This is a genomic window from Streptomyces viridochromogenes (assembly GCF_001270495.1).
In the GTDB taxonomy this organism is placed as follows: Bacteria; Actinomycetota; Actinomycetes; order Streptomycetales; family Streptomycetaceae; genus Streptomyces; species Streptomyces viridochromogenes_A.
Window position 1 is genome coordinate 1 of sequence record NZ_LGUR01000117.1, and the last position, 55,652, is coordinate 55,652.

The 55,652-nt window shown below is 68.6% G+C and carries 56 protein-coding genes and 1 pseudogene (1 of these 57 running past the window's edge); 32 read left to right on the forward strand and 25 right to left on the reverse strand.

Features of this window, described 5'->3' with window-relative positions; all coding sequences use genetic code 11:
• Positions 1–9 precede the first annotated feature (9 nt).
• The 3 genes from ADK36_RS11860 to ADK36_RS51410 all read left to right on the forward strand — a co-directional run bounded on the left by ADK36_RS11860 (position 10) and on the right by ADK36_RS51410 (position 2,462).
• Complete coding sequence (locus ADK36_RS11860) at positions 10–1,515, forward strand: CoA-acylating methylmalonate-semialdehyde dehydrogenase (RefSeq protein WP_053197734.1); 1,506 nt, start codon at positions 10–12, stop codon at positions 1,513–1,515.
• Between the two features lie 157 nt (positions 1,516–1,672).
• Positions 1,673–2,026 carry a hypothetical protein gene (locus tag ADK36_RS48745; RefSeq protein ID WP_159391121.1) on the forward strand — a complete coding sequence of 118 codons (354 nt, stop codon included), beginning with the start codon at positions 1,673–1,675 and terminating at the stop codon, positions 2,024–2,026.
• Positions 1,947–2,462, forward strand: coding sequence for an enolase C-terminal domain-like protein (locus ADK36_RS51410; protein ID WP_425315446.1), 516 nt, complete (start codon positions 1,947–1,949; stop codon positions 2,460–2,462). The genes ADK36_RS48745 and ADK36_RS51410 overlap by 80 nt, the downstream gene beginning before the upstream one ends.
• On the opposite strand, the gene ADK36_RS11865 is transcribed toward ADK36_RS51410, so the two are convergent.
• The 7 genes from ADK36_RS11865 to ADK36_RS11895 form a co-directional block, all read right to left on the reverse strand.
• Positions 2,390–3,601, reverse strand: a complete 1,212-nt coding sequence (locus ADK36_RS11865; RefSeq protein ID WP_078942518.1) for an ROK family transcriptional regulator — start codon at positions 3,599–3,601, stop codon at positions 2,390–2,392. The genes ADK36_RS51410 and ADK36_RS11865 overlap by 73 nt on opposite strands.
• A 140-nt stretch (positions 3,602–3,741) precedes the next feature.
• Positions 3,742–4,551, reverse strand: coding sequence for an NAD-dependent epimerase/dehydratase family protein (locus tag ADK36_RS11870; RefSeq protein WP_053197263.1), 810 nt, complete (start codon positions 4,549–4,551; stop codon positions 3,742–3,744).
• Between the two features lie 50 nt (positions 4,552–4,601).
• The gene (locus ADK36_RS11875; RefSeq protein WP_234329741.1) at positions 4,602–5,936 is read right to left on the reverse strand and encodes an aspartate aminotransferase family protein; all 1,335 of its coding nucleotides are present in this window, start codon (positions 5,934–5,936) and stop codon (positions 4,602–4,604) included.
• 8 nt (positions 5,937–5,944) lie between these two features.
• Entirely contained in the window at positions 5,945–7,009 is a 1,065-nt protein-coding gene (locus ADK36_RS11880; RefSeq protein ID WP_053197265.1) for a phosphotransferase, read from the reverse strand.
• Between the two features lies 1 nt (position 7,010).
• Positions 7,011–7,763: an amino acid ABC transporter ATP-binding protein gene (locus ADK36_RS11885; RefSeq protein WP_053197267.1), complete on the reverse strand. Its 753-nt coding sequence runs from the start codon at positions 7,761–7,763 to the stop codon at positions 7,011–7,013.
• A 74-nt stretch (positions 7,764–7,837) separates the two neighbouring features.
• On the reverse strand, positions 7,838–8,812 hold the full coding sequence (locus tag ADK36_RS11890) for an amino acid ABC transporter permease (RefSeq protein WP_078942519.1): 975 nt from the start codon (positions 8,810–8,812) through the stop codon (positions 7,838–7,840).
• A gap of 28 nt (positions 8,813–8,840) precedes the next feature.
• On the reverse strand, positions 8,841–9,767 hold the full coding sequence (locus tag ADK36_RS11895) for an ABC transporter substrate-binding protein (RefSeq protein WP_053197269.1): 927 nt from the start codon (positions 9,765–9,767) through the stop codon (positions 8,841–8,843).
• Between the two features lie 483 nt (positions 9,768–10,250).
• On the opposite strand from ADK36_RS11895, the gene ADK36_RS11900 reads away from it, so the two are divergent.
• The gene (locus tag ADK36_RS11900) at positions 10,251–11,147 is read left to right on the forward strand and encodes a 2-hydroxy-3-oxopropionate reductase (RefSeq protein ID WP_053197271.1); all 897 of its coding nucleotides are present in this window, start codon (positions 10,251–10,253) and stop codon (positions 11,145–11,147) included.
• Positions 11,148–11,766: 619 nt separating this feature from the next.
• Here the strand turns inward: ADK36_RS11900 and ADK36_RS11905 are convergent.
• Together ADK36_RS11905 and ADK36_RS11910 are read right to left on the reverse strand one after the other, a co-directional pair.
• Positions 11,767–12,075 (reverse strand): IS3 family transposase, encoded by a 309-nt coding sequence (locus ADK36_RS11905; RefSeq protein ID WP_053197740.1) that lies wholly within the window; start codon positions 12,073–12,075, stop codon positions 11,767–11,769.
• Positions 12,075–12,377, reverse strand: a complete 303-nt coding sequence (locus ADK36_RS11910) for a transposase (RefSeq protein ID WP_053197742.1) — start codon at positions 12,375–12,377, stop codon at positions 12,075–12,077. Before ADK36_RS11910 ends, ADK36_RS11905 begins: the two co-directional genes overlap by 1 nt.
• A gap of 80 nt (positions 12,378–12,457) precedes the next feature.
• Between ADK36_RS11910 and ADK36_RS46110 the strand changes: the two genes are divergently transcribed.
• Positions 12,458–12,610 (forward strand): transposase, encoded by a 153-nt coding sequence (locus ADK36_RS46110; RefSeq protein ID WP_159391122.1) that lies wholly within the window; start codon positions 12,458–12,460, stop codon positions 12,608–12,610.
• 335 nt (positions 12,611–12,945) lie between these two features.
• Here the strand turns inward: ADK36_RS46110 and ADK36_RS51415 are convergent, their stop codons facing one another.
• The 7 genes from ADK36_RS51415 to ADK36_RS11945 all read right to left on the reverse strand — a co-directional run bounded on the left by ADK36_RS51415 (position 12,946) and on the right by ADK36_RS11945 (position 19,269).
• Positions 12,946–13,359: a hypothetical protein gene (locus tag ADK36_RS51415; protein ID WP_053197272.1), complete on the reverse strand. Its 414-nt coding sequence runs from the start codon at positions 13,357–13,359 to the stop codon at positions 12,946–12,948.
• A gap of 96 nt (positions 13,360–13,455) precedes the next feature.
• The gene (locus ADK36_RS11920) at positions 13,456–14,442 is read right to left on the reverse strand and encodes an electron transfer flavoprotein subunit alpha/FixB family protein (protein ID WP_053197274.1); all 987 of its coding nucleotides are present in this window, start codon (positions 14,440–14,442) and stop codon (positions 13,456–13,458) included.
• A 48-nt stretch (positions 14,443–14,490) separates the two neighbouring features.
• Positions 14,491–15,306: an electron transfer flavoprotein subunit beta/FixA family protein gene (locus tag ADK36_RS11925; protein ID WP_107086852.1), complete on the reverse strand. Its 816-nt coding sequence runs from the start codon at positions 15,304–15,306 to the stop codon at positions 14,491–14,493.
• A gap of 178 nt (positions 15,307–15,484) precedes the next feature.
• On the reverse strand, positions 15,485–16,318 hold the full coding sequence (locus tag ADK36_RS11930) for an IS5/IS1182 family transposase (RefSeq protein ID WP_053197276.1): 834 nt from the start codon (positions 16,316–16,318) through the stop codon (positions 15,485–15,487).
• 114 nt (positions 16,319–16,432) lie between these two features.
• The gene (locus tag ADK36_RS50090; protein ID WP_048587561.1) at positions 16,433–16,633 is read right to left on the reverse strand and encodes a hypothetical protein; all 201 of its coding nucleotides are present in this window, start codon (positions 16,631–16,633) and stop codon (positions 16,433–16,435) included.
• Between the two features lie 502 nt (positions 16,634–17,135).
• Entirely contained in the window at positions 17,136–18,440 is a 1,305-nt protein-coding gene (locus ADK36_RS11940) for an MFS transporter (protein ID WP_234329742.1), read from the reverse strand.
• A 250-nt stretch (positions 18,441–18,690) separates the two neighbouring features.
• Complete coding sequence (locus ADK36_RS11945) at positions 18,691–19,269, reverse strand: GNAT family N-acetyltransferase (RefSeq protein WP_053197278.1); 579 nt, start codon at positions 19,267–19,269, stop codon at positions 18,691–18,693.
• A 326-nt stretch (positions 19,270–19,595) separates the two neighbouring features.
• On the opposite strand from ADK36_RS11945, the gene ADK36_RS48755 reads away from it, so the two are divergent.
• Together ADK36_RS48755 and ADK36_RS48760 are read left to right on the forward strand one after the other, a co-directional pair.
• Positions 19,596–19,841 (forward strand): hypothetical protein, encoded by a 246-nt coding sequence (locus tag ADK36_RS48755; protein ID WP_159391123.1) that lies wholly within the window; start codon positions 19,596–19,598, stop codon positions 19,839–19,841.
• A gap of 327 nt (positions 19,842–20,168) precedes the next feature.
• Positions 20,169–20,423, forward strand: coding sequence for a hypothetical protein (locus tag ADK36_RS48760; protein ID WP_159391124.1), 255 nt, complete (start codon positions 20,169–20,171; stop codon positions 20,421–20,423).
• Positions 20,424–21,145: 722 nt separating this feature from the next.
• Here the strand turns inward: ADK36_RS48760 and ADK36_RS11955 are convergent.
• The 3 genes from ADK36_RS11955 to ADK36_RS11965 all read right to left on the reverse strand — a co-directional run bounded on the left by ADK36_RS11955 (position 21,146) and on the right by ADK36_RS11965 (position 26,591).
• A complete protein-coding gene (locus ADK36_RS11955) occupies positions 21,146–23,119 on the reverse strand; it encodes an FAD-dependent oxidoreductase (protein WP_053197281.1) in 1,974 nt (657 codons plus the stop codon).
• Between the two features lie 236 nt (positions 23,120–23,355).
• Complete coding sequence (locus ADK36_RS11960) at positions 23,356–25,008, reverse strand: APC family permease (RefSeq protein WP_053197283.1); 1,653 nt, start codon at positions 25,006–25,008, stop codon at positions 23,356–23,358.
• A 659-nt stretch (positions 25,009–25,667) separates the two neighbouring features.
• A complete protein-coding gene (locus ADK36_RS11965; protein WP_199830155.1) occupies positions 25,668–26,591 on the reverse strand; it encodes a LysR family transcriptional regulator in 924 nt (307 codons plus the stop codon).
• 475 nt (positions 26,592–27,066) lie between these two features.
• Between ADK36_RS11965 and ADK36_RS50095 the strand changes: the two genes are divergently transcribed.
• The 10 genes from ADK36_RS50095 (at position 27,067) to ADK36_RS12015 (ending at position 35,692) form a co-directional block, all read left to right on the forward strand.
• The gene (locus tag ADK36_RS50095; protein ID WP_107086853.1) at positions 27,067–27,291 is read left to right on the forward strand and encodes a hypothetical protein; all 225 of its coding nucleotides are present in this window, start codon (positions 27,067–27,069) and stop codon (positions 27,289–27,291) included.
• Positions 27,282–27,461: a tautomerase family protein gene (locus ADK36_RS11975; protein WP_234329744.1), complete on the forward strand. Its 180-nt coding sequence runs from the start codon at positions 27,282–27,284 to the stop codon at positions 27,459–27,461. The genes ADK36_RS50095 and ADK36_RS11975 overlap by 10 nt, the downstream gene beginning before the upstream one ends.
• Positions 27,458–28,030 carry an amino acid synthesis family protein gene (locus tag ADK36_RS11980; protein WP_053197289.1) on the forward strand — a complete coding sequence of 191 codons (573 nt, stop codon included), beginning with the start codon at positions 27,458–27,460 and terminating at the stop codon, positions 28,028–28,030. Before ADK36_RS11975 ends, ADK36_RS11980 begins: the two co-directional genes overlap by 4 nt.
• Positions 28,027–29,178, forward strand: coding sequence for an amidohydrolase family protein (locus tag ADK36_RS11985; protein WP_063776823.1), 1,152 nt, complete (start codon positions 28,027–28,029; stop codon positions 29,176–29,178). Before ADK36_RS11980 ends, ADK36_RS11985 begins: the two co-directional genes overlap by 4 nt.
• A gap of 10 nt (positions 29,179–29,188) precedes the next feature.
• The gene (locus ADK36_RS11990; RefSeq protein ID WP_078916167.1) at positions 29,189–29,710 is read left to right on the forward strand and encodes a type II 3-dehydroquinate dehydratase; all 522 of its coding nucleotides are present in this window, start codon (positions 29,189–29,191) and stop codon (positions 29,708–29,710) included.
• 14 nt (positions 29,711–29,724) lie between these two features.
• The gene (locus ADK36_RS11995; protein WP_048581016.1) at positions 29,725–30,231 is read left to right on the forward strand and encodes a type II 3-dehydroquinate dehydratase; all 507 of its coding nucleotides are present in this window, start codon (positions 29,725–29,727) and stop codon (positions 30,229–30,231) included.
• A gap of 99 nt (positions 30,232–30,330) precedes the next feature.
• Positions 30,331–31,203 carry an FAD binding domain-containing protein gene (locus tag ADK36_RS12000; RefSeq protein ID WP_048581017.1) on the forward strand — a complete coding sequence of 291 codons (873 nt, stop codon included), beginning with the start codon at positions 30,331–30,333 and terminating at the stop codon, positions 31,201–31,203.
• On the forward strand, positions 31,200–31,673 hold the full coding sequence (locus ADK36_RS12005) for a (2Fe-2S)-binding protein (RefSeq protein ID WP_053197291.1): 474 nt from the start codon (positions 31,200–31,202) through the stop codon (positions 31,671–31,673). The genes ADK36_RS12000 and ADK36_RS12005 overlap by 4 nt, the downstream gene beginning before the upstream one ends.
• Complete coding sequence (locus ADK36_RS12010; RefSeq protein WP_053197294.1) at positions 31,670–34,015, forward strand: xanthine dehydrogenase family protein molybdopterin-binding subunit; 2,346 nt, start codon at positions 31,670–31,672, stop codon at positions 34,013–34,015. Before ADK36_RS12005 ends, ADK36_RS12010 begins: the two co-directional genes overlap by 4 nt.
• 537 nt (positions 34,016–34,552) lie before the next feature.
• Positions 34,553–35,692 (forward strand): XdhC family protein, encoded by a 1,140-nt coding sequence (locus tag ADK36_RS12015; RefSeq protein WP_053197296.1) that lies wholly within the window; start codon positions 34,553–34,555, stop codon positions 35,690–35,692.
• A 585-nt stretch (positions 35,693–36,277) separates the two neighbouring features.
• Here the strand turns inward: ADK36_RS12015 and ADK36_RS12020 are convergent.
• Positions 36,278–36,970, reverse strand: coding sequence for an IS5/IS1182 family transposase (locus ADK36_RS12020; protein ID WP_053197297.1), 693 nt, complete (start codon positions 36,968–36,970; stop codon positions 36,278–36,280).
• A 22-nt stretch (positions 36,971–36,992) separates the two neighbouring features.
• Positions 36,993–37,801 (reverse strand): IS5 family transposase gene (locus ADK36_RS12025; RefSeq protein WP_107083989.1). Its coding sequence is split into 2 segments (ribosomal slippage): positions 36,993–37,451 and positions 37,454–37,801, totalling 807 coding nucleotides; the frame shifts between segments, so codons are not numbered across the junction.
• 57 nt (positions 37,802–37,858) lie between these two features.
• Between ADK36_RS12025 and ADK36_RS12035 the strand changes: the two genes are divergently transcribed.
• The 5 genes from ADK36_RS12035 (at position 37,859) to ADK36_RS50100 (ending at position 43,523) form a co-directional block, all read left to right on the forward strand.
• Positions 37,859–38,482: an SAVMC3_10250 family protein gene (locus tag ADK36_RS12035; protein WP_267887400.1), complete on the forward strand. Its 624-nt coding sequence runs from the start codon at positions 37,859–37,861 to the stop codon at positions 38,480–38,482.
• Between the two features lie 165 nt (positions 38,483–38,647).
• Positions 38,648–41,926, forward strand: a complete 3,279-nt coding sequence (locus ADK36_RS12040; protein WP_053197299.1) for an AAA domain-containing protein — start codon at positions 38,648–38,650, stop codon at positions 41,924–41,926.
• A 310-nt stretch (positions 41,927–42,236) separates the two neighbouring features.
• Positions 42,237–42,488 carry a hypothetical protein gene (locus ADK36_RS12045; RefSeq protein ID WP_048579265.1) on the forward strand — a complete coding sequence of 84 codons (252 nt, stop codon included), beginning with the start codon at positions 42,237–42,239 and terminating at the stop codon, positions 42,486–42,488.
• Positions 42,485–42,874, forward strand: coding sequence for a hypothetical protein (locus ADK36_RS12050; RefSeq protein ID WP_048579266.1), 390 nt, complete (start codon positions 42,485–42,487; stop codon positions 42,872–42,874). The genes ADK36_RS12045 and ADK36_RS12050 overlap by 4 nt, the downstream gene beginning before the upstream one ends.
• 253 nt (positions 42,875–43,127) lie before the next feature.
• Complete coding sequence (locus ADK36_RS50100) at positions 43,128–43,523, forward strand: hypothetical protein (protein ID WP_234329745.1); 396 nt, start codon at positions 43,128–43,130, stop codon at positions 43,521–43,523.
• A 111-nt stretch (positions 43,524–43,634) separates the two neighbouring features.
• On the opposite strand, the gene ADK36_RS12060 is transcribed toward ADK36_RS50100, so the two are convergent.
• Together ADK36_RS12060 and ADK36_RS12065 are read right to left on the reverse strand one after the other, a co-directional pair.
• Positions 43,635–44,267 (reverse strand): IS701 family transposase, encoded by a 633-nt coding sequence (locus tag ADK36_RS12060; RefSeq protein WP_053197302.1) that lies wholly within the window; start codon positions 44,265–44,267, stop codon positions 43,635–43,637.
• 149 nt (positions 44,268–44,416) lie between these two features.
• Positions 44,417–45,478: pseudogene (locus ADK36_RS12065) on the reverse strand (alkaline phosphatase family protein); the annotation flags it as partial.
• A gap of 162 nt (positions 45,479–45,640) precedes the next feature.
• Between ADK36_RS12065 and ADK36_RS12070 the strand changes: the two are divergent.
• From ADK36_RS12070 to ADK36_RS12085, 4 genes are all read left to right on the forward strand, one after another.
• Positions 45,641–46,939 carry an MFS transporter gene (locus ADK36_RS12070; RefSeq protein WP_053197303.1) on the forward strand — a complete coding sequence of 433 codons (1,299 nt, stop codon included), beginning with the start codon at positions 45,641–45,643 and terminating at the stop codon, positions 46,937–46,939.
• Between the two features lie 158 nt (positions 46,940–47,097).
• Entirely contained in the window at positions 47,098–48,168 is a 1,071-nt protein-coding gene (locus ADK36_RS12075) for an aromatic ring-hydroxylating dioxygenase subunit alpha (RefSeq protein ID WP_048579269.1), read from the forward strand.
• Positions 48,165–48,368, forward strand: a complete 204-nt coding sequence (locus ADK36_RS12080; RefSeq protein ID WP_048579270.1) for a hypothetical protein — start codon at positions 48,165–48,167, stop codon at positions 48,366–48,368. Before ADK36_RS12075 ends, ADK36_RS12080 begins: the two co-directional genes overlap by 4 nt.
• A complete protein-coding gene (locus tag ADK36_RS12085) occupies positions 48,365–49,303 on the forward strand; it encodes a PDR/VanB family oxidoreductase (protein ID WP_048579271.1) in 939 nt (312 codons plus the stop codon). The genes ADK36_RS12080 and ADK36_RS12085 overlap by 4 nt, the downstream gene beginning before the upstream one ends.
• Here ADK36_RS12085 and ADK36_RS12090 read toward each other — a convergent pair.
• On the reverse strand, positions 49,218–50,069 hold the full coding sequence (locus tag ADK36_RS12090) for an IclR family transcriptional regulator domain-containing protein (RefSeq protein WP_048579599.1): 852 nt from the start codon (positions 50,067–50,069) through the stop codon (positions 49,218–49,220). The two genes, ADK36_RS12085 and ADK36_RS12090, sit on opposite strands and share 86 nt — an antisense overlap.
• Positions 50,070–50,227: 158 nt before the next feature.
• Here ADK36_RS12090 and ADK36_RS12095 point away from each other — a divergent pair, with 158 nt between their 5' ends.
• The 4 genes from ADK36_RS12095 to ADK36_RS12110 are packed head-to-tail and all read left to right on the forward strand — an operon-like array spanning position 50,228 to position 53,620.
• Positions 50,228–51,196 (forward strand): ABC transporter substrate-binding protein, encoded by a 969-nt coding sequence (locus ADK36_RS12095; protein ID WP_053197304.1) that lies wholly within the window; start codon positions 50,228–50,230, stop codon positions 51,194–51,196.
• Between the two features lie 13 nt (positions 51,197–51,209).
• Positions 51,210–51,983, forward strand: coding sequence for an ABC transporter permease (locus ADK36_RS12100; RefSeq protein ID WP_048579273.1), 774 nt, complete (start codon positions 51,210–51,212; stop codon positions 51,981–51,983).
• Positions 51,983–52,759 carry an ABC transporter permease gene (locus ADK36_RS12105; protein ID WP_048579600.1) on the forward strand — a complete coding sequence of 259 codons (777 nt, stop codon included), beginning with the start codon at positions 51,983–51,985 and terminating at the stop codon, positions 52,757–52,759. Before ADK36_RS12100 ends, ADK36_RS12105 begins: the two co-directional genes overlap by 1 nt.
• 27 nt (positions 52,760–52,786) lie before the next feature.
• Positions 52,787–53,620 carry an ABC transporter ATP-binding protein gene (locus tag ADK36_RS12110; protein ID WP_199830156.1) on the forward strand — a complete coding sequence of 278 codons (834 nt, stop codon included), beginning with the start codon at positions 52,787–52,789 and terminating at the stop codon, positions 53,618–53,620.
• A gap of 18 nt (positions 53,621–53,638) precedes the next feature.
• Here ADK36_RS12110 and ADK36_RS12115 read toward each other — a convergent pair whose 3' ends face one another.
• Positions 53,639–54,301: a hypothetical protein gene (locus ADK36_RS12115; RefSeq protein WP_048579274.1), complete on the reverse strand. Its 663-nt coding sequence runs from the start codon at positions 54,299–54,301 to the stop codon at positions 53,639–53,641.
• Between the two features lie 223 nt (positions 54,302–54,524).
• On the opposite strand from ADK36_RS12115, the gene ADK36_RS12120 reads away from it, so the two are divergent.
• On the forward strand, positions 54,525–55,175 hold the full coding sequence (locus tag ADK36_RS12120) for a helix-turn-helix domain-containing protein (protein WP_048579275.1): 651 nt from the start codon (positions 54,525–54,527) through the stop codon (positions 55,173–55,175).
• Positions 55,176–55,228: 53 nt separating this feature from the next.
• Positions 55,229–55,652, forward strand: the 5' portion of a protein-coding gene (locus tag ADK36_RS12125) for a hypothetical protein (protein WP_048579276.1). It continues 101 nt past the right edge of the window; only the first 424 of its 525 coding nucleotides appear in the window; it begins with the start codon at positions 55,229–55,231; its stop codon lies off the right edge, out of view.

Below are 55,652 nucleotides of genomic sequence, written 5' to 3' on the forward strand. Positions count from 1 at the left end.
GAGCAGAGCATGACCCGCCGCCACATCACCCACTGGATATCCGGCCAGACATGGACCGGCACCGCCGAACGCCACGGCGACGTCTACGACCCGTCGACCGGCCAGGTCACGGGCCGGGTCGACTTCGCATCGGTCGCTGACGTCGACCATGCCGTCGTCACCGCGACCACCGCGTTCAAGCAATGGCGTTCCGTCTCCCTCGCCAAGCGCACACAGATCCTCTTCGCCTTCCGCGAGCTCCTCAACGCCAAGCGGGACGAACTGGCCGCGATCATCGTCTCCGAGCACGGCAAGGTGCACTCCGACGCCCTCGGCGAGATCGCTCGCGGCATCGAGGTCGTCGAGTACGCCTGCGGCATCCCACACCTGCTCAGGGGCGGGTTCACAGAGCAAGCCTCCACCGGAGTCGACGTCTACTCCATCCGCCAGCCGCTCGGCCCGGTCGCCGTCATCTCGCCCTTCAACTTCCCCGCCATGGTCCCGATGTGGTTCTTCCCCATCGCCATCGCGGCCGGCAACACGGTCGTGCTGAAGCCCTCGGAGAAGGCTCCCTCGGCGGCGAACTTCCTGGCCGACCTGTGGAAGCAGGCCGGTCTGCCCGACGGTGTCTTCAGCGTCGTCCATGGCGACAAGGTCGCCGTCGACCGGCTCCTTGAGCACCCCGGCATCAAGTCCGTGTCCTTCGTCGGCTCCACGCCGATCGCCCGCTACGTGTACGAGACCGGCACCCGGCATGGCAAGCGCGTCCAAGCCCTGGGTGGCGCCAAGAACCACATGCTGGTTCTGCCCGACGCCGACCTCGACCTGGCCGCGGACGCCGCCGTCAACGCCGGGTTCGGTGCGGCCGGCGAGCGCTGCATGGCGATCTCCGTGCTCGTCGCCGTCGACCCCGTCGGGGACGAGCTGGTGGAGAAGATCGAGCAGCGCATCGCCACCCTCAAGGTCGGCCCGGGCTGCAACGGCGACTCCGAGATGGGCCCGCTCGTCACCGGTGCCCACCGCGACAAGGTCACCTCCTACCTCGACGCGGGCGCCGCCGAAGGCGCGAACCTGGTCGTCGACGGCCGCAAGCACCCGATCTCCGGTGAGGGCACGGACGAGGGTTTCTGGCTCGGCCCGACCCTCTTCGACCAGGTCGAACCCGGAATGTCGATCTACGGCGACGAGATCTTCGGCCCCGTGCTGTCAGTCGTGCGCGTCAGCTCGTACGACGAGGGCCTGGACCTCATCAACGCCAATCCCTACGGCAACGGCACGGCCATCTTCACCAACGACGGCGGCGCCGCCCGGCGCTTCCAGAACGAGGTGGAGGTCGGCATGGTCGGCATCAACGTCCCCATCCCCGTGCCGGTGTCGTACTACTCCTTCGGCGGCTGGAAGGCATCGCTCTTCGGCGACTCCCACGCCTACGGCGAGGAAGGCGTCAAGTTCTTCACCCGTGGCAAGGCGGTCACCCAGCGCTGGCTCGACCCCTCCCACGGCGGCCTCAACCTCGGCTTCCCGACGAACGACTGACACCTGTTTCCCCTGGAGCACGTCCTGCCCGACGGTGGCTACGGCTCCGCGACGGTGCTGGTACCCGCGAGGACCGGCACTCTGGTCAAGATCACCGCATCGGACGGGGCGGTCGGCTGGGGCGAGAGCTACGGACCGCCCGAGGCCGCCCGGGGTGATGGGCCCGCTGCTCGCCCAGTTCGCCGAGCAGCATCGACATCGCACTGTGGGACGCTTACGCCCTCAGCCTGCAGATGCCAGCAGCCGACTGCTCGGCGGGCAATTGCGCGAGAGCGTCCCGGCGTACGCCGCCACCGGATACGTCACGACCACACCTGACCTCGGCGAGTTCCGCGTGCAGATCGAACGTGCGCTGGCCGAGGGCTTCACCGCCGTCAAGATCAAGATTGGAACCGGGCCGGACGAGAACGCCCAGCGAGTCGCGGTCACCCGTGAGCTGCTCGCTCCCGACGGGCGGTTGCTGGGGACTGCAATGCCAACGCGGCCGTCGACACGGTCTTGCGGTCCATGAACCACATCCGCGAGTACGGCATCCACGGGGCCGAGGAGCGCTGCCGCCCGACGACATAGAAGGGCCGGCGTTCCTGCGGCAGGCGGACATCCCGCTGGCGTCGACGTCGTCGCTGGATCTGACGATGTGCGGCGGGTTCACCGAGGCCGAGGTCATCAGCCAGATGGCCGCCGCACGGAACCTGCGCGTCTCACCGCACTGCTGGGGAACCGGTGTCTGCCTGGCGGCCCCGGTGATGCCGGGTTGGGTGTCGAGGTCGACGAAGAGGCGGTTCGCGCGCTGCCACTGCCCGGCCTCGGGTGCGCCTGCGGGTTGTGAACGCGGCCCGCCTGTAGGGATCCGGCCGCCTCGACATGGCGGCGGTCAGGCGACCGTGTCCGTCGGCCCGGTCGCCTCGGCGCGTGCGTCGCCCGCTCCATCGAGGGGTGTTCCCTGAGGGGAGAGCCACGACTCGAAGCTGCCCAGGTCCTTCAGCGCGGTACGTGCCGCCTGCACGGCGACGAAGGCGGCCCCGGTGGCGCCGGCGAAACCGCCCAGGGCGCTCGGCCGCAGTTCGGGTACGGCCGGCAGCACGTGCGACAGCCGCTCCCGCAGCTCCGGCAGAACCTGTTCGACCAGTGGTTGCAAACGGCCCTGGACGACGATGACCTGAGGGTCGTAGGCCAGCGTGGCAACGCTGGTCGCCAGGGTCAGCCCGTGCACGAAGCCGCGGCGCAGCGTCCCGAGCGGCCCCTCCGGTGCGGAGTCGAACAGGTCGGTGAAGTCGGCCAGGGCGACACCCTGCTCGGCGGCCGTGTCGAGGATGCCGTCGACACTCAGGAGCCGTCGCAGGGGCTGCTCGTCACCGGTCGGCAGGGTCGCGAACTCACCGACGATTCCGGTACGGCCCCGCAAGATCTCACCGTTGACGGCGACACCGGCGTCGAAGTCGGTACTCGTAGTGAGTATGACCGCGTCCGTGCAGCCGACTGCGGCACCCGTGGCCATCTCGCCGACCAGGGCGAGGTTGGAGTCGTTGTCCAACAGCACCGGAACGCCGAGTGCTCGGCCCAGCCGGTGTCCCAGCTCGGCCCCTTCGGTCTGGGCAAGCTGCCGAGCCGGACGGACCACGATCGCCGCGTCGCGCACCGTGGCCGGGACGGCGACGACGATCCCGATCAGTGGCCGGGACGTCCCCGACTCCGCCATGACCGTGGTGACGGACTCGGCGAGCCAATCCACCAGGGCGGGCACCTCAAGGCCCCGCGGAGTCGGGCGGCGCAGCGTGCCCAGCTCTTCGCCCATCAGGTCGTTGCAGCGCAGACGGCAGGTGGTCGCACCGAGGTCGATGCCCACCACACAGCCGACCCCGCGCCCGAGGGTGAGGAAGGTGGACCTGCGGCCCCGGCCGGTCCGCGGGATCTGCTGCCCTTCGTCCAGCAGGCCCTCGGCGATGAGGTCCTCTACGACACGCGAGACGGTCGCGGGGCTGAGCCCGGTGCGGCCGCTGATACCAGCACGGGTCACACCGGCTTCGGCGAAGACGGCGTCGAGCACCGCTGCCCGGTTGAAATGGCGCGCGCTGCTCGATTCCATTGTCCTCGTCCCCTCCCTGTCGGCCCGCGCCGCCCGTGCGGCGACGCGTCATTATCGCTGCCGCCCAGGCAGCGGGTTCGTGAGCCGACGCAACCAGATTATGTTTCAGGGTGAAATTATATGCTCACTCCGGCAGCCGCTCAGACCCGGGACTCCTGGTCGAAGCCGGGTGCGCAGAACACACCGCCGAGGTAGCCGGCCTCGTAGAGGTTCTCGGGGGCGGCCTGCGTCAGGATCCTCTCGGCGTACGTCTCGGCGTCGTCCTGGGGGTGGTAGCCGATCGCCTCGCCCTCCTTCAGGGACAGCCAGCCGCGCGTGTTGGCCGACACGCCCCACACGATACGGAAGCCGGGCGAGGGCGCGGCGATGGCGGCGTCGATCAGACGCACGCAGTCGCCGGGTGACAGCCACTGTGCCAGGCAGCGGCGGTCGTCCGGTTCCGGGCGGTAGGAGGCGATCCGCAGGCAGATCACGTCCATGCCGTGCCGGTCGTGGAACACGCTGCCCAGGGCCTCGGCGGCCACCTTGGCCACGCCGTAGAAGCTGTCCGGGCGGGGGAACAGGTAGTCGGGGGCGGTCTCCTCGGATCTCAGGTGGAAGCCGGCCGCGTGGTGGCTGCCGGCCAGCACCACGCGGGTGACGCCGGCCCGGCGGGCGGCCTCCAGCACGGTGTAGGTGCCGTGGATGTTGACGTCCAGGTACTCCTCCCACCTGCGGTTTCCCAGCAGCGCGGCGAGGTGCACCACGGCGTCCACTCCGGTGACGGCTTCCTGCATCGCCTGCAGGTCGGTGACCGACGCCTGCACGATCTCCACCGGTTCCGAGGCGGCCGGCGCGGGCAGCACAGCCGTGTCGAGCAGACGCAGTACGCGGCCCGGGCGGGCGAGCCCGGTACGCAGCATGGTGCCGATCTCTCCGGCGGCTCCGGTGATGAGGATGCGGTAGGTCATGGGGCATAGGCTCCTGTCGTTGGCCAGCCTGCAAAAGCGGGGGTGCTCACCTACGGGATCTCGACCGTCGCCAGCACGTCGGAGAGGGCCTCGATGAACGTGTCCACGTGTGCCCGGGTGAAGGGCAGCGGCGGGCGGATCTTGAGGATGCTGCCCTGGGCGCCGGTGGCGCTGATCAGGACCCGGCGCTCGCGCAGGCCGTTGACGACCGCCAGGGCCAGATCACCGTCCGGGGCGCCGGTGTCGGGGCGGATGAAGTCGGCGGCGACGTAGAGGCCGGCGCCGCGCACGGCGCCCATGCGGGGATGGTCCTCGGCGAGGTCGCCGACGCCTTCGCGCAGGTACTGGCCGACCGTGCGGGAGTTGTCCAGCAGCTTCTCGTCCTCGATGACGTCCAGGACGGCTGCGGCGGCGGCGATGCTGACGGAGTTGCCGCCGAAGGTGTTGAAGTAGCGGATCTTGGTGCCGAAGTCGGCCAGGATCTCCGGGCGGGCGACCACGCCGGCGATGGGCATGCCGTTGCCCATGGGCTTGCCCATGACGACCAGATCGGGGAGGATCCCGTGCCGCTGGTAGCCCCACATGGCGTCGCCGGTCCGGGCGAAGCCGGGCTGGACCTCGTCGGCGATGTACAGCCCGCCCGCCCGGTGGACGATGTCGACGACCGGCTTCAGGAAGCCCGCCGGGTCGGGGAGGATGCCGTCGGTGGAGAACAGGGTGTCGGCGATGAAGCCGGCGAACCGGATGCCATGCCGTTCGAGATCGGCGATGGCGGCGGCGACACCCTCGGCGAACGCCTCACCCACGTCGCGGCCGTCGGTGCGGTACGGGTCCGGCGGGGGCACGGTGCGCACGTACGGACCGAGCGGCACACTCGGGCCCATGGTCGGCGAGATCTCCGCGACCGCCGAGGTCAGCCCGTGGTAGGCGTTCGAGGTGACAACGATGCCGGTGCCGCCGGTCTGGAAGCGCGTGATGCGCAGCGCGAGGTCGACGGCCTCGCTGCCGGTGCAGGTGAACATCACGTTCCCCAGGCCCTCGGTGTGCGTGGCCAGGAGCCGCTCGGCGTAGTCGAGGATCGGCTCGGCCGCGTAGCGGGTGTGGGTGTTCAGAGTCTGAGCCTGCCGGGTGATGGCCGCGGTGACGTGCGGGTGGGCGTGGCCGACCGAGGGGACGTTGTTGTAGACGTCGAGGTAGGCGTTGCCCTGCGCGTCGTAGAGGTGGACTCCTTCGGAACGGACGAACTGCACGGGGTTCGCGTAGAAGAGCTTGTACGCCGGGCCGAGCAGGCGGCTGCGCCGCTTGACGATCTCCTGGAGGTGAGGATCGAGGGCGTCGACGGTGGAGACGTCGAAGCCGTTGACCATGTATGCCGTGTTGGACATGGGGGGGTCTACTCCATACCGCACGCGTGCAACAGGCGTGCTGTGACAGTGGTGTCGGTCGTGGCCAGCAGCTGTTCCAGCTGGGCCCACGAGCGGGGGGTGTTGCGCAGGATGTAGGCGCGGTTGTCGGGGAAGCGCGCCGCGCGCCATTCGGTGACGGCGATTCGCACGACCATGCGGGTGAGCACGAGGTCGTACAGCAGCCCCAGTTCCTGCCGGGTGAGCGGGTCGTCCGCGTGGTAGCCGGCCACGACGTCCAGGGCGGGGCCCATCGGATCGTCGCCGTCGGCGAGCTGGTACGCGGCGGCGACGGCCACGTCGGCCGCGACGGGAGCGTGGGTCATGTCGCCGAAGTCGAGGATGCCGCTGACGTGCAGTCCGGCGTCGTCGACAAGCACGTTGTCGCCGCTGAAGTCGTTGTGCACGACCTGGGCCCGCAGGGCGGGAAGGGCGGGCCGGACGACGTTGTCGAAGCGGTCCAGGCAGGCCAGCAGGAGGTCACGACGCGGGCCGGGCGGGATGTCGCCCGTCATTTTCCGCAACAGGTGGGCGTGTTGGAGATCCCACAAGTGAGGCTGGAAGGCGGCCGGATGCGTGAAGGTGCGCAGGGCGCGGTTCAGCCGGGCCAGGGTCCGGCCGATCTCACGCAGCAGTGGCCGCTGGGTGGGTGTGACGGTGTGCAGGAGTCGGCCCTGGAGGTAGGTGGTCATGCGGGCTGCCCTGAGTGCACCGTCCTGCGTGGTGATGGTCAGACGGAGGCTGCCGGACAGGGTGGGCACCAGCCGCTGGACGGGCAGGCCGGGGTCGCTGTCGGCGAGGTGCTCAAGGACCCGGGTGTGGAAGTCGGTGACCTCGGGGTCCTCGGCAGGGTGGGTCACCTTCATCAGACGGGTGACGCCGTCCTCGCCGCGGAGGCGGAAGTTGTCGTCACGCTCCCCGTCCAGCCGTCGGGCGGCGGCTCGGAAGCCGTAGTACTCGGCGGCGATCCGCTCGGCCTCAGCCGCTGTGAGGCGGGCCGAGGCCGTGGTCAGCGGCTGGCTGCCCGGTGGGGGACTGCTCGGCTGGGCGGGCATGTCACAACACCTTGGACAGGAAGTCGCGGGTGCGCTGGTGCTGCGGATCGCCGATGACTTGCGCGGGCGGGCCGGACTCGACGACGACCCCGCCGTCCATGAACGCGACCGTGTCGGCGACCTCCCGTGCGAAGCCGATCTCGTGGGTGACCACGACCATCGTCATGCCCTCCGCGGCCAGGTCCTTCATGACGTCGAGGACCTCCCCGACCAGCTCGGGGTCGAGCGCGCTGGTGGGCTCGTCGAACAGCATCAGCTGCGGTTTCATGGCCAGGGCGCGCGCGATGGCCACCCGCTGCTGCTGACCGCCCGACAGCTGCCGAGGGTAGTGGTTCATCCGGTCGCCCAGCCCGACCCGGCGCAGCAACTGCTCGGCCCGCTCCCGGACTTCGGCCTTCCTCTCCCGGCGCACCTTGACCGGGCTGACGCACACGTTCTGCAGGGCGGTCATATGGGGGAACAGGTTGAAGTTCTGGAAGACCATGCCGATGTCCGTGCGCTGACGGGAGATCTGCCGCGGGTGCATCTCGTGCAGGCGGCCTGAGTGCTCGGTGTAACCGACCATCGCGCCGTCCACGTCGATCCGCCCGCCGTCGATCCGCTCCAGCTGGTTGATGCAGCGCAGCAGCGTGGACTTGCCGCTGCCGGAGGGACCGATGATGCACAGCACCTCGCGCGGCGCGACGTCGAAGGTGATCGACTTGAGCACCTCGTTGTCGCCGAAGTACTTGCGGACCTTGCTGAAACTCACCATGGGCACCTGGCCGGTGGTGTGCGGGGCGGATTCCGTCGATGGCTCCGTCGACGGCTGCGTCGATGTCGTGGGCTTCATCGCGGGGTGCTGCCTTCCGTGCCGAGGGCGGAGGTATCGCGGCGCAGGGCGGCCGTACGGCGCAGGTGTTGCCACAGGCTCTTGTGCTGCTGCCGGCTGGAGCCGCGCTTGAAGTGGCGCTCCAGGTAGTACTGGCCGACGCTGAGCAGGCTGATGATGATCAGGTACCAGATGCACGCCATGATCAGCAGGGGGATCGTCTGGAAGTTCTTGGCGTAGATCAGCTGCGTCGAGTAGAGCAGGTCGGCCACGGCCACGACGCTCACCAGGGACGTCTGCTTGAGCATGGTGATCGTCTCGTTGCCGGTCGGCGGCAGGATGACCCGCATGGCCTGCGGCAGCACGACCGTCATCATGGTCCGCAGACGGCCCATGCCGAGGGCCGAGGCGGCCTCCAGCTGTCCCTCGTCGACCGACTGCAGGCCAGCCCGGATGATCTCCGCCATGTACGCGGCCTGGTTGAGGCCGAGGCCCAGGATGGCCGCGGTGTAGGCGGTGATGACGTGGTTGGACTCGAAGCTGACGAACTCCGGCCCGAACGGGATGCCCAGCGACAGGCGGGGGTAGAGCGCGGACAGGTTGTACCAGACGATCAGCTGCACCAGCAGCGGTACGCCGCGCAGCAGCCACACGTACCCGAACGCCGCGCTGCGCAGGACCGGGTTCGGGGACAGCCGCATCAGCGCCAGCGCGGTGCCGAGGACCAAGCCGATGGCCATACAGATCACGGTCAGGGTCAGGGTGACCCGCAGGCCGTCCATGATGGGGGCGGCCCAGAAGTAGTCGCCGACCAGATCCCAGCGGAAGTTGGGGTTGGTGATGGCCGAGTGCACGGCCATCGCGGCCAGAACGAACACAACCAGGACCGCGATCCAGCGGCTGGGGTGTTTCAGCCCCACGGTCGGGGCTTCACCCAGGTGGAGGGGCGGCGGCGCCTTCGTCTCGGCGCCGCTGCTCACGTCGGTAGACATCGGGGAAGGATCACTACTCCAGTGGCCATCAGCTGATGGCGCCGTTGATGACGGACTTGGTGATGGCCTGGTCGCTGACGTTCCACTTCTTGAGGATCTGCAGGTACACCGGGCTGTCGATCAGCTTCTGCGTGGCGGCGTGCAGGGCCTTGACCAGGCCGGTGTCCTTCGGGACGGGCATGCCCCAGGGGCCCTCGGCGAACGGCTTGCCGGAAGCCACGATGGCCCCGTTGGTCTGCTGGGTGGTGTAGACGTTGTTGGGCCCGTTCTGCGCCCCGACCTCGACCCGGCCGTTGGCGACGGCCTGCACCTGTTGGTCCTGGGTCTTGAAGACCTTCACGTCGACGGCCTTCTTGCCGGCGTCGGTGCACTTCTTGTTCTGCTGCTGGGCGATGTCCTCCTGGATCGTGCCCGACTGCACCGCGAAGCTGTGCCCGCACAGCTCATCCAGGCTCGTGGGCTTGAAGCCGGCGCTGGACTTGACGAAGAATTGCGGACCGGCCTTCGCGTAGGTGACGAAGTCGACGACCTTCTCGCGCTCCTTGGTGTCCCGGAACCCGGAGATCGACAGGTCGTAGCGATGGGCCTGCAGGCCCGGGATGATCGAGTCGAAGCTGACATTGACGAACTCGGCCTTCAGCCCCATCAGGGATGCGAGGTTCTTGGCGATGTCGACCTCGTTGCCCACGATCGTCTTGCCGTCGGTGTCGACCGACTCGTTCGGCGGCGCGGTGGCGTCCGTGGCGAACACCAGCGTGCCCTTCTTCTGGATCGCTTCCGGCACAAGCGCCTGGACGGCCGAGTCGGCCTTCAGGACCGTCGTCGACGCCGAGGACGCCGGGTCGGCCGACGTGGACGAACTGCTGTCGTCGCTGTCCCCGCAGGCGGCCAGGAGGCCGAGCGACAGCGCGCTGGTGGTGGCGATGGCAATGGATGTGGCGAGACGCGAGGACATGGGACGCTCCGCTCGGTCGGGGCCTGAGTTATATTTTTTCAGGCTGAAATTTGAAGCGAAGGTAGCCCGGCATGCGAGGGCTGTCCAGAGCTGGGCCGGTTAATTTCGGTTAACGCAATGTTTCCTCACCCGAGGCGGCCGACGCCCGTCGCCCGCACGCCACCGCCGCCGTCGCGCACGCGGCCCTCATGCCCACAAGGGAGAGAAAGTCCAGTTCAGAGGATTGATGATCAGAAGCCGCCTGGCGCCCGAGTCCAAGGCCCGAGCCGATATGGCGCGGGGGCGGATGCTCCGTCTCACGTGACGGACGATCTTGTGAAGTGCCCTTGGATTCGTGACGATCCGCTGAAGGTCACGCTCCCTACTGCTACCGCCGTCGGCTCCTCCGGCACGGACGGCGACCCACATTCATTCACCCGCGGCGTCACCCGCAGTTCCCATCTGCAACCGTACGTCCCTCGGATCGAAGGAACCACAGAACACATGGACACGCCAGCAGCCCAGCCGCGCACCATCGCCTTCATCGGCCTCGGCATCATGGGCGGCCCGATGGCCGCCAACCTCGTCCGGGCCGGTCACACGGTGATCGGCTTCAACCGCAGCCGACTCGCGGTCGACCGGCTTGTCGCGGCCGGCGGGCGTGGCGCGGACAGTGTCGCGGAGGCGGTCGCCGACGCCGATGCGGTCATCACCATGCTCCCCGCCGACGCGGAGGTCACCGAGGTCGCCCTCGGCAAGGGCGGCGTCCTGAGCCACGCCCGTCCCGGCACCCTGCTCATCGACATGAGCACCATCAGCCCGCAGACCGCGGTCGCGATCGCGCACACCGGTCACGAGAAGGACATCCGTGTCCTCGACGCGCCCGTGTCCGGAGGCGAGGCCGGCGCGATCGAGGCCGTGCTGTCCATCATGGCGGGCGGTAACGCCGCCGACTTCGCCGAGGCGGAGCCGGTGCTCCGGGCACTCGGCACGACCGTCGTCCACGTCGGCCCGCACGGGGCCGGACAGACCGTCAAGGCCGCCAACCAGCTCATCGTCGCCGCGAACATCCAGGCCCTCGCCGAGGCCGTCGTCTTCCTGCGGAAGGCGGGCGCCGACCTCCCGGCCGCTCTCGACGTGCTGGGCGGCGGCCTCGCCGGATCCACCGTCCTGACCCGCAAGAAGACCAACATGCTCGACCGGGACTTCCCGCCCGGCTTCCGCATCGACCTCCACCACAAGGACATGACCATCGTCACCGACGCCGCCCGCAGCGTCGGCGCCGTCCTGCCCGTCGGCTCCCTGGTCGCCCAGTTGCTCGCCTCGGCCCGCGCCAACGGCGACGGCGGACTGGATCACTCGGCGCTGCTGCGTGGCGTCGAGCGGCTCTCCGGACAGTGAGCGCAGGTAATTCCGAATGCGCCGGCCCAGTCCGCCAGCACACTCGCATGCGCACCCGCAATCACGTGCCCAAGCAGACCTTCGAGTCGACACGGTCCGAGCGAAACAACGGTCGCGCGCACACCACGCTCCTGCTCACCGTGGCGCCGTGCCCTCCGCGTGCCCATAAGAACGGGCCGTCACGATCAACAGCGGTGCTACCAAGTCCTACGACCGCGCCGCCATCACGATATCCCTGCAGGTCAGAAGGTATAAGCCCGCTTGAGCGCCGTCGCTTCCCAAGCTGAGAGCGCGAGTTCGATTCTCGTCAAGCGCTCCATGAGGCCGTGGACAGCCGCCAGGCTGTGCGGGTGTTCAGCGATGAGCCGATGCCCGACGGCTGGCCATCGGAACGGGCGAGCAGGTGGTCGGCATACCGCGCCTTCTCTCAGCAGTCCACCACCGATCCCAGTAGCGAACACAGCCGCAGGCCATACTTCCCTTCAGACGATCGGCACCCATCGGCTTTCGATCCCAACACCCTATTCACAGAACGCCTGTTCGACGCGAAGGTGAGCTGCACCGCGTTTCATGGAGTCCCCGGACTGTCCCGAGTTGGGTGGAGTCGAGTTGCTTGGTTTCAGGCGACTGGCGGAGTGACGTGCTTAGCGCGGGGTCGCCGGTTGCCGTGCAGGCCGGCGCGCTGCATCAGCAGCTCCACGGTGCCGTGGCTGACATGGATACGCAGGCCCAGACCGAGCTCGGCGTGCACCCGGCGCGAGCCGTAGGTGCCGCGGGAGGCGGCGTGGATGCCCACGATGGCCTCGGTCAGCCAGGCGTGCTTGACCAGGCGGTTCGAGGGCGGACGGTTGTGCCAGGCGTAGTATCCGGATTCAGCGACGTGCAGCACCCGGCAGGCCAGCTGCACCGGCAGGTGCTCACCGGCCATCACGCGGATGGCTTCGAACCGCCTTTGGGGGACGTCACCTCACCCAGCAGCTCGGCTGCGCGGCGGTGGATGGCCAACTCGGCCTCCAGCTCGGCGATGCGCTTGCGAGCCGCAGCGAGCTCGGACAGGTCGCTGCTGTTCGTACCGGGCAACTGCCCCGTATCAATGAGGTGTTGGCGTCGCCAGACATAGATCGTCTGGTCGCTGATGCCGAGGAGCCTGGCGACCTCGGCGACCTTTCTTCCGGGTGCGACGAGATTGAGGACCTTGCGGCGGAACTCGGGCGGATAGCTGCGGGGCATCAGGGCCTCCGAAGGCTGCTGGATCGTCAATTGTCCAGCAACCCGACTCCATCAGAACCGGGGCATACCATTACGCGTTCGTGTGGGTCAACGCACTGACCCGGAAAGTCCGCGAGGGAGGCCGAATCATCAACGTACATGCCCTGATCGCGGTCGGTATGAACTCCGACGGGCACCGCACAATCCTCGGCCTCGATGTGCCAACGCCTGCTCGGCCTTCCTTCGGTCGCTGATCACCCGCGGCCTTTCCGGCGTCCAACTGGTCATCTCCAACACCCACGCCGGCTTGGCCAACCCATCGACGCCACCATGCCCAGCGCCTCGCGGCAGCGCTGCGGTTCCCTCCACCGCCCGTACGCTGCTGAGCCAGGTCCCCCAAGTGGGCCCGGCCCTGGGTGGCCACGCTGATGCCGGCCGCCTTCGAACAGCCCGGCACCGACGCCGTCCAGGCCCAGATGCGGCACGTCCCAGACGTCCTGGAGGCCACGGCTGCAGCCCCCTTGGACACCGCGCAGCGCGACGTGCTGGCTCCACCGCCTTCCCTCGCGAGAGCTGGTGGCAGATGTGGTCACTCATCCGCGGCCCGACCGGGCACGGACGCGCCGCGTTCGTTGGCCAGGGCGCGCTCGGCGGACGCTTCTTCGGACAGTCCTCCCTCACCCGGCACGCGGTGGCCGACGAACGCAGCGTCGTGCCGGTCGAGGCCGCCGACGAGGACGAACTGGCGCTGCTCGCCCCGATCGGCTGCGGAGTCCAGATCGGTGCCGGTGCCGTCCTCAACGAGCTGCGCCCCGGCCCCGGAGACGCCGTGGCCGTGTTCGGCGCGGGTGCGGTGGGGCTGTCCGCCGTCATGGCCGCCGCGCTGACACCGGCAACCCGGGTCATCGCCGTCGACATCGTGCCCTCGCGTCTCGACCTCGCCCACGAAGGTACTGACCACGCAGGCCGGGGACCTGGATCTGGCGATCTCCAAGGTCCGCACCGGAGCCTCCTTCCCCAGCCTGCTCGAAAGTCGGCTGGGGGGCCATCTCGTCCGACAAGCGGTGCCAGGCCACCGTCGCCCGTAACTGTGCACGCGTCAGCCCTTGCGTCGCCTGACCTCCTCGGTCACGGCGGGGAGGACCGTGTGGAGGTCGCCCACGACACCGAAGTCGACGAGCTCGAAGATCGGGGCCTCCTCGTCCTTGTTCACCGCGACGATGGTTTTCGAGGTCTGCATGCCGGCGCGGTGCTGAATGGCGCCGGAGATCCCGGAAGCAAAGTAGAGCTGGGGGCCGACGTTCTTTCCAGTCTGGCCGATCTGGTAACTGTGCGGCTTCCAGCCGGAGTCGACCGCGGCCCGCGAGGCACCCACGGCCGCGCCGAGGGCGTCGGCAAGGTCTTCGACCGGATCGAAGTCGCCGCCAGTGCCGCGACCGCCGGAGACCACTATCGCGGCTTCGGTCAGTTCGGGGCGGCCGGTGACGGCCCGAGGCTGGGAGGCCACGATCCGGGCACCCCGGGCGGCCTCGGACACGGTGACGGCCACCTCGTCGACCTGGCCGGCGCCGTCGGCCTCCACCGGCACCGCGGAGTTGGGCTTGACGGTGATGATCGGGGTGCCCCGGGTGACCCTGGCCTTGACCGTGTAGCTGCCGGCGAACACCGACTGGGTGGTCAACGGGCCGTCGTCGCCGGCCTCGATGTCGATGGCGTCGGTGATCAGCCCGGAGCCGGTTGTGATCGCGAGCCGGCCTGCGACCTCCTTGCCCTCGGCGGATGAGGTGATCAGTACCGCGCCCACGCCACCGGACTGCGAGGTCTTCTCCACGAGCTGCTGGAGCGCCTCGGCTTTCGGTGCCACCGGGTAGCTCTTCAGATCCTCGTCGTCGACGACGTAGAGCCTCTGCGCGCCGTACCTCTTGACGGCTTCGGCGACGCCCGCTCCCTTGGCTTTCGGACCGATGAACACCGCCGACGGCACGCCTATGCGCGCCGCGAGGGTGAGCATCTCGTACGTTGACTTCTTGATCGCCACGCCCTCAGGAAGGTCGACGTGGTCGACGACCACCAGGATCTCGGACATTGAATCGCTCTCCGCAATCTATGGGTCGGATGACTCGGACGGACTTGCCTAGATGAACTTCTGGGTGGCGAGGAAGTCAGCCAGCGCCCTGGCGCCCGAGCCCTCCTCGTCCTTGACGATCTCGCCGGCCTCACGCGGCGGACGCGCGGTCGTCTCCTCGACCACGGTCCACGCCGCGGACAGACCCACGTCACCGGCGTCGACTCCGATGTCGGACAGCGTCAGGATCTTCACCGGCTTCTTCTTGGCCGCCATGATTCCCTTGAACGAGGGGTACCGCGGCTCACCGGACTGGTCGGTCACTGACAGCACCAGCGGCATCTCCCCGACCACTACCTGGGTCGCGTCGTCGCCGTCGCGCTGGATCCGCACCTTGGCGCCTTGCGTCTCGATCTTCGAGGCCAAGGTGAGCTGAGGCAGCGACAGCCGCTGGGCCAGCATCGCCGGCATCACGCTCATGGCACCGTCGGTGGACGCCATGCCGCACATCACCAGGTCGTACGGCATGCCTGCTCCGTCAGCGCCGCCGCCCCGTTGCATCGCTTTTGCCAGTACCAGCGACGTGGCGATCGCGTCGGAGCCCGCGATGGCGTCGTCCTGGACGTGCACGCCGTCGTCGGCGCCCATCTGCAGCGCCTTGCGGACCGCATCGACGGCCTGCTCGGGGCCCACGCACAGCACGGTCACCTCGACGTCGTCGGGGCTCCCGGCCTTCTCTTTGATCTGGAGCGCCTGCTCCACGGCGTACTCGTCGAGCTCGGACAGGAGTCCGTCCACGCCCACGCGGTCGACGGTCTTGTCGTGCTGGAAGTGCCGGTTCCCGGTGGCGTCGGGCACGTACTTCACACAGACAGCGATCTTCATGGGTCCTGCTTCCTGATGTTCGTGGACTTCGCATCGCGCGCATCGCCACGGTGCGAGGGGCGATGTGACGCGCAATGAGCCTTCGCCAACTTGAAGTCGCAGGTCAAGGGGCTGGTGTGACGGCCTTCCAGGGTGCTCACGCTGGTCGTGGGCGGCAGTCTGCGGAGTAGATCGTCCGTCAGCGGTTGACTTCAAGGTCCGTCAGGACGAGCAGAGCGCGCAGGAGGCGGGTGGCGTGGGCGGGGTCGGCGCGGAGCTTGGTGAGGGTCCGCCAGTTCTTCAGGTGGGCGAAGCCGTGCTCGACCGGGGCGCGTCCGACGGCGAGGACGCGGTTGGCGGTCTTCTGGCCGGGGGTGAGCTTGTGGGTGCGGCTGGCGTGGAAGCCGGTGACGATCACGGGGTCACGTATGTCGTTGTCCAGGCCGCGGAAGCCGAGGTCCGCCAGCGCCCCGAGGCCGGCGGCGCGCAGGTGGGCCAGGATGTGGTCGTGGCGGGCGGCGGTGATGTCGTGGGTGCGGCCGGGCCGGGCTGCGGATATCCAGATCAGGCGGCCGTTTTCGTCGGTGAGGGCGAGGAAGTGCAGGCCGTGATGGTGGTGTTTGCCGGAGTAGTTGCGGCGGTTGGCTCTTCCGGTGCGGCGTTGGATGGGGATGAGGGTGCCGTCGATCAGGACCACTTCCCCGCCCCGCTCGGCGATCTTCTTCAGGGCGCGGTCCAGGCGCGGGGCCCGCGCGGCGAGCAGGGTGATCAGCTCGTCGCGCCAGCGGCGGACGGTGGACTCGGACACGTTGTTGCCGCCGGCCATGTCGGCCAGGCGCTGGTCGTGACGCAGCACGGCCAGGACAATCACCGCGATCTTCCCGGGCGGCGTGATCCGCCACCGTGACCCAATCGCCTTCAGATGGCGCCGCAGCAGACCGGCGAGGTGGTTGACGGTGCTCGTGGACAGCGGCAGACGGCACTGATAGACCAGCGGGCAGGTGTCCTCGGCGCGTTGATTGGTTTTCGTCACACCATTCCAACGGCCGCCGGGGGCACCCCGGTTACGCCCGCGCCGCACCGCCCCAGGCGGCGACGGAGCAGGTCACAGGCGGGCGGTAAACCGGCCGTCGGGCAGTTTCCGCAGCTAGCCGCGGTCGACGAGTCTGACCAGCCTGCCGCGCAGCGGTTCCAGCTTGGCCCGCACGCCGACGTCCACGCCCAGCATCTCGCCGACCTGCCGGGCCGTCACCGGTCCGGCGGCCTGCCGCACGGCGGCGAGGATGCGCTGGTAGTCCGGCGGGAGCATCGTCTCCTCGACGTCCGGCTCGCGGTGCGGGATCAGCATCACCGCCCGTCCCCCCCACCTGCCCGGGCGCCGGCGCAACCTCGGCGCGTTCGTCGGCGAGCTGCTCGCTCACCCGCTCAAGGACACGTTCGGCGACTGCGAGTTCGTCCCGCTCGGCCCGCACCTCCGACAGCTGCTTGGCCAGCTGTTCTTCGAGTTCGTCCAGTTCCGCACGCCGCGCGGTGATCCGTTCCAGCAGCTCGGGATCCAGCATGCACAGGATCGTAGAAGGCCGCCCGGCCGCAGCGAGCAGGAACCGGCGAGCCGACCGCTCCTACTCGGCGGCCTCCGGCACGAACGGGATCATCCTGCGCCAACGTAACGTAGGGACGTTTGAGTGGCCTTGGGTCACGCGTGCTCGTTGAGGACCAGCGCTGCTGGCCTCCTGAACCGCTGAAGGGCACCGTCACATGTCTTGCCGGTCGATTGCCCTCAGACCCGGAGCATGTTCCTGGGCGTAGTCGTCGAGGCGCCTGCCCCCGCTATGACCCGCACACGATGCTCAGGAAGCGGCTACGGCGTTCTCGGGCAGCTCCCGGACGTGCCGTATCCCGGACGCGATGACCCACAGCACGCTCAGCACGGCCCCCATGGTGCCGATCCACAGGGTCGGCCGCAGGCCGAGCGCGGTGCCCAGCGTGCCGGCGAGCACCGCGCCGATCGGGCGCACTCCGAAGTTGGCGGTCTGCACCACGCCCATCACGCGGGAACGCAGCGTCTCCGGGATGACGGCGATGAGATAACTGTTGGTCGAGATGTCCAGGACCGCGACCCCGCTGCCTGCGCCCAGCTGCGCAGCGAGCAGCGCTGCGATCACCCAGAGCTCCGGGCCCTCGGCCAGTGGCACCAGCATCACGGGCAGGCTGAACCACAGGAAGCCGGTGACAATGCTCGGGCCGATGCCGATCCTCCGTACCACGCACGGCGCGGCCCACGCACCGGCAAGCCCGCCGAGCCCTGCCGCGGCAACCACCATCCCCAGCGCCCCGGCCGTCAGCCCCAGCTCGGTGGCCCCGTACAGCACGTACAGGGTCAGCAGGAAGGTGTGGCACAGGCTCAGCATGGCGACCCCGGCGAGCAGCAGGCCCGGGGTGCGGTGCGCCCTCACCCACCGCAGTCCGGCCGCCAACCCGCGCCTGTCACGCGGGGCGGGGGGCGCCTCCCGCGCCTCGATACGTCCCAGGCACACCGCGGACACCAGATAGGTCGCGGCGTCTACCAGCAGCGCGAACGGTGCCGACAGCGCCTGGACCAGCGCTCCGCCCGTACTCGGCCCGGCGACCGAGGCCGTCGATCTGCTCCCGGAGAGCAGCGCGTTGGCGTCCACGTACCGCTCCGGGGCGACCACGGATGCGTACACGTGATGCTGGCAGACCCGGAACAACACGGTCAGCGCCCCGACTACGAACTCGGTCACGTACAGATGGGTCATCGTCAGCGTCCCGAAGGCGTACGCCAGCGGCACCGAGGCCACCGCGGCGAATCGCCCGACATCCGCGACGATCATCGCCCTGCGCCGGTCCGTCTGCCGGTCCGCCCAGGCCCCGCCGGGTATCGACAGCAGCAGCGAGGGCAGCAGCGCCGCCGCCGTGAGCCACCCCATCTCGGTCGCACCCGCGTCCAGCAACAGCACGGCGGCCAGCGGGATCGCCAAGATATTGATCTCGTCCCCGACCAGAGAGGTACTCTGCGCGGTCCAGTACAGCCGGAAGCCCCGCTCCCGCAGCAGCCCGGTGCGGGGCGGACCATCGCCGCCATTCCCCCCGCGGCGACGGGCCGCCCTCATCCCCATCCCCGCTTTGCTCATCGGGCGGCTCGGACGGTGATGTCGGACGCGCCGCGGGCCACGGAGGCCGCACCGCGCTCGATCCCACATCCGCGTGGCACCTCCCCGCCACGGCCGCAACCCGCTGTCCTGCCCGGACCGTTCGGGCCGACCAGCCCCTGCGCCCCGTGCTGCGGGACGGCCGGGCACCCCCCATCCAGCGCACACAGGTCCGGCCGGCCCCAGCGCGGATACCGCCGGGTCAGCTCCCGCACTGCACTCGCGTTCTGGGTCACCGGCCGGCTCCGTGCGCGGGGACGGGCAGGGTCAGCAGCATGATGTGGGAAGCGGGTTCCCCGTCGGCCGGGCGCCAGCTACCGATCTGACGGTAGCCCCACGCGGCGTAGGCGGCGTGCGCCGGTGCTGCCTCCGGCTCGGGCCGCATCGCCAGCGTGACGCGCTCGATACCCAGGCCCTCCTGGAGGTGGGCGTGCAACCGGGCGGCCACTCCCTGGCGCCGCCATTTGGCGCGTACCGCGAGTTCGACGATGCCCAGCGTGCGCTCACCGGTCTCGGCCGCGAACTCCGCCGTCATCTCCTCCTCCATCGCCTTCCACCAGCCGGTGTCCGGCGGCAGGGGGTAGCCGAAGGCGTACCCGACAGGCAGGCCGCCGCAACGGGCCACGACGAGACGGGCACGGGGAAGCCGGACCTCCTGCGCGAAGCGGTCCACGAAGTCGGCGATCTCCTTTATGCCTTCGCAGTACGGCGGTTCGACCCAGATCTCCTTGTACATCGGCAGTACGACATCGAGCTGCGCGGCGCACTCAAGACCCTCCCACCGCTCCACCGTCACCGGCGGCTTCCCCATCCGTTCCCTCCCGTCCACTGCCACCAGCCGGAGCCGACATCGGCTAGCGCGTGCTCGTTCCAACAGGGATGGACCTGCGAGACCGCTCGCCGATGCTGACGCCACCCTTCGAGGTGACGAGGCGAGGGACAGCCCTGCGGCTGCCGATGCCCCCGCCGCCAGTCTTCGCGGTGGCGGGGCGGCCGACGGGCCGACGGTTACCGACACCCGGGGTGACCTTCGACGCGGCGGGAAGGCGGACAATCCTGCGACTACCGACCCCCGGACCGCCAGCCTTCGCGGTCGCGGGGTGACGGACCGTCCTGCGGGTGCCGATGCTCGGGCCGGTGCCCTTCAAAGTGGCGGGGCGGCGGACAATCCTGCGGGAACCGACGCCCGGGGTGCTCTTCGCGGTCGCGGGGTGTCGGACAGCCCTGCGGGTGCCGGCGCCCGGGCCGCTGGCCTTCATGGTGACGGGGCGGTGGACGGTCCTGCGGGTGCCGACGGTCGGGCCGTTGCCCTTCGCGGTGGCGGGGCGGCGGACAATCCTGCGGCCGCCGACGCCCGGGGTGTGCTTCGCGGTGGCGGGGTAGCGGACGGCCCTGCGGGAGCCGATGCCCCCACTGCCGGTTTTCGCGGTGGCGGGGCGGCGGACCATCCTGCGGGTACCGGCGCTCGGGCCGCCCTTCGCGGTCGCGGGGTGGCGGACAACCCTGCGGGAACCGGTGGTCGGGCCGCCGCCCTTGGCGGTCGCGGGGTAACGGACAGACCTGCGGGTACCGAGGCCAGGGGTGCCGCCCTTCAATGTGGTGGTGCGACGGACAGACCTGCGGCCACTGACACCCGAATTGCCCTTCAACGTGGCGGGGCGGTAAACGGGTTCGCGTCCGGAGACACCCGGCGTGCCCTTGCGACTGTCGATGCCCGAGCCCCCCTTCGCAGTAGCGGGCTGGTCGACCGCCCTGCGGCCACCGACGCTCGGGCCGGTCTTCGCGGTGGCGGGGCGGCAGACAACCCCGCGGCCGCCGATGCCAGGGCCGCCCTTCAACGTGGCGGGGCGGCGGACAATCCTGCGGCCGCCGACGCTCGGGTCGCCCTTCGCGGTCGCGGGGTGGCGGACGGCCCGTCGGCGGGTGCCGACGCTCGGACCGCCGGTCTTCGCGGTGGCGGGGTGACGGACAATCCTGCGGGTACCGACCCCCGGGCCGGCCTTCAAAGTAGCGGGGCGGAGAGCAAGCGTTCCCTGGGCAAGGGCGGGGGCCTCAGAGTCCATAAGGGCGAGCATGTGTCCGGTCCTTTCGGCGACGGGGCACTCATCGTCCGGTGATGGCACGCGGCCGGAAACCTCAAGAGTTATAGGGTTCCGGGCGTTGACCGGCTGCAGGCCGAGGGCTATGGGATCGCCAAGGAAGGCGTAGCTCGGCTGCTCTGCTCAAGTTCGGAGATGTGACCGTGTGTTACTCACTCGTCGTCGTTGGGATTGGCTGCCTGGGATTCTCGGGCGAGGGCGATGCAGAGCGCCGTGATGGTGGTCAGGGGGATCTAGGTGTCGTGGTTGTCGAGGAAGTAGCGCCATGTCTCCGTGGCAGTCAGGCCCTGTGAGTAGTGGGTCTTGATCCTTCGGTAGTTGTCCTCGGTCATGAAGGCCCGCGCTGGGGGCTGTGGATCGGGAAACGCGGGCTGAGAATCCTTCTGAGGCCCCAGAGCGGGATCGGCCACTTGTCGGCGCTGCCGGTTGACCGACGATCTACTCCGCGGACTGCCGCCCACGACCAGCGTGAGCACCCTCGACGGCTATCACACCAGCCCTTTGACCTGCGACTTCAAGTTGGCGGAGGCTCAATCACATGGGCTCCGGCGCTGCGCGCCTTGGAGCTGGACTCCTGCCCTACACCTGTCAGATCTCGCGACCGGCCTGGTGTCCGTGGACGATGGCAATCTCGATGTCCCGCGGCTGGTAGCAGTCACCGATCGCTTGGACGTCCGGGTGCTGCTTCGCCAGCTGTCGGTAGAGCGAGTCGTCAGCGATGCCGCCGGCGGCTACGACGACGGTGTCGATGCCTTCGATGCTGTCGGGCTCCCAGGTGACGACATTGAACGTGGTGATCGAGCCTTCTTCGATCTCGTGGATCGAGGTGTGGGTCTGCAGCTCGACTCGTGGGCTGTTCATGAGTACTTCGAGCAGATGGTGTCGCGCCGGCGACGGCATTTCGGGGGCCACGGTCTCCATCCCGGTCACGAACCTGACGTTGTGTCGCTTGGCGGCGAGGTAGTCGGCTGTAGTAGCCCCTTCTGCCCGGCCGCCGACGTCGAACACGAGTACGTTCGTGCCGGCCACGGTGTCGTCGGCGAGGACTTCTCGCGCAGTGCGCACGTGCGGGAGGTCCGCGCCGGTCACCTCTGGAACGAAGGGCGTGGACCCGGTGGCGACGAGGATGACGTCGGGAGACTCGGCCAGGACGGTCTTCGCGTCAGCCTCCACGCCGAGTCGAACATCCACCCCGAGCTTCGGCAGCTGCCGTTCGAACCAGAGGATGACCTCCTCGAAGTTGCCGCGTCTCGGTGTCGTCATGACGAGATTGACCTGGCCGCCCATGCGCTGGTCGCGTTCGAAGAGGACCACGTGGTGTCCCCGCATGGCAGCGGTGCGGGCGGCCTCCATGCCGGCCGGTCCGGCGCCGACGATGACGACCCGCTTCGGTTCGTCAACCGGCTCCAGCTCTCCCCACGCCTGTTCCCGGCCGGTGACGGGGTTGTAGATGCACCCGACGCCGAGACCTTTGTCGACATGGCCGACGCAGGACTGGGTGCAGGCGATGCAGGTGCGGATGTCGTCGGTGCGGCCTTCCCGCGCCTTGTTCGGGAAGTGTGGGTCGGCGATGAGGGTCTTCGCCATTCCGACGATGTCGAGCTTTCCGTCGGCGATGCTCTGCTCTGCGAAGGCCGGTGAGTCCTGACGACCCGCTCCGATGATCGGCAGTGTGATGCCGGCGTCCTTCATGGCCGCGGACAGGTGGATGAAGGCTCCGGTCTCGAAGTAGTGGCTGGGCCAGTGTGCGCGACCGCTTCGGGGGACGGAGGTGATGGCCTGCCAGATGCTGATGTAGTCGACGAGCTGCTCTGCTTCGAGGATCTTCGCCAGCTCGACGTGGTCGGGCAGACTCATGCTGTAGTCCACACCGTCGTCGTAGAGTCGGACGCCGAGAATCCGGTCCTTGCCGATGCCTTCGCGCGTCACCTCGAGCACTTCGCTGAGGAACGTCATCCGTTCACGCAGGTCATTGCCGCCGTACTTGTCGTCGCGGCGATTGCCGTGCGGATGCAGGAAGTTCGCGAACAGGTAGTCCATGCCGATGGACAGCTCGATCCCGTCGAAGTCGCAGCGACGCATACGGTCCGCGGCGGCGCCGAACGACTCGACGATCCCTTCCACTTCGCCGGTCGACAGCTCGTGGGGCATGAACAGCGGCACCGAATAGTCGGGGGTCGGGACCGGCGACGGGGCGACGATGTCGCGGCGAAGGAATCCAGCGTGATCCATGAGGCGACGTCCACGGTGACCGAGCTGCGCGATGAGGGGCACGTCGAACTCGTGGCACCCCTGTGCCATCTTGCTGAACGCGTCCATGGTCGCGTCGCTGTAGGTGGCCAGCGAGAGTGACGCGTCGCCGTCATAGACGGGAACCGTATGCCCGGTGACGATGACACCGGCGCCGCCCTTGGCTCGTTCGCGAACGTAGTAGGCGTATGCATCGGTCGGGGTGCCGTCCCCCAGTTGGAAGTGTGCGGCGTGGCCGGTGTTCATGATCCTGTTTTTCAGGGTGCATGGACCTACCTGAATCGGGTTGAAGAGGTTCGGGAAGTCCGTCATGTCAGAGTCCTGGGTCTTGTGCTCGGGTCAGGTGCGAGTGCGCGCGACCGGCGCATTCGGTCCCTCGAGGTGTCCTGGAGCCGGAATTCGCGTGCCCGGGTGGTGGCGCCGGCCGGTCGTTGAGCCGGGTCACTCCTGCGCTCGCCGGCGCATGGACCCTCTGGTCGATGTTCATGTCTCGCGACTGGCTGAGTCTGTGTCGCGTGGCGCCGAGGGTCGGGTGCACTGCTGGACGGCTAAGCAAGGGTGGTCGCTCCCATCTCGCGGGACTCAAGGTTGAGTTCGCCGTCGCTCGGGGCGTACTGCTGCGCCTTCTCGGTCGGCAGCCGCGTCGCGATCGCCAGGTAGTAGACGGCGAGACTGAAAGCAACCATGACTGCGGTGTCCCAGTAGGGGAACGGCAGGTAGCCCAGACCGCTGGGGTGGGAGGCTTGGCCGAAGGTGCCCATGTAGCTGATGGCCGCTGTCCCGAGGATCCAGACCCATACCCACCAGGAAGATCGGAAGTCGAGGTCGGGTCGGTCCTCGGCTTGCTGGAAGGCGCGGTTGGTGAAGAACACCGCGTAGCCGATGCCGATGGCGACGAAGACCTTCCAGTCCGTTTCCCAACCGGTCCAGTACACGAGCAGGTTGGCTGCGGCGAAGCCCAGAGGCGCCCAGAGACCAGCTGGCCTGAGTCGGAACGGACGGGCCGCGTCGGGGAATGAGCGCCGGAGCGACCCGAGCGCGATGGGAACGCCTGCCCACAGCATGGCCGTCGCGGAGGTGAGGAATCCGAGGAGGGACTGCCAGCTCGGGAACGGCAGCAGGCACAGCAGGCCGACCACGAAACTGATGATCACGCCGATGACGGGGACGCCACGCTTGTCGACGCGAGTGACCACGTCGGGAATGTACCCGTTTCGCCCCATTCCGTAGGTGACTCGCGCGGTCGAGGTGACGTAGGCAACTCCGTTGCCGGACGGGGAAACGACGGAGTCGATGTAGACGATCGCGGCAATCAGGCCCAAGCCAAGAGACGTGGCCAATGCCGCAAACGGACCAGTGGTGACGTCGACGCTGGTTCCTTCCCAGCCATGCGCCAGTTTCGCGGGCGAGAGCGCGCCGATGTACGCGACCTGAAGGCCGATATAGAGGATCGAGCAGACAACGAGGGATCCGAGGAGTGCGAACGGGATGTTCCGGCCGGGGTTCTTGGTCTCGGCGCCGAGCTGAACAGCCTGCTCGAAGCCGGTGTAGGCGAAGACGATGCCGCCGATGGCGACAGCGGCCAGCACGCCATGGAAGCCGTACGGCGCGAAGCCGTGGGAGTGGAAGTTCGACGGTTGGAAGCGGGCGAACAGGATAGCCACGATGACCAGCGCGATGGTGCCGATCTTCCACCAGGTGATCGCGTTGTGTACTCGGCCCAGGGCCTTGATCGCGAACAGGTTGAGCACGACGAAGATTGCCAACAGTGAGATGGCAACGACATAGCCGAGCGAGGTCAGGGTCCCGTCGCCGTCGAACAGGTTCAGGTGCGTGTAACCCTCGGCGTAGCTGAGGACTCCCTGAACCTCGATGGGGGCGGTCGCCGCTCCGTAGATCCAGGCCATCCAGCCGATACCGAATCCGGCGAGGGTCCCGTGAGAATAGTGGACGAACCGGGCCGAGCCTCCGGCCACGGAGAACATCGCGCCCAACTCGGCATGGTTGAAAGCGATGAGTACGAGAATCGCGATCGCGACAAACCAAGCGAGCAACGCCGCCGGGCCGGCAATCGCGGCAGCGTTCATCGCACTGAACAGCCACCCCGTTCCGATGATCGAGTTGATCGTGATCTGAAGGATGCTCATGCGGGACAGTTGGCGCTTGAGGCCATGGTCGGCTACATCGGTACTCGCACTCACGCTGTCTCCTAGTCGCTCGTGGTGAGGTGGGGCTGGGGTGGCTCGCAATCCCGGTACGCGACGTGACGAGCAGCGGTCGCGCACCGAGGGCACAGGACGGTTCCATGCAGTTCTTCACGCGCTTTGCAGACATCGAGTCCCCGGTCCCTCGATCAGCGTGGGGCCAAGTCACGCACGTCCCGCTCTCCAGGTAAAGCGGGGAAAGATGGATGGAACCTTTAAGAAATACTTCTCTATGTAGCCGGGCCCAACAGCCGCAAATCTGTTGACCGACGTTCGGCGTGACCAGGGGACGCCGTCGCGGTGTTCATGCCGTGGGGCCGAAAGAGCCCCGCCAGGTCTTCCGGCGGGGCTTCGCGATCACGCCGGCGCCAGGGTGGGCGCGTTGGCGTCGCGGTCAGGGTTGTGCCGGGTCGATGGTCATCGCGCTGTCATTCCGGACGCGGCGGAGCGGACACCGGGCCGTGGGGGATCACATGACTCCCCGACCTCTGCCGCGGACACGTGATACCCGCCAACTCCTGAGCATGACTGGACACACCATCCATCCCGCCGGCCCCCACCTCACCACCCCTGGAGCACCTCCACGAGCACGGGAGCGCGGCGGGTGTCACGGTCTCACCAATGATCAAGACAGCGAGTTGATGACCCTCAGGGGCCTAACGGTCGGTGATGCTGGGCCTGCTGTGCTGGTAGGCCTGTCGAAGCGCGCCGCGCACGGCGACGAGCGCGGGGTTGCGGTGTGAGCCGGCCCGGCAGGTCGTGACAATTTGCCGTACGTGCGAGGCCGCCATCTGGCGCAGGTGGAACCTCGGTTCGCGGTCGAACCAGGTGAGGTCCGGCAGGAACGCCGCCGCGTGGCCGCTCGCGACGAGTTGCGCTTGCACCAGTACGTCAGAGGTTTCGTGCGCCACTCTTGGTTCGAAGCCGGCTTGGCGGCAGGTGGCCATGGCCCAGTCGCGCCCTGGACTGCCTTCTGGCTCCAGAACCCAAGGGCAGCCGGCAAGATCAGTAAGAACTACCTCGCTCGGTTCGCGTCCCTCGGGCGGCTGCAAGAACGCGACGCGGATGGGATCTTCGGCAACCACATCGAAGTTCATCTCGCTCGAGCGGCTGGTCGGGTAGTCGACGTAGTTTTCGCCGCAGACCAGATCGAACTCGCGTGCCAGCAGCCCGGGCAGGGCGACTTCGGGCTCGGCTTGGGTGAACTGAACCTTCAGTCCGGGGTGGCCCTCCGCCAGCGAGGTCAGCGTCGCGGACACGAGTGCGAGCGCGGCGGTCTGGACCGTGGCGAGTCTGATCGTGCCCACGACGGTGTCCAGCGACGCGAGGATGTCTGTTTCAGCACGCTCCAGCTGCTCCAGCACGGCGGCTGTGTGAGCGACGAGGATGTGCGCCTGCTCGGTGAGTCTGATGCGCCGGCCGTCCGGCTCGAGAAGCCTCGTTCCGATCTCTTCCTCGAGCACAGCGAGCTGTTGGGAGACGGCTGACGGACTGTAGGTCAGCGCGGCGGCCACCGAGGTGACGGTGCCGCGTTGCGCCAGCTCTCGAAGCAACCGCATGCGGTGGAGATCGAACTTCACGCCCGGAACCTACCATGAAGGAATTCTGCAAGGTACTGGACAAGTTTCCGCGCTATTCATGAATCAATTGTCGCGGCATCCTGTGTTGCACCGGCGCTCATGCGCCGCACCGGCTGCGAAGTCAGGAACGACGATGGAATCCCATGACAGCGACGTGCGGACCACGCGGTTGCCCGGCGTCGGCTCGAGGCTGAAGCGCCAGAACAACAGTGCGCAGATGTCTTGATCGGTTCGGCCGTCTTCATCGGCGGCGTCCCGTGTAGAAGCGGGCCGCGGTTGGCGGGTCTCGCGGTGATCTCGTCATTGCGGGCGGTTCGAGCCGCCGGAGACGGTCCTGCTCGGGTGCGGTCGTATCCCATTCGGTTGGGACATGGCCGTGGGTCGCGGCCTGGAGCCTCGCGATCTTCCACTGGGCGTTGGCCGTCCGCCCGCGATCAGGGCTCGTCGAACAGAACCCTGCGAAAGGAGGAGCTCAATGAATTCCCGGGTGGCCGCCGTCACGGGCGGCTCGAGCGGACTCGGAGAGGCCGCGGCGCGACGCCTGGCCGCCGACGGTCATGACATCGCGACGAAGACCAGGGAGTTCGGCAACGGTGTGCGCGCGACGGTCTGCGGATCGCCGTGGATCCGTCCGGTGAGCAAGCAGGCCGCGCCGGGTGCTCGTTCGGACGGGAGTGTGCTGTGCCGCTGGTGGATGTGACGTGGTACGAGGGCCGCTCGCACGAGCAGAAGGAGAAGCTCGCGCGTGCGATCTGCAAGGCATTCGTGGAGATCGGCGATGCGCGTCCGGACACGGTCCACGTGATCTTCCGAGACATAGACCCCGCGCAGTGGTTCAAGTCGGCAGGACTGTTGGAGGAAGAGCGATGACACTGCGGATCCGCAAGATTTTGACCGTCCGGGAAGAGACCCGGTCCGAGGGCGGCCAGGACGCCGACCGGCCTCTCGTCAAGGCGGCCGCGATCGCTGTGCTGAGCAACCCCTACGCCGGCCGGCCCTACTCCCACGACCTCGCGGCCATCACCGACGACAACTACAAGCTCGGGCACCTCTTGGCCGCCACCGCTGCGCAGACCCTCGGACTCGAGGTCGAGGGCTACGGCAAGGCGTCCCTCGTGGGCGTCAACGGTGAGATCGAGCACGGTGTCGCTCACAAGATCGGCGAGTTCGGCAAGGGCGTACGCGACGCCGTGGGCGGCGAGGCGTGGATCTCCTCGGTCAGCAAGCGCTCCGGTCCCGGGGTACACATCGACGTCCCCCTTGCCTACAAGGACGAGATCTGGGTCCGCTCGCACTACGACGCCTTCACCCTGTTCGTCCCCGACGCACCGCTCGCGGACGAGGTGGCCGTGATTGTGGCCGTCTCCTCCCGCGGCCGGCTCAACGACCGCGTCGGCGGCATGACGGTCGAGGACGTCAAGAACCAGGAGAAGCCGTGAGCACCCTCAACATCATCAACCTCGCCGGTGCCGTCAGCGGCCGACTCGGCGACCCACTCATGGCGATCGAATCGGTCCGCTGTGTCGACGGGAAGATCGCGGCGCTCGGCGTCGACGGTGAAACCGGCGACGCCGACGTCACCCTCGACGCCAACGGCGCGATCCTCGCCCCGGGCCTCATCGACACCCACGTGCACGTCACCTTCGGCGACTGGACTCCCCGACAGCAGACCGTCGGCTGGATCGAGAGCTACATGCACGGTGGCACGACCCTGATGATGTCGGCCTCCGAAATCCACGTCCCCGGGCGTCCCAGCGACCGCGCCGGTCTCAAGGGCCTCGCGATCGCAGCGCAGCGATCCTGGGAGAACATCCGTCCGGGCGGCGTCAAGGTGCTCGGTGGTTCGGTCATCATCAGTCCCTCCCTGAAGGAAGAGGACTTCGCGGAGCTTGCCGCCGAACGCGTCGGCTTGGCGAAGGTGGGATTCGGTGCCTTCGAGAGCCAGTCGGAGGCAGCCCCGCTGGTACGCGCAGCCCAGGCCGCCGGGTTCATCGTCATGAACCACACAGGCGGCGCGTCCGTTCCCGGGTCCGCGGCTGTCTCGCTCGACGACGTCATCACGCTCGGCTGCGACATCGTCGGCCACGCGAACGGCGGCACAACGTCCCTTCCCGACGAGCACCTCAAGGCCGTCTTCGAGGCCCCCGGAGCTCTCCAACTGGTGCAGGCCGGCAACCTGCGCTCCAGCCTGTTGATGCTCGAGATCGCCAAGGAGCGCGACGAGCTGGACCGCATCCTGATCGCTACGGACTCCCCCACCGGGACCGGCGTGATGCCGCTCGGCATGATCAAGACGGTCGCCGAATTCTCCTCCCTCGGTGGCCTCAGCGCCACGGACGCCCTGGCGCTCGCCACCGGGAACGGCGGCCGGGTGCTTCACCGCCACGAGGGCATCATCGCGATCGGCCGCCCCGCCGACTTCGTGCTCATGCAGCCTCCCAGCGGAGGCGTCGCCGGCGACGCGCTCTCCGCCATCGAACGCGGGGACATCCCCGGCATCGGCGGCGTCGTCATCGACGGCGAGGTCCGAGCGCTGCGTTCCCGCAACACCCCGGCCCCGGCCCGGCTCGCGACCCAACGGTCCTGACTCTTTCCCGATGCGCAAAGGACACGCCGTGGACCTGAAGACACTTCGTACGACCGACCAGCGGTGGGAGATCGCCGTCCTGAGCGGCCCCAACACCACCAGGCAGCTCCAGCCTGCCGACGAGTTCGAGCGTGAGCTGCGGACGTGGGGCGACAGCCTCGGGATCGCGGTTCGGCACTACCAGTCCAACCACGAGGGCAAGCTGCTCGAGTACGTCCACGCGAACGCCGGCCAGGTCAACGGGTTCCTCGTGAACCCCGGCGGCCTGGTGCGCGTAGGAGAGTCCCTGCGGCACGTCCTCAAGGACGCCAAGAAGCCCGCCATCGAGCTGCATCTGAGCCAGGAGGAGCTCCGAGGCGAATCGATCTTCGCCCCCAGCGTCACCGGAATCTTCGCCGGGCCCGGCCGGCACGCGGTCCTGGGAGCCCTGGTGGCCCTCTCCCTCGCGCTCGACGACCTCGACTTCCTCAACCCCGAGGGAACGAGCGAGATCAACCGCTCGCACGGCAACCCACGCTCTCTCTACGGCTGAGCCGGAGGCTTCAGATGACCAACGCAGACACCGCTGGCACCGCTGGCACCGCTGGCACCGCTGGCACCGAGGACGGCAGGCGCCTCCGTTTCGCACTGCTCAACGGCCTGAACATGACCAATCTCGGCCGGCGCGACAGGAACATCTACGGAAGCATCGCCTCCCTCCAGGCGCTCGAAGACCTGGTCACCGAAGTCGGCGACGCCGTCGGCGCCGACGTGACCGCCTTCCACTCCAACCACGAAGGGGACCTCGTCGATTTTCTCGAGACCAACCCCGACATGGACGGCTACATCATCAACCCCGGCGGGCTGTGGGCATTCGGCGACCCAACTCGCATCGCCCTGGAGGAGACCGGCAGGCCGTTCGTCGAGGTGCACTTCGCCAATATTTTCTCGACCGGGCATCTCTCCACGTTCACCCAGTCCTGCGACGCCACCGTCATGGGTCTGCGCCACCACGGCTACGTAGGAGCGGTCGTCGCACTGGCTGCTTCGGTCCGCGCGCCCGCCAGCAACTGACCACGGTTCCGCAACCCGCACAAACGGGTCGACATGCCGAACACCCCACGCCGAGACGCTCATCGTCCCGACACGGCAACCATGACGAGGAGGACGGAGATGTCCGAGCCCGACGTCGGCGCCTACAGGCGGCCCGACAACCTTTCCGAACTCCTGACCCTGCTGGACCGCCGACCGACGTCAGTGCTCGCCGGCGGCACCGACCTCGTCGTGATGCGTGCCGACGGCATGGTCGACCGCACCCAGGACATCGTCGACATCAAGGACGTATCCGACCTGCGAGGTATCAGTCTCGACGCGGACGGCACGCTCACCATCGGCGCCGCCACCTCCTTGCAGGAGCTGGCGAAGACGCCCGTCATACCGCCCAACGCGATCACCGACGGAGCCTCGCTTGTCGGCGGCTGGCAGACCCGCGCGCGCGGAACGATCGGCGGCAACATCTGCCGGGCCTCACCGGCAGCCGACACCCTCCCCGGGGTTCTGGCGGCAGACGCTCAGCTGGAGCTCGCCTCCACCACCGGGACACGGCTGGTGCCAGGACACGCCTTCTTCACCGGGCCCGGCCGAACGGTCCGCAAACCCAACGAATTGCTCACACGGATCATCGTTCCCGCGTCCCTCGGTGCCTCCGCGTATCTGCGCTTCACCTACCGTCTCGCGATGGACCTGGCCGTCGTCGGCGTGGCAGCCCATCTGGACATAAAGAACGGACGCTGCGTCGCCGCCCGCGTGGCGCTCAGCGCCGCAGCGGCCACCCCTGTGCTGGCCCCCGACGCCGCCGACGCGCTCGTCGGGACCGAGCTGGACGAACCCTCCATCGAGGCCGCCGCCCAACTCGTGCTCAACACCGCCACCCCCATCGACGACGGCCGAGGCTCACGCGCCCACCGGCGAACCGTGCTACCAGTGCTCGCCAAGCGCGCGATCGGCATCGCGCTCGAGCGTGCGCGAGAAGGACACCGACGATGACTACACACATGACTCTGCGGGTCAACGGCTCAGACCACGACATCGCGGTCGAGCCCGACACGCTGCTCCTGGACGCCCTCCGGTACGAGTGCGGCCTCACCAGCGCGAAGCTCGGATGCGGCACCGGCGACTGCGGTGCGTGCACCGTCACCGTCGACGGCGAAGCGGTCAACAGCTGCCTCATGTACGTGCTGGAATGCGAGGGACACTCGGTGGAGACGGTCGAAGGCGTCACCGCGAGCGGGATCGGCGCGGTCGTCGCCGAGGAGTTCGTGAAGGCCGACGCCGTCCAGTGCGGCTTCTGCAGCCCCGGAATCATCATGTCGACCTGCGCGCTGCTCGCCAGAACCGAACCAGGAGCGGCCACCGACGAGGACATCAAGGAAGCGCTCGCCGGCAATCTGTGCCGCTGCACGGGCTACCTGCCGATCCTGGACGCCGTCCGGCGAGCGAGCGGGGCACCGCGATGAGCGCAGAAGAGTCCGGCCCGTACCTGAACGTCGGCAACCGGCTCATCCGCCGCGACGCGGCCGAGCGCCTCACCGGCCACACCACCTACGCCGAGGACATCCGCCTCCCGGGGGTGCTCTACGGCGTCCTCGTGCCGTCACTCGTCGCGGCCGGACGGCTCCGCGGCATCAACGTCGACCGGGCAGTGGCACTCGACGGCGTCGTCAAGGTCCTGACGGCGAAGGACGTGACCGACCGCTGCTACGGCAACTACGTCAAGGACCAGCCGATCTTCGCCCGTGACCGGGTCAGGTTCGTCGGCGAACCCGTCGCGATGGTCGCGGCCACCTCCCTGGCCATCGCCCGCCGAGCGGCAGGCCTGGTCGAGGTCGACATCGAGGCGACCACACCCGTCGTCGACCCCCGCGAGGCGCTGACGAGCGCCGAGGTGCTGGTGCACGACAGAGACACGAACGTCATCGAGGACGTTCACATCTCGCGCGGTGACGTCGACGCCGTCTTCGACACGGCACACGCCGTGGTGCACACCGAGATCGAGTCGCACCGGGCGCACCAGGCCTACCTGGAACCACGAGCCGTGACCGCCGCGCCCGCACCCGGTGGGTTCTCGCTGATCATGAGCACCCAGCAGCCCTTCGGCGTACGCGCCCAGCTCGCTGAGCTGTTCGACCTCCCCACCGGCACGATCGAGGTGAGGGTGCCCGCCATCGGCGGTGGCTTCGGCGGCAAGCTGCACCTGCTGTTCGCACCCCAGGCAGCCGCGATGACCCTGGCCACCGGTCGTCCCGTCCAGATTGTCTGCTCCCGCGCGGAGGACATGACGACCGGCAACCCGCGCGAGAACTCGATCGTGCGGATGTCCAGCGCGGTCGACGAGTCGGGCCGCATCCTGGCCCGCAGGTGCGACGTCGTGCTCGACGCCGGCGCGTACGCGATGGACACCCCTGTCCTGACCTCGATGGCCGCGTTCTACGCGACCGGCCCGTATCGCATCGACGCCCTCGACATCCGAGGGCGTGCGGTCTACACCAACACCTGCCCGACCGGCTCGTTCCGCGGCCCGTCGGGCCCGCAGATGGTCTACGCCGCCGAGGCGCAGATCGAGGACATCGCCCAGCAGCTGGGGCTGGACCCAGCAGAGGTCCGACGACGCAACTTCATCGGCGAAGGCGACCGCGGCCCCACGGGCGAGCTCATCACCCTCCGCGGGACGACCGACGAGTGCATGCGGGTCGTCGAGAGCCGCCTCCAGCGATGGCGGCAGGCCGACGTCGCCCCGGGCGACCACCGACGACGCGGCTACGGGCTCGCCTGCGCATGGTGGTCCACCCTCGGCACGCCGTCGGCCGCGACCGTCGAACTGCACGAGGACGGCACCGCGACGCTCTCCTCGGGCGGAACCGAGATCGGGACCGGCGCCATCTCGACCGCCCTGCCGAGCATGGTCGCCGAAGAGCTCGGACTGCGGCCCGACCGCGTCATCCTGAAGTCCGGCGGCACCCGGGACGCCCCCTACGACTCAGGCTCCCGTGGCAGCCGCACCATGTTCGCCACCGGCAACGCCGCGGTCCTCGCCGCTCGCGCCGTCGCCGAGCAGATCAGAAACGAAGCCTCACGACTGCTCGAGGTCGACCCGGCCGACCTGGTGCTCCGCGAAGGGCGTGTCGAGGTCAAGGGCGCACCGGAGACCGGCATGACCATCGCGGAAGTGTCCGCGTCCGCTCACCTGCATTCCGGCCCGGTGGTCGCGACCGGCCGATACCGAGCAGAGCTTGCCCCCGTCGAAGGCTCCGAACTGCAGGGCGCCCGCTTCCTCAGGCTGGGTGAGCCGACCTTCCACTGCCACGGCGTGGAGATCGCCCTGGACGAGGAGACCGGGCGCGTCGACGTCCTCAACTTCGTCGCCGTCCATGACGTCGGCAGGGTTGTCAACCCCGTCGGCGCACGCGGACAGGTCGAGGGAGGCGTTGTGCAGGGCATCGGCTACGCCCTCACAGAGAACCTCAAGACAAACGACCAGGGAGTCATCGTCAACGGCAACTTCCACGACTACCGTCTTCCGACTATCGCCGACGTACCACCGAACATCGAGACCGTCTTCATCGAGACCAACCACTCGCACACCGGGCCGTTCGGAGCCAAGGGCCTGGGCGAACCGCCCGTAATCCTCCCGGCGGCGGCCATCGGCTCGGCGCTCCGTGACGTCCTGGGCGTACAGCCGTACCAACTGCCCCTGGATGCGGACCGAGTCGTCCTCACGATCGCCGAGCGGGACTCTCATCCAGTGCCAGGGCCACCTGGGTCGACAGCGCGCCCACCGGAACCGGAGGTCGAGAAGTGAAGTGGTTCCGGAGTCTGGTGCGCTTCCTCAGCGACGCCTTCGACGGCGTCACCAAGGCATGGAGCAAGGACGACCCGTCCTCGCCGCCGAAGCCGCCGGTCACACCCCCCTGGTGAGAGACTGACCTCTGCGTCCAACGGACTCACCGGTGCGCTCCGGCGGCCCTCACGCACCTTTCCGGGCCGCGCGAGGGTACTGACGACGCAAGTCGAAACCTGAATCTGGCGACCCCCGAAGTCCGCACCGGCCAGGCCCGCTGCACCGTGATGTGGAGGCACGCACGAGGTGCCCACCAGCAGCGTGGACGACCTCATCCGGGCCCTGGGCGGTGACACCGGGATCTCCCCGAGCGAGATCTGCCGCATCCGCGGCGCTCCGGACACGGAACTGAGCGTAGGAGAGGTGCAAGGTGAGCCCCCCAGTCGCAGGCGGGCCGTGGGTGCACGCCCACCCTCGGGCAGCCCGTCTCCCCTTCCGGCTGCCGACACTCCCCGGCGCGGCAGCAGCCCGCCCCTCACCTCCACGGAGACAGGCCTCATGCTGAACATCGCGCAGACACTGCTCCGCTGGTGCCGCGACGCACGCCCCTTCGCCCTGGCCACCGTCGTTGACGTCCGCGGCAGTGCACCCTTGCCCATCGGCACAGCCGTAGCCGTGGACGCGGACGGCAACGCGGTCGGCAGCATCTCCGGCGGCTGCGTCGAGGGCGCGGTCTATGACATGTGCCGGCAGGTGCTTCGCGAGGGGGGCGCCGCTCACCGTGCCTGGTTCGGGTATTCCGACGACGACGCCTTCGCGGTGGGCCTGACGTGCGGCGGCGAACTCGATGTCCTCGTCCAGGCTGTCGATCCTGCGGCGCAGCCGCACATCGCCGTGGCCCTCGACGAGGTTGTGCAGGGCCTGCCCGTCGCCGTGGCCCAGGTCGTGGACGGGCCAGTCGGCCTCCTCGGGGCGACACTCAGCGTTCTCGGGGACGGCCAGGTCATCTCCGGGACGCTGGACAACGGCTCGGTGGACACTGTGGTGGTGGACGAGGCCCTTGCCCTGCTGCGCGCGGGGCGCACCGCCCGCGTCGCGCTCGGCGGGAGCGGACAGGGCTGCCCAGGGCCACTGTCCGTCCTCGTGCACGTCCACGCGTCCCGCCCGCGCATGCTGGTCTTCGGCGCCGTGGACTTCGCCGCCGCTCTGAGCCAGGCCGGGGCCATGGTGGGCTACCGGGTCACGGTGTGCGACGCCCGGCCCGTCTTCGCCACCGCGGCGCGCTTTCCGTACGCGGACGAGGTCGTGGCCGACTGGCCCGACCGTTACCTGGAACGCACCGAGGTGGACGCTCGTACCGCCGTGTGCGTCCTCACTCACGACGCAAAGTTCGACGTTCCCCTGCTGCGTCTGGCGCTGAACCTGCCCGTCAGCTACATCGGCGCCATGGGATCCAGGCGTACCCACGACGAACGCCTGCGCCTGCTGCGGGAAGAAGGCGTGAGCGAAGAACAGCTGGCCCGGCTGTGCTCCCCGATCGGCCTGGACCTCGGTGCGCGCACACCCGAGGAGACGGCGGTGTCCATCACCGCGGAGATCATCGCCCACATCAGCGGGGGCTCGGGTCTGCCCTTGTCCCAGGGCACGGGCCCGATCCACCGCACCGTGCCGTGGAGGCGGCCCTCCCCCGTCAGCTGACAGGTGCCGAGGGCGGCACGCGCTGTTCGGCGGCCCAGGAGGCGAGGATGCGCAGCCGTTCATGGGTATGGCTTTATCGGTGCAGTTGGCCCCACCTCTTCCGGCCCGACTTGAACCCACTCTATGTTCGGTTCCGGCTTGCAGCGGCCCCACCGGGGAACGCACGGGCACGTGGGAGCCGGGGCCAGTTCCGACCGGATCAGCAGGTGTCCGTTAGGGGCGAGTCCGGGTCGAGCCGCAAAAAATGGGGACGGTTCGAACCGATAAGGCCATGGGTGGGATAACCCGGGGCGGTTCACCTGCCGATGACCGCCCCTGCCCCCCGGGTTCTGCAGCCGCTAACGCGACGCCGGCGCGATGACATCTGATCAGGCGTTCGATCTGCAACAACCCATTCAGCAGGGCGAATGGAAGGCGATTCGACCCGATTCACCCCCGTCCCCCATCACGGCAACGTCCAGCTTTGCCACCGCCACCGCAAACACATCCTCTTGAGGTCGGCGAAGGTACGTTCCAGTGTGTGCGCTACTGCTGCGGCGACCTGGCTGCCCGTCGACCAGCGCACCTGCCAGTCAATGAGCTTCTTCAGCGTTGCCGCTCCAGCGTGAGGATGGCCTTGGCGATTGACGTCATTCGATTCGGGCTGCACCGGGACCTGCGGAAGATGCGCCAGGACCTCAGGCGGGCGACGCCGCGTTCGACCGGCGCTCGCGCGGCGGCCAGTGCCCGGTTGAAGGTCTTCTCGGTGAGGGTGAGTTCCTGCAGGGGCTTGCGTTTGATGCCGGTGGTCAGCCACGGGCCGCCGCCCTGGTAGGCGAGATCGGCCAGGATGGGAACGCCCTGGCGCTCGCAGATACGGATGATCCGGTGGGTGCGGGCCGCGGTCAGGTCGTGAGTCCGGCCCGGCAGAGCGGGTGAGAGCCACAGCAGTCGGCCGCCGGAGTCGGTGACGACCTGCACGTTCACGCCGTGGCGCCGGTGTTTGTGGGAATAGTCGGCCCGGCCGTCGCCGACCCGGTCGCACTCCGCCAGGGTTCCGTCCAGCAGGACGAAGTCCGCCTTGGTCTCGCGCAGGACCTTCAGCAGACCCGGTGCCCGTTCGGCGAGCAGGTCGATGACCTGGCTGGTGTAGGCGTGGGCGGTGGACTCGCTGATCCCGAACCCGGTGGCGATCTTTGCCAGGGTGGTGTGTTCGCGCAGGTACACCAGTGCCACCATCGCGCGTTGGGACGGGCGGAGCTTGCAGCGGCGGTCGCCCTCACGAGTGACGATCAGCATGGTGACCCCTTAAGACGCCATTTCAGTTGGCGAGTCTGCGGTGGCATATGAGAGTTGCGGCGATGGCGGTGAAGGCGAGGAAGTGTTCGGGCTTGCGTTCGTAGCGGCGGTGGAGGCGGCGGCAGCCGGACAGCCAGGAAGCGGTTCGTTCTACGACCCAGCGGTGCCGGCCCAGGCGTTTCGACGATTCGATGCCTTTTCGCGCGAGGCGGTGCCGAATGCCTCGGGAAGCGAGCCATCGTCGCAGGTGGCGGTAGTCGTAGCCCTTGTCCCCGTGCAGCTTGCCGGGCCGTCGGCGTCGGGGCCCGCGTCGTGAACGGATCGGTGGGATGCCACGGGTCAGCGGTATCAGGGCCTGGCTGTCGTGGAGGTTCGCGGCGGAGATGCCGATCGACAGAGGCAGACCATGGCGGTCCACGATCAGGTGGATTTTCGAACCTCTCTTGCCGCGGTCGGTCGGATTCGGTCCCGTCAGCTTCCCCCTTTGAGAGCCCGGACGCTGACGGAGTCGATCGCGCACCGCGACCAGTCCAGTTCGCCGCGGGAACCAAGTTCGTCCAGGACCAGGCGGTGGAGCTTGGCCCACACTCTGGCCTGGCTCCACTCGGTGAACCGGCGGAAGGCGGTCACGCCCGACAGACCGAAGCCCGGCGGCAGTTGGTTCCAGGTGCAGCCCGAGGTGGCCACGAAGATGATCGCGGCCAGTACCTCACGGTCCCCTCGCCGACGATGCCCTCCGCCCTGCGGGCGTTCCGGAGCGGGCGGGACCACCCGCTGGAACAACTCCCACAGGCCTTCCGGCGTCAGCCGTTCGACAAGCGCAGCAGTCATCACCCCAGACTGCCGCAAGATCACACCAACTGAAATGACGTCTTAGGCGGCGTCGACATGGACACGCCAGCTGTGGATAGCGAGCAAAGTCAACTACGGCACCTACGTGACGTGCACAAGCACGTTGCGCTTCTGGCGGACTGGTACACGGAGCCTCAGCTACGACCTGGCCAGTGGGTGCAATTCGAAGCGCCGCTTCGCTGCGTGACGTTCAGCGACACCCACCAGGATCTCGTCCTGTTCGTGGAGCCGGCACGTGAAGGTAGCACCGGCGGGCGCTGCCGCCTGTTGATGCATGGGTCGGTCCAGCATCTACGCGGCTGGAATGCGATGCCGGTCGAAGGTGTCGCGCCGGACGCGATGAACTCGGCCTCCAGCTTGGGCAGCGCTTTCATCGCAAGGGCCGGGCAGGTCGTCGACGCACTCATCAGGCACCGTGACACGATGGCGACCGATCAGATCTCACGCCCGACAGCAGCACGCCTGCATGGCCAAGACGTGCAGGAGCTGCTGCACGCACTGGATGACGCGGACGACAGCATCGACACCTCCGCTGTGATGACCGGGTATGCGCGGGCCACTGGGCTCATCCCTCGCACCCACACCACTTCTCGGTGCGTAGTGGCGAGCCCGCTCGTCGTTGAGTACACGGCGGGCGACTTGGAGCTCGCGGACAATTAAGATCTGCGCTTCTTGGCCTTATGTCACGTAGGTCGTCTGATCCTCTCGGCCCGAGTACTGACAAGCGCCGCGCCACCGGTTGGTCACCAACCGAGCCTGGCATGTTGCACCGTGTGCCTGGGTAGGTCTGCCAGTCCGAAGCGGGGCAGGGCTGGGGGACGGTACGTGGGGTGGCGTGAGGAGATCACGGCGGCACTCGGCGAATGGATCGCCTTGGAGGGAGGCGCAGGGAGAACAGCGCGCTGGCAGCGGATCGGGCGGGCGGCCCGGACCGGTGAACCCGGCCAGTACGCGGTGGACTTGCGCGGTACTGACATCGGGCCGGACCAGTTGGACAGCCTGCGGCTGGCCGGGCCTCACGACAGGGCCGTCGAGACAGACGGCTTCAGCGTCTCCGAGACGGTGCAGAACGGGTCCCTGCTCACCTTGCGTGTGGCCGAGTTCGCCGACATTACCGACGCCCACCTGTGGATGCTGAAGCAGCCGCCCATCTTCCTCATCGAGGCCCTGCGCGACGGCATCGCCCAACTGGGCGAACACCCGCTGGCCGCGGCCCTGGCAGCCCGTAGTATCGGCGGGGCTCCGGGAGCGGAGCCGGACCCTCCGGGTTTCCACCCGGCCCAGGCAGACGCCTACCGGGCGTGCCTGGGTGAAGGGGTTCATCTGGTATGGGGGCCGCCGGGGAGCGGTAAGACCACGGTCCTCAAACGCGCCATCGGTGACCTGATCGCGCGGGGCGAGCGGGTGCTGCTGGTCTCTGCGACCAATGTCGCTGTGGATAACGCCCTGCTCGGGGTGGTGCGGGAGAAACGCCACAGCCCGGGTGAGATCGTCCGTGTGGGCCCGCCGCATCTTAAAGAGGTAGCGGAAGACCCTTCGGTGTCGCTGCCACTCATGGTCCGAACCCGATTAGCGCAGACGGCTCAGCGCCGTAGCGCCGTGGAAGCTGAGCTGGTCGACATCCGCGACCGCGCCGGTCAACTTGCCGCCATGGGCGCCGCACTCGCCGGGTTCGACGCGGCCGGATACTTCGCTGCACTGCAACTGCTGCGCACGCCCGGTCAGGACCTGGCCTCCGCACTGGCCCGCAGCGACGCGGCCGACAACCGGTACGCGCAGGCCGCTCGCGACATGGCCGAAACTGCGGAGGCGGCGAAGGTGGCGTCGGACCGGGCTGCCGCAGCAGAGCCCTCGCGCGAGGTATGGCGCGAGGTGGACCGGCTCTGCGACGAGTCGGCCAGGGTCCGGCAGGCTGCAGAACACCGAGCAGCTGATGCGTTGCTGGCCGCTGAGGAGTGCCGGCCCCTGCGGAATCAGGTGAAGCAGTGGGAGGCGAAGGGGTCGGTGGCCCGCTGGCGTGCGCGCGAGAAGCTGGTCGCACTCCAGGAGCAACTGGCAGACGCCGAAGAGCAGGCGGAGACAGCGCGTCAGCAGTCCGTGGACGCGCACCATACCGCCGCCGCCCGGATCTCTGCACTCGATGCCAAAATCACGGCGCTGTCCGACTCCGTCCCGCTCAGCCGGGAACAGATCCGGCACCTCGACAGAGAGGCCAACGCCACACGGGCGGCAACAGAGCGGGCACACAGACTGTGTACCTCGGCCGAGCGGGAAAAGAACCAGGCCACCGCGATGGCTGTCGCAGCGCAACAGGCCCAGACGCTGACCGAACAGGCCGCGAAGAAGAACTGGCCGACCCTGCACGACCGGGCCAAACGCCTCCGTCCACTTGTGGCCGCCGACAGCGCCCGTAAGCCGCAGCTGGAGCAGCAGTACCAGAACACCCAGGAGGAATACGAGCGGCTGGCCCGCAACGCCCAGGGCGAGATCATCAGGAGCGCCAAGCTGGTCGCCACCACACTGGCCCGGTTCCGTTCCAACCGGGCAGTCTTCGAAGGCCCTTACGACGTGGTCCTGGTCGATGAGGCCGGCGCAGCCGCTCTGCCCGAGGTGCTCCTGGCCACCGGCAAAGCCAGCAGAGCTGCCGTCCTGCTCGGCGATTTCATGCAGCTCGGCCCAGTCATCCCGAGCGGGCTCAAGGAGCAGGAACGCGACGACATCAAAAACTGGCTGCTCCCCGACGTCTTTCAGCACTGCGGCATCTTCGAACCCGCGGATGCCCAGGCACACCCGGCCTGCGTCACCTTGACCGAACAGCATCGCTTCGGCCCAGCCGTGATGAAACTGGCCAACGGTCTCGCCTACGGGGGAATGCTGCGCGGCGGCTCCCAGACGCTTGCGGAACGGCCCGACAGCGATCCCGAGATCGTGCTGATCGACACCGACGGCCTGCACGAGCTGGCCCGAGCCCACTTGACCGGCAGCCGGAAAGGCTGGTGGCCGGCCGGCTCTCTCCTCGCGCGGGCTCTGGTGGAACTGCACCGCGAGCAGGGCGAAGAAGCAGGAATCGTCACCCCGTACAGGGTCCAGGCCGAAGCCACCTTGGAAGCACTACGAGATGTCGAATGCTCCGGTGGCCGTCCGCTCGCCGAAGTCGGAACGGCACACAGATTCCAGGGCCGGGAGTTCGACGTCGTCATCTTCGACACCGTGGAAGGCAACGCTGACAGCCGCGAACTGTGGATGGCTCTCGCCCACCGCCAGCCCGGCGCAGACGAGTGGAGACGCAACGGCGTGCGCCTGTTCAACGTCGCCGTCACCCGCGTCAGAACCCGCCTCTACGTCATCGCCAGCGGGCAACGCGTCAGCGCGGCCCGGCCGGGAACAGCCCTGGCTGAACTCGACGCCCTGGTCGGCACCCACGGCGTCCGGGTACTGCCTGCCAAACACCTCATCACCCCGCCACACACGCCACCGGCCCATCGCGGGGAGTTCGGCATCGCCCTCGCCGAAGTCCTCAGCCGGCACGTCGAAGTGACCGACATCGACGACGAACGCGACTTCTACCTCACCTTCACCACCGAGATCCGACAGGCAAAACAATCCCTATGGCTCTGGGCACCATGGGTGGCCAACCGGATCCGTTCCCTGCTCCCTGAACTGAAAGCAGCGGCCGACCGCGGCGTACGCATCACCGTGTTCATCCGAGACGACACCGACCAACTCCAAAGAAGAGAGACCAGTCAGGCACTCATCGCAGACCTGCGCACCGTCGCCCAGACCGTTGTCCCCATCCATGTCATGCACCAGAAAATCGCAGTGATCGACGAACACACCGTCATGCTCGGCAGCCTCAACGCACTCTCACAGAGCAACACACGCGAAGTCATGCTAACGATGCACGGCGGCTACTTCGCCCGCAAACTACTCGCACACGAACACGCGGAGACTTTCGCCCGGCCCCCGAAGTGCGGGCGGTGTAAGGGAGCAGAGATCGAAATCCGACGCTGGAAGAACGCCTGGGTCTGGCGGTGCTACGCCACTGCATGCAAGACCAGTGCGCCGGGCAACTCCAAAGCCTGGACCCGCGACATCCGGCTATAGCCGGATGCCAGCATTGTCGGTCCGGTCACATTTTCCCCCACGGCAGCGGATCGGTTCCCCAGTCCTCCGCGAGCTGTTCCACGAGCGCGACGCCACGTCCGCTCTCGCGCTCCGGGTCCGGCTCTCTTCGCACTGGGGGCACCCGGGAGAAGTCCACGACGTCGACGCGCACGCACGCCGTTTCGGGCTGCATGCCGCCCTGGACGCCACAGACAGCCCTCCGGCGTCCTCGTGCCCCTGGCCGAGGGAGGCGCAAGCAGCTACCTCAATCGCCTCCCCGGGCGGGTATACCCGATGTATTCTGTCAGGCATGGCACACACAACGATCAAGGTCGAGAGCAGTGTCCGGGACCGACTGGCGATCCTGGCCGCCGAGAAGGACACCACGATCGCGGGGCTCGTCGGCGAATTCGCCACCCACACCCTCACGCAGAGCGAGCGGGACGAGCAGGTCGCGAAGACCCTCGAAGTCCTGCACGCGCTCTCCGGCTACGCCCCGGATCCCGAGCAGGACCGCGCAGCGGACGATGAGCTCACGCGCCGGCTCGGCAGCACCGCGTGAACCCTGTCGCCCCTGTCGATGTCGTCCTCGACGACAGCGCGCTGCTCGCTCTGGGCTCAGGCAACGCCCTGGCCTCCCGCCTTCTGTACCAGGCCGCCGAGACCGCGGCCTGGCGGGTCCACGTCGCGCTGGCCACACTCGCCGAAGCGGACCGGGTACGCACCGGACTCGCCGGCCACCTCGGCATGCTCGACCAGGTGGTTTTTCATCCGCTCGATCTCGCCGCCGTCCTGGCCGCCTCGGGCCACGAGCGGTCTCTGGGCTGGTGCCACACCCACCATGTGGCCATGCCCGGCCCCGAGCGCCCGGACGGGGCACGCGTCGCCACCGTCCAACCCAAGGCCTGGGACGGGGCCGGCGTCCGGGTGCTCGACCTCGCTCCGTGAGATACACCTAACCCCTGAGTAACTCTGGGTTGTCCGCCTCCCGGCGGACGACCCAGAGCGCCTGCTGCCCCTTACTCGGTACTATCCCTGATCCTCTTCCGGAGCGAGCGGTTCCTCATCCGGTGCCTCAGAGCCGTCACTAGAGTCTTCGTCCTTCTTCAGCCAGGCGTCCTTCACCTCAAACGCGGACGTGCTGGGACGCTACGGCGCCACGCACGCCCGGGAGGTCGCCCCGTACCGGTCATGGCTCGCGGTGGCCCTGGCCGACGCGAACGAGCCCGAGCAGGCCGCCGAAGAGGCCAGGAACGTCATCGCCGCATCCGGGGGGGACCTCTCCTCTGAGCGCACGGAGAACGTGCCCGAGGTGCGCGAAGTACTCACCGACTACTTCTACGACACTCGCGGAAGCCACCTGATCACCGATTTCCTTCTGGACGACCGGCAGCGGGTGGCCACGTTGTGCAACGTGACCCTCATCAACAAGGATGGTGTCCTTTCACCCAGGATCAAGCTGTGGAAGAAGGACAAGAGCAAGGCTGCAAAGACGGCAGCCACGGAAGCGATTCCCGGTACCGTGGCCCTTCAGATCGTCAAGGCACTCGTCGACGCGTGTGATGCCCACGAGAGCTTCCGGTCCCCACCAGCCTAGCCGGGCCTCGGCGGCCCACCAGGTGGCGGTGTGCCCGTCGCGGAAGGTGCGCTCGATGCGCGACCAGTCCCCGGGATGCTCTGCATCCTGCCGGCCAGTCGGCGGGCGGCGTCAACGGGAGTGTGGGCGTCGCGGCCGTAGGCGCAGTCGGTGGCCACCGCGAGGAAGACCAGCCCGGCCGCCTTGGCCCGGGAGGCCAGGTCGGCTGCGATCTGTAGTTTGGTGCGGAAACCCGGTGCCCTTCGGGAAGTGGTGATCCGGCGTATAGGGACAGGCGTGCACCGGGTAGTAGACGCGCTCGTCCGCCCAGCAGGTGGTCACTGTGACCACACCACGGTCGATCTTCCCGACCGAGCCGAGGTACTGCTTGCCGACATGCGCTGTGGCCGTGCCGTCCTTGCGGTCGCCGGAGTCATCGACCACCAGTACCCCGTCCGGGTGCGGGGCGGTGGCCGGGTCGGCTAGGAGCAGTTCCAGGCGGCGGGCGTTGATCTCTTCCTGGCTCCAGGTCGACTCGGACAGGAAGAACTGCAGCCGCTGCACCGCCGCATGCTGGGCACCGGCCACCGGTTCGGCGCCGGCCAGGCAGGTCAGCGTCTTGTTGCGATCACGGGGCAGCAGCAGCCCGGCGAGGTACTCGCGAAACCCCCTCCGCTGGGCCAGCGTCCCGAAGAGATCATCAAAGCGGACGGCGTACGCTTCCAGCGGACCGGGCGCGGGCGGACACGGCAGCCGTTTCGTCATCTCGGGCTCCCGGGCCGTAGTTGACGCCTTCACCTCACGGCCTACTCCCTGACGAATCCGCCTTCAACAAACCACCGCTAGCGGTGCGACCGGAATGCGACCAATGCAGCCACTACGCGGCGAGTTCCCAGGTCAGCGCCTTGCGACCTGAGATGACCTGAGATGCCGTCGTTCTCGTCGAAGGTGATGAACAGGGCCGTCTTCGACCAGACCTCCGGGTTGGAGGTGAGGGCGTCCAGGACCTGGGCGATGTACCAGGCGCCGTAGTTGGAGGGCCAGTTGGAGTGCTCGGAGAATGCCTCGGGAGCGGCGATCCAGGAGATCTGCGGCAGCTTGCCGGCCTTGACGTCGGCCTTGAGCCGGTCGAAGTAGCCGTCGCCGCTCTTGGCGTCGGTGCCGGTGCGGGCCTTGTCGTACCAGGGGTCGCCGGGCTTGGCGTCGCGGTACTTGTTGAAGTACAGCAGCGAGTTGTCGCCGTAGTTGCCGCGGTAGGCGTCCTCGATCCAGCCCCAGGAGCCGGCCTTGTCCAGGCCGTCGCCAATGTCCTGGTAGATCTTCCAGGAGACGCCCGCCTGCTCCAGGCGCTCGGGGTAGGTCGTCCAGCCGTAGCCGAGCTCGTCGTTGCCGAGGACCGGGCCGCCGCCGGTGCCGTCGTTGCCCGTGTAGCCCGTCCACATGTAGTAGCGGTTCGGGTCGGTCGAGCCGATGAAGGAGCAGTGGTAGGCGTCGCAGACGGTGAAGGCGTCGGCGAGGGCGTAGTGGAAGGGGATGTCCTCACGGGTCAGGTACGCCATGGTGGTGGTGCCCTTGGCGGGTATCCACTTGTCGTACTTACCGCCGTTGTAGGCCTGCTGGCCGTCGGTCCAGCCGTGCGGGAGGCCCTCCAGGAACTGCATGCCGAGGTCGTCGGCGTCCGGGTGGAACGGGAGGATGTCCTTGGTGCCGTTCGACTGGTGCCAGATCGACTTGCCGCTGTCGTGCGCGACCGGGCGCGGGTCACCGAAGCCGCGGACGCCGCGCAGCTTGCCGAAGTAGTGATCGAAGGAACGGTTCTCCTGCATCAGGACGACGATGTGCTCGACGTCCTCGATCGACCCCGTGCGGTGGTTGGCCGGGAGGGCGGCGGCCCGCTGGATGCTGCTCGACAGAGCGGTGAACGCCGTGGTCGCGCCCGCGAGTTGAAGGAATCTGCGGCGATTGACTTCGGGCATGAGTGAGGGACCTCTTCCCATAGAGGGTGATTTGACCGGCCGGCTGGTGACGGAAGCCGCGCGGAAGGAGTGTTCCAGGAGCACCAAACGTCAGGGAAGGGTCCGGTGGCGCTCGTGTGAAAGTCGTCGGTACGGGAGGTGTGCCGGGACCAGGGTGCGGGGATGGTCGCGATCATGACAGAGACGACGCGCACGGATTCCCCGCCGGCTTCACGGCCCGTACGCCAGCTCCTCGCCGCCTCCGTCGGCAACGCCGTGGAGTGGTACGACTGGTACGCCTACACGTTCCTCGCCACCTACATCGCGGCCGAGGTCTTCCCGAAGAGCGCGGACAACTCCCTGGTGCCGCTGCTGTCGACGTTCGCGGTCTTCGCGGTGGGCTTCTTCATGCGCCCGGTGGGCGGACTGCTCATGGGCGCCGTCGCGGACCGCCGCGGCCGGCGCTCCGCCCTGACGGTCACCATCCTGCTGATGGGCGGCAGCAGCCTCCTGGTCGGCCTGACCCCGACGTACGAGACGGCGGGTGTCCTCGCGCCGGTCATCCTGGTGCTGGCCCGCCTCCTCCAAGGCCTCTCGGTGGGCGGCGAGTTCGCGGCGTCGACGACCTTCCTGGTCGAGTCGGCGGGACCGGGCCGCCGCGGGCTGTTCTCCAGCTTCCAGTACGTGTCGACGACCGCCGGACAGCTGGTCGCCTCCGGCATCGCGACCCTGCTCGTGGACACGTTGAGCGACGGGCAGATGAACGGCTGGGGCTGGCGGGTGCCGTTCGTCCTCGGTGCCGTGCTCAGCCTGGTCGGTTTCTGGATCCGCCAGGGCGCGGCGGAGACGAGGAGCGCCGAGCAGCAACAGGCGCCGCGCCCCAGCCTGTTGGAGGCGCTGCGCCGCCATCCCCGCCAGTCCCTGCTGATCTGCGGCATCACGGCGGGCGGCACGATCGCGTACTACACCTGGACGTCGTATCTGCCGACGTACGCCGAACTCAACGCGGGCATCGAGAAGTCGGACGCGCTGCTCGCGGGCACGATCTCGCTGGCCTTCTTCGCCCTGCTCCAGCCCCTCGGCGGCCTCCTCTCCGACCGCTTCGGCCGCCGTCCCCTCCTCCTCTTCTTCGGCCTCGGCTTCACCCTCCTGACCGTCCCGCTGCTGCACGCCCTGCGCGACTCGTTCGCGGTGCTGCTGCTCGTGCAGTGCGCGGGCATGGTGCTGCTGACCGGGTTCACCTCGATCAGCGCCGCCGTGAACGCCGAGGTGTTCCCGCCGCGGGTGCGGGCGGCGGGCATCGGGTTCCCGTACTCGCTGACGGTCGCGATGTTCGGGGGTACGGCGCCGTACGTCGGCACGCTGTTCAAGGAGCTGGGTCACGCGGGCCTCTTCCCCTGGTACGTCGCCGTACTGTGCCTCGGCTCCTCGCTCGTGTACCTGCGGCTTCCCGAGACGGCGCACAAGGCTCTCGAACGATGAGCTCGCGGCTCCGGATCAGCCCTCCGACCTGCCCTTTCCTGAAACTCCTTCCGCCTGACAGAAGCCGCCTTGCGTGGTGGTCGCCGCCGTCAGGAACCTGAGTCCACCACGGCACGCGGGGCGAGGACGCCCCGCTCTCAGAGACGGGAACCTCTGCCATGCCTCACACGACCGCCTTCGCCAGGAACCAGTGGTACGTCGCCGCCTACAGCCATGAGGTCGGGCGGGAGTTGCTCGGCCGGACGATCCTCGGTGAGACCCTCGTGCTGTACCGCACGGAGGAGGAGGGGACGCCGGTCGTCCTGCACGACCGCTGTGTGCATCGCCGCTACCCGCTGTCCGAGGCGCCGACCCGGCTCGACGGCGACCGGATCGTGTGCGGGTACCACGGGTTCACGTACGACACGACCGGTACGTGTGTGTATGTGCCGGGGCAGAAGCGCATACCGCGGACGGCGCGCGTGGCTTCCTACCCGGTCGTCGAGCAGGACTCCCTGATCTGGGTGTGGATCGGCGACCCGGCGCTCGCCGATCCGCAGAGCATCCCGCGGGCCAGGCACCTCGACTCCCCCGGCTGGGTCACCGTGCGCGGCATGGAGCCCATCGACTGCGACTACGGCCTTCTCGTCGACAACCTCCTGGACCTGTCCCACGAGACCTACCTCCACGGCGGCTACATCGGCACCCCCGAGGTCGCCGAGACGCCGATCACCACCGAGGTCGACGAGGGTGCCGGGATCGTCCGGGTGAGCCGGCACATGGACGACGCCGAGTGCCCGCCGTTCTACGCCAGGTCGACCGGCATCGAGGGCCGGATCACTCGCTGGCAGGACATCGAGTACCACGCCCCCTGCCTGTATCTGCTGCACAGCCGGATCGCCCCCGTCGGTGTGCTTCCGGAGGCGGACGGCAGCGACCCGAACGGCTTCCACACCGAGATCACGTACGCGATCACACCGTCCGGCGACGGCAAGGTGTACGACTTCTGGGCGGTCTCCCGGGACTGGGCGACGGACGACGCCGAGGTCACCGAGTTCCTGCGCGGAAACAACCACACCGTCGTCATGCAGGACGTCACCGCCCTCAACCTGCTCCAGCAGACCCTGGGCACCGAGCGGCACGGCTACCAGGAGCTGAGCATCAACATCGACACCGGCGGCCTGGCCGCCCGCCGTATCCTCGCCCGGCTGGTCGAGGAGGGCGACAAGCCCGTGGAGAAGGTCCTGTGAGCGGCAGCCCCACCGGGGAGATCTACCGCATCGACTGGCTGCCGGGCACCGACGTGCTGCACGGCACCTGTCACTGCGGACGCGAGCACACCTCGCAGGACCCGATCGAGATGTGGGAGTGGATGCTCGCCCATCCCCGGGGACACCAACCAGAGGGACAGCAGTCGCAGGAACACCAGCCGCAAGGAAACAGCTCATGACCGTGTACGAAGCCGAACTCGTCGTAGCGCGCCGGGAGTTCGCGGCCGACGGCGTGCTCGCCCTCACCCTGCGCCATCCCCTGGGCGAGGAGCTCCCGGCGTGGGAGCCCGGCGCGCACATCGATGTCGTCCTCGGTCCGGAGCTGGAGCGGCAGTACTCGCTGTGCGGTGATCCCGCCGACCGCTCGGCGTGGCGGATCGCCGTGCTGCGGGAGCCGGACGGGCGGGGCGGATCCGCCCATGTGCACGAGGAGTTGGGGCAGGGCGGCAAGGTTCGGGTGCGCGGGCCGCGCAACCACTTCGCCCTGCGGCCGGCTCCCCGCTACCGCTTCATCGCGGGCGGCATCGGCATCACGCCCATCCTGCCGATGCTGGCGGCGGCGGAGAGCGCGGGGGCGGAGTGGACGCTGTTGTACGGCGGACGGACCCGCCGGTCCATGGCGTTCGCCGAGGAGTTGAGCCGTTACGGCGGCGACCGCGTCACCGTCGCCCCACAGGACGAGACCGGCCTGCTGGACCTCGCCTCGGTGCTCGACGACGTTCCCGAGGGCACGCTCGTCTACTGCTGCGGGCCAGGGCCACTGCTCGACGCGGTGGAGGCGCGGTGCCCGGCCGGGCTGCTGCACGTGGAGCGGTTCGCGCCGAAGGAGCAGGAGGACGGCACGAACACGGAGTTCGAGGTCGAGCTGGCGCAGAGCGGCAGGACGCTCACCGTGCCCGCGGACGTCTCCGTGCTCGACGCCGTGCGCGGCGCCGGTGTCGAGGTGCTGTTCTCCTGCACCGAGGGGACCTGCGGGACCTGCGAGACCGATGTCCTGGAGGGCACTCCGGACCATCGGGACTCCGTGCTCACGGCCGAGGAGCAGGAGAGCGGCGAGACGATGATGATCTGTGTGTCCCGGTGCCGTGGGAAGCGGCTCGTGCTGGACCTGTGATCCTGAGGTCGGCCTCGATCCGGGCCACCGCCGCGAGCAGATGCGGCAGCAGGTCCGCACGGATCGAGTCCACCGAGGTGCGGCCGGCGTGCACCGCAATGTTCACGCCGGCCACCACTTCGCCGTCCGGCTCCCGCACCGGGGCGGCCACCGACCTCAGGCCCTCCTCCAACTCCTGGTCGACGATGGCGTATCCCTGCCGTCGGACGCGCCGCAGTTCCGCCCGCAGGGCGTCCGGCGAGGTGACCGTGCGAGCGGTCAGAGGCTTCAACTCCACGTGGGCGAGCCGGAGTTCGACCTCCTCGTCCGGCAGATGGGCGAGGATCACCCGGCCCACCGACGTCACATACGCCGGGAACCGGGTGCCGACCGTGATGGACGCCGTCATGATGCGCCCGGTCGGCACCCGCGCCACGTACACGATGTCGTCGCCGTCCAGAACGCACAGCGACGACGACTCCCGTACGTGCGCCACCAGTTGCTCCAGATGCGGCTCGGCGATCTGCGGCAGGGTGACGCTGGAGAGATAGGAGTAGCCGAGCTCCAGCACGCGCGGGGTGAGACGGAAGAGCCGGCCGTCCTGGTGGACGTAGCCGAGGTCGACGAGGGTCAGCAGCAGGCGGCGGGCGGCGGCACGGGTCAGGTCACACGTACGGGCGACCTCGCTGAGCGTGCGGGCGGGATGCCCGGCGTCGAAGGAGCGGATCACGGCGAGGCCGCGCTCGAAGGACTTCACGAAGTGTGGTGCGCGGTCTCCCGGAAGCATCGCCACCCCCAATAGTGTCAACAATGTTGTCGGCGAACCCGATCGCCCCGGCTCCGTTGAGACTTCTACCTTCCCACCGAGCCTTCCCGCGCACTACTGTGCGCCTTGCGCACAACCTGTCGGAACACCGCTGCACCGTTGTCTGTACAGGAGGAGCCATGCGTCGTCTGTCGGCCGGTCTCACCGCCGGCGCCCTGCTGCTCGTCGCGACGGCCTGCGGCTCGTCCGACGACGGTTCGTCGGACGCGGGCGCGTCGTCCGGCGGTGTCACCACCGTCAAGCTCGGACTCATCCCGATCGTCGATGTCGCGCCGCTGTATCTCGGCCAGAAGCAGGGGTTCTTCGAAAAGCAGGGCCTCAAGCTGGAGTTCACCCCCGCCCAGGGCGGCGCGGCGATCGTGCCCGGCGTGGTCAGCGGTCAGTTCCAGTTCGGGTTCAGCAACGTGACGTCCCTGATGGTCGCCCAGACCAACGGCCTTCCCGTGCAGGCCGTCGCCAACGGCATCGCCTCCACCGGCGTACGGGGCAAGGACTTCAACGGCCTGATGGTCAAGAAGGACAGCCCCGTCAAGTCGCCGAAGCAGCTGGAGGGCAAGAAGGTCGCCATCAACACCCTGAAGAACATCAACGAGACCGCGGTCCGCCAGGCGGTGCGCAAGGCGGGCGGCGACCCGGACAAGGTGGAGCTCGTCGAGATGGCCTTCGACCAGATGCCGGCCGCCCTCGACCAGGGCCAGATCGACGCCGCGTGCGTGGTCGAGCCGGCGACCGCCACCATCCGCAGCCAGGGCGGCCGGGAGATCGCCTCGCCCTTGGTCGACGTCGCGCCGGAAGTCACCGTCGCGATGTACTTCACCTCGACGCAGTACGCGCAGCAACACCCGGACGTGGTCAAGAAGTTCCAGGACGCCACCGCCGAGTCCCTCGCGTACGCCGAGGCCCACCCGGACGAGGCCCGGCAGATCGTCACGACGTACACCAAGATCCCGGCGTCGGTGCTGGAGCAGGTGATCCTGCCGAAGTGGCCGAGCGAGCCGAACCGCGCCTCCATCGAGGCCCTCATGAAGCTCGGCGAGGAGGACGGCCTCTTCAAGAAGACGCCCGACCTGGACGCACTGCTGCCATGAGGGACGAGGACGCATGAGGGGCGGGAACGTCGTACTCGGAGCGGCCGGGCTCGCGGCCTTCCTGGCCCTGGGCGAGGCGGTGCCGCGGCTCGGCCTGGTCAAGGAGGCGTACTTCCCGCCGACGAGCCGTATCGCCGCAGCGCTCGTGGACGAGGTCGCCGACGCCGCCTTCTGGAGCGCGCTCGGCGACACCCTCACCGGCTGGGCGCTGGGCCTGGCGATCGCGTCCTGCGCGGGCGTCGTGGTCGGCGTGGTCGTCTCGATCGTGCCGTACCTGCGCGACGCGACAGCCTCCACGATCGAGTTCCTGCGCCCCATCCCGTCCGTGGCACTGATCCCGCTGGCGGTGCTGCTCTACGGCACCGAACTGAAGTCGGTGCTCCTGCTGGTGGTGTACGCCTCCTTCTGGCAGGTACTGATCCAGACTCTGTACGGCGTCCAGGACGTCGACCCGGTCGCCGAGGAGACGGCACGCAGTTACGGCCTCGGCACCTGGGCGCGCGTGCGCCATGTGCTGTGGCCGACGGCCCTGCCGTACGTCATGACGGGTGTGCGGCTCGCCGCCGCGGTGGCGCTGATCCTCGCGATCACCACCGAACTCGTCATCGGCGCCCCGGGGTTGGGCCGGCAGATCGCGGTGGCGCAGACCTCGCAGGCGGTGCCGGAGATGTACGCGCTGATCGTGGTCGCGGGGCTCCTGGGGCTGCTCGTCAACGTCGGCGCGCGTACGGTGGAGCGGCGGGCGCTGGCCTGGCACCAGTCGGTGCGCGGGGAGGTGGCGGTGTGATCGGGCGGCTGCTGCTGAGACTGCTCTTCGTCGTCGCGCTGCCCGTGGTGCTGGTCGCCGTGTGGTGGGCGGCGTCGGACGGCAGCACGGACCCCTTCTGGCCGCCACTGCGCACGATCCTCGACACCTTCCCGGACGTCTGGACGGCCGACCGTCTGCGCACGGACGTCGTCCCGAGCATCCTGCGCCTCCTGGGCGGCTATGCGCTGGCCGCCCTGGCCGGCGTGGCGCTCGGCACGTTGATCGGCTCCTACCGCAGGGTGCGCGCGGTGTGCGAACCGGTCCTGGAGTTCCTGCGGGCCGTACCGCCGCCCGTGCTGATCCCCGTCATCATGCTGTTCGCGGGCATCGGCGACACCATGAAGGTCGTCGTCATCGCCAGCGGCTGCGTCTGGCCGATCCTGCTCAACACCGTGGAGGGCGTACGCGCGGTCGATTCGGTGATGCTGGAGACAGCCCGCTCGTACGGTGTCACGGGGACCGCCCGACTGCGCCATCTGGTGCTGCCCTCCGCGAGCCCGCAGATCTTCACCGGACTGCGCCAGGCACTCTCGATCGGCATCATCCTCATGGTCATCAGCGAGATGTTCGCCGCCGACAACGGCATAGGCTTCACCGTCGTCCAGTTCCAGCGCAGCTTCGCGATCCCCGACATGTGGACCGGCATCCTCGTCCTCGGCCTGCTCGGCTTCCTGCTCTCCGTCGTCTTCCAGCTGGTCGAGCGCCGGGTGCTCGGCTGGTACCGCGGTCTGCGCGCGACCACCCGGCGGTCCTGAGTGAACACCGTGAAGGGGCAGGGGTCCATGCTCGACGTACGCGGCCTGAAGAAGGTCTACGAGGGTTCCGGACGGCGCGTGGAGGCGGTGCGCGACCTCACCTTCACCGTCGACGCGGGCGAACTGGTCTGTCTCGTCGGCCCGTCGGGCTGCGGCAAGACGACGCTGCTGAAGTGCATGGGCGGACTGCTCACGCCGACGAGTGGTGAAGTCCTCCTGGAGGGGCGGAAGGTGGACGGGCCGCCGCCCGGGATGGCGTTCGTCTTCCAGGAGTACGGGCGCAGCCTCTTCCCCTGGATGCGCGTCGGCGAGAACGTCGAACTCCCCCTGAAGCAGAAGGGCTTGACCAAGCAACGGCGGCGTGAGCTGGTGCGGGACGCTCTGGAGTCGGTGGGGCTGACGGACGCCGTGGGGGCGTATCCGTGGCAGCTGTCCGGCGGCATGCAGCAGCGGGTCGCCATCGCCCGGGCACTGGCGTACGAGCCCCGGGTACTGCTGATGGACGAGCCGTTCGCGGCGGTGGACGCGCAGACCCGGGCCGATCTGGAGGACCTGGTCCGGGGCCTGTGGCGGGAACGCGGCATCACCATCCTGTTCGTCACCCATGACATCGACGAGGCCGTGTACCTGGGCGAGCGGGTCCTCGTCCTGTCCGCATCCCCCACCGTCGTCCAGGAGCAGCTGAAGGTCGACCTGCCCGCGGACCGCGACCAGCTGCACACCCGCGTGGACCCACGCTTCGCCGAGCTGCGCACCCATGTGTACGCACAGATCCAGGCGGCCAAGCGCGGGGGCGTGCGGGACGCGGTCGCGAAGTCGGATGGACCGCACGACCCTGACGGGGCGCCGCCGGCGACCTGAACGCCGGCGGTGCCCCGTTCAGTCCTCGGGGGTCGGTACCACGCGCAGGTGGGCCGGGCCACGCCGTGCCCCCCTGGCCCTCGACCGGTCGCGGCGCACCTCGCGCAGGACCAGTGTCAGCCGGGTGTACCCCATCTCCTGCAGGGTCCGGGGCGTCTCGTCGACGACCCGGCAGTCGGTGGCGCCCCAGCGCGGGTCCGGATGCAGCAGCGGGCGCACGGCGCCGTCCAGTGCGACCGCCCGCTCGCCGACCGCGCGGATCCAGTGCGGCAGGCCCTGCCGGTAGGCGGCCTCCATGATCGGGTCCTGGGCGATCTCCCGGCGGATGGCCTGGAGGCCGTGGTCGTGGCCGTGCCGCTCCAGCGCCGCCGCGAAGTGGGCCAGCATCGGCAGGCACCAGCTGGACTCGTGCTCGCCGAGGACGGTGCTCGCGTCCGGGTGGAAGAGCACGAACCTGAGGAGGTTGTCATCGGGCATGGCCGTCGGATGGGGTCCCACGCCACGGAAAAGTGACGCGAAAGCGGCGTTCGCCAGGACGACGTCCCAGCGGTGGTCGACGATGACGGACGGGAAGGGCACGGCCTCCACAAGGGTGGAGTAATCGCGTAGATACGCCTCGGCCTCGGGCCGCTCGGGGACGGGCCGCGGTACGGACCGCTGCCCACCTGCCTGATATGCCATCGGGAGGTCACCCCTCTTGCCTATGCGGCCTTCACGCGGCGCCTTGATCCTGCTGCCCACGCCGGAGCCGTGTCAACTATCGTGGCATTTCATGCCGGTTGACGGCTGAAATTGGACACAGTTGTGGCGAGACCTGGATGTGAGTTCGAACTACCCGGTAATCTCCGTCGAGTTCACGGCAACCGCTTGTGAGAAGCCTGTGAGAGACGTAGGAGATCTGTCGGTGACGGATGGCATCGAGGGTCCGGGCGCCACGCCGACGGCTGAGCTGCCGGCCGTCGTCGCCCGTGTCACCGCGCTCGCCGACCGGCTCGGCGTGCCGCACGCGGAGGTCTTCGACTCCGGCCGTCTGTCCGTCGCCTCCGGCGTCCCGGTTCCCGTGGTCAAGGCGCTGCTCAGCGGGCGTCCCGCGGGTGAGCCCGACGTGCAGGCCCGGTTCCTTCAGCGGCTCGACCTGCTGCGCCGCACCCGCCTCAAGCCGAACGGCCGCAAGTACACCCAGCAGGAGATCGCGGACGGCGCCGGCATGTCACGGCAGCAGGCGGGCGCCCTCATCAACGGCGACCGGCGCCCCACCATGGAGCACTGCGACGCCATCCAGCGCTTCTTCCGCGTCCACGCCGGATTCCTCACGGCCGAGGACCCCGAGGCGCTCGCGGGCGCCCTTCAGCGCACCGAGCAGGACCTGTTGCAGAAGCTGGCGGAGCGCGAGGCGGCGCAGGCCGCCGAGGACCCGCTGGAGAGACTCCTCCAGGACCACGGTGTGCGCGGCATAGCCTGGCGGGCCGCCCAACTGCCCACCGACCAGCACCGCGACAAGGTCGCGGAGTGGCTGGACATGCTCTTGGAAAGCGTCAAGCGGCCCGAGTCGTGATCCGGAGGGGAAAACCGGGGAAGAACGGGAGAACTGTGGGCATCGGTAGGGAAATGCGCCGCCTGTGCGGCGAGTTGGTCGCGGAGCTGGCGTTTCCGGCGCCCGCACCGCCCGAGAAGGTGTACCGCGCGCTGTGCGACGCGATGAGCAGACGCCGCGGCCGCCCCGTCCACTTCCGTACGGCCGTGTTCCCGCCCGGCACGGCCAGCGGGCTGTGGCTCGACATGGCCGACCAGGACCTCGTCGTGATCGAGGAACGCACCGCTCCCGACCACCAGCTGGTCATCCTCGGCCACGAGCTGTGGCACATGAAGGCCGGCCACAGCAGCCACAGCATCGAGGGCGCCAGCGTCGCGGCCCGTCTCCTCGACGACGAAGCCGATCTGCGCTCGACGGTGCTCAAGGTCGCCGCCCGCAACCACTTCGACCAGGCCGAGGAGAAGGAGGCCGAGAGCTTCGGCCTGCTGCTCGCCAGCA

What these genes read in the sequence shown, in the direction of transcription:
- ADK36_RS12010 (WP_053197294.1), top strand. Translation starts at nt 31,670, where the DNA reads ATGAGCGCAGAAGAGTCCGGCCCGTACCTGAACGTCGGCAACCGGCTC.
- ADK36_RS50090 (WP_048587561.1), bottom strand. Translation starts at nt 16,633, where the DNA reads ATGCTGATCCCGCACCGCGAGCCGGACGTCGAGGAGACGATGCTCCCG.
- ADK36_RS50095 (WP_107086853.1), top strand. Translation starts at nt 27,067, where the DNA reads ATGAATTCCCGGGTGGCCGCCGTCACGGGCGGCTCGAGCGGACTCGGA.
- ADK36_RS12035 (WP_267887400.1), top strand. Translation starts at nt 37,859, where the DNA reads ATGGACACGCCAGCTGTGGATAGCGAGCAAAGTCAACTACGGCACCTA.
- ADK36_RS11910 (WP_053197742.1), bottom strand. Translation starts at nt 12,377, where the DNA reads ATGCCCCGCAGCTATCCGCCCGAGTTCCGCCGCAAGGTCCTCAATCTC.
- ADK36_RS11895 (WP_053197269.1), bottom strand. Translation starts at nt 9,767, where the DNA reads ATGTCCTCGCGTCTCGCCACATCCATTGCCATCGCCACCACCAGCGCG.
- ADK36_RS11860 (WP_053197734.1), top strand. Translation starts at nt 10, where the DNA reads ATGACCCGCCGCCACATCACCCACTGGATATCCGGCCAGACATGGACC.
- ADK36_RS12115 (WP_048579274.1), bottom strand. Translation starts at nt 54,301, where the DNA reads ATGGCATATCAGGCAGGTGGGCAGCGGTCCGTACCGCGGCCCGTCCCC.
- ADK36_RS12085 (WP_048579271.1), top strand. Translation starts at nt 48,365, where the DNA reads ATGACCGTGTACGAAGCCGAACTCGTCGTAGCGCGCCGGGAGTTCGCG.
- ADK36_RS12045 (WP_048579265.1), top strand. Translation starts at nt 42,237, where the DNA reads ATGGCACACACAACGATCAAGGTCGAGAGCAGTGTCCGGGACCGACTG.
- ADK36_RS11905 (WP_053197740.1), bottom strand. Translation starts at nt 12,075, where the DNA reads ATGGCCGGTGAGCACCTGCCGGTGCAGCTGGCCTGCCGGGTGCTGCAC.
- ADK36_RS11945 (WP_053197278.1), bottom strand. Translation starts at nt 19,269, where the DNA reads ATGGGGAAGCCGCCGGTGACGGTGGAGCGGTGGGAGGGTCTTGAGTGC.
- ADK36_RS11995 (WP_048581016.1), top strand. Translation starts at nt 29,725, where the DNA reads ATGACCAACGCAGACACCGCTGGCACCGCTGGCACCGCTGGCACCGCT.
- ADK36_RS12075 (WP_048579269.1), top strand. Translation starts at nt 47,098, where the DNA reads ATGCCTCACACGACCGCCTTCGCCAGGAACCAGTGGTACGTCGCCGCC.
- ADK36_RS11980 (WP_053197289.1), top strand. Translation starts at nt 27,458, where the DNA reads ATGACACTGCGGATCCGCAAGATTTTGACCGTCCGGGAAGAGACCCGG.
- ADK36_RS12060 (WP_053197302.1), bottom strand. Translation starts at nt 44,267, where the DNA reads ATGACGAAACGGCTGCCGTGTCCGCCCGCGCCCGGTCCGCTGGAAGCG.
- ADK36_RS11870 (WP_053197263.1), bottom strand. Translation starts at nt 4,551, where the DNA reads ATGACCTACCGCATCCTCATCACCGGAGCCGCCGGAGAGATCGGCACC.
- ADK36_RS11875 (WP_234329741.1), bottom strand. Translation starts at nt 5,936, where the DNA reads ATGTCCAACACGGCATACATGGTCAACGGCTTCGACGTCTCCACCGTC.
- ADK36_RS11865 (WP_078942518.1), bottom strand. Translation starts at nt 3,601, where the DNA reads ATGGAATCGAGCAGCGCGCGCCATTTCAACCGGGCAGCGGTGCTCGAC.
- ADK36_RS12000 (WP_048581017.1), top strand. Translation starts at nt 30,331, where the DNA reads ATGTCCGAGCCCGACGTCGGCGCCTACAGGCGGCCCGACAACCTTTCC.
- ADK36_RS12070 (WP_053197303.1), top strand. Translation starts at nt 45,641, where the DNA reads ATGGTCGCGATCATGACAGAGACGACGCGCACGGATTCCCCGCCGGCT.
- ADK36_RS11890 (WP_078942519.1), bottom strand. Translation starts at nt 8,812, where the DNA reads ATGTCTACCGACGTGAGCAGCGGCGCCGAGACGAAGGCGCCGCCGCCC.
- ADK36_RS12020 (WP_053197297.1), bottom strand. Translation starts at nt 36,970, where the DNA reads ATGCTGATCGTCACTCGTGAGGGCGACCGCCGCTGCAAGCTCCGCCCG.
- ADK36_RS12005 (WP_053197291.1), top strand. Translation starts at nt 31,200, where the DNA reads ATGACTACACACATGACTCTGCGGGTCAACGGCTCAGACCACGACATC.
- ADK36_RS12100 (WP_048579273.1), top strand. Translation starts at nt 51,210, where the DNA reads ATGAGGGGCGGGAACGTCGTACTCGGAGCGGCCGGGCTCGCGGCCTTC.
- ADK36_RS48760 (WP_159391124.1), top strand. Translation starts at nt 20,169, where the DNA reads ATGCCCGAGCCCCCCTTCGCAGTAGCGGGCTGGTCGACCGCCCTGCGG.
- ADK36_RS11920 (WP_053197274.1), bottom strand. Translation starts at nt 14,442, where the DNA reads ATGTCCGAGATCCTGGTGGTCGTCGACCACGTCGACCTTCCTGAGGGC.
- ADK36_RS11925 (WP_107086852.1), bottom strand. Translation starts at nt 15,306, where the DNA reads ATGAAGATCGCTGTCTGTGTGAAGTACGTGCCCGACGCCACCGGGAAC.
- ADK36_RS12015 (WP_053197296.1), top strand. Translation starts at nt 34,553, where the DNA reads ATGCTGAACATCGCGCAGACACTGCTCCGCTGGTGCCGCGACGCACGC.
- ADK36_RS11880 (WP_053197265.1), bottom strand. Translation starts at nt 7,009, where the DNA reads ATGCCCGCCCAGCCGAGCAGTCCCCCACCGGGCAGCCAGCCGCTGACC.
- ADK36_RS11885 (WP_053197267.1), bottom strand. Translation starts at nt 7,763, where the DNA reads ATGGTGAGTTTCAGCAAGGTCCGCAAGTACTTCGGCGACAACGAGGTG.
- ADK36_RS11940 (WP_234329742.1), bottom strand. Translation starts at nt 18,440, where the DNA reads ATGAGCAAAGCGGGGATGGGGATGAGGGCGGCCCGTCGCCGCGGGGGG.
- ADK36_RS12095 (WP_053197304.1), top strand. Translation starts at nt 50,228, where the DNA reads ATGCGTCGTCTGTCGGCCGGTCTCACCGCCGGCGCCCTGCTGCTCGTC.
- ADK36_RS48745 (WP_159391121.1), top strand. Translation starts at nt 1,673, where the DNA reads ATGGGCCCGCTGCTCGCCCAGTTCGCCGAGCAGCATCGACATCGCACT.
- ADK36_RS11900 (WP_053197271.1), top strand. Translation starts at nt 10,251, where the DNA reads ATGGACACGCCAGCAGCCCAGCCGCGCACCATCGCCTTCATCGGCCTC.
- ADK36_RS12110 (WP_199830156.1), top strand. Translation starts at nt 52,787, where the DNA reads ATGCTCGACGTACGCGGCCTGAAGAAGGTCTACGAGGGTTCCGGACGG.
- ADK36_RS12090 (WP_048579599.1), bottom strand. Translation starts at nt 50,069, where the DNA reads ATGCTTCCGGGAGACCGCGCACCACACTTCGTGAAGTCCTTCGAGCGC.
- ADK36_RS11990 (WP_078916167.1), top strand. Translation starts at nt 29,189, where the DNA reads ATGCGCAAAGGACACGCCGTGGACCTGAAGACACTTCGTACGACCGAC.
- ADK36_RS11955 (WP_053197281.1), bottom strand. Translation starts at nt 23,119, where the DNA reads ATGACGGACTTCCCGAACCTCTTCAACCCGATTCAGGTAGGTCCATGC.